The sequence below is a fragment of the Sinorhizobium arboris LMG 14919 genome, assembly GCF_000427465.1.
GTDB classification, from domain to species: Bacteria; Pseudomonadota; Alphaproteobacteria; order Rhizobiales; family Rhizobiaceae; genus Sinorhizobium; species Sinorhizobium arboris.
In genome coordinates this window covers 2008910-2065058 of record NZ_ATYB01000014.1, presented here as the reverse complement: position 1 = coordinate 2065058, position 56149 = coordinate 2008910, and the positions used below count along the sequence as shown (strand labels likewise).

The window sequence follows — 56149 nt, the reverse complement described above, 5'->3', positions numbered from 1 at the left end:
CGGGAAGTCGCGCTCAAGGCGAGGGAGAAGATGCTGAAAGCCCAGGAGAAGCGGATATGAGTCTGTTCGGTTCCGCCAATTTCGGCCTTCCGCGTCTGAAGCCCGTGCCCTCCAAGCGGTCGCACGTCGTTTCGGTGCTCGATATCGGCTCGACGAAGGTGGTATGCATGATCGGCCGCCTGACGCCGCGCGCCGAGAGCCAGATCCTGCCCGGACGCACGCACAATATCGAGGTGATCGGCATCGGCCACCAGAAGTCGCGCGGCGTCAAGAACGGCGTCATCGCCGACCTCGACGCGGTCGAAAGCGTCGTCCGGCTTGCGGTCGATGCGGCCGAGCGCATGGCGGGACTGACGATCGACAGCCTTATCGTGAATGTTTCCGCCGGCCGCCTGCAAAGCGACGTCTACACCGCCACGATCGATCTCGGGGGGCAGGAGGTCGAGGCGAACGATCTGAAGAAGGTGCTCGCTGCCGCGGGTCATCAGTCGCTGCGTACCGATCGGGCCATCCTGCACTCTCTGCCGACCGGCTTCTCGCTCGACGGCGAGCGCGGCATTCGCGACCCCCTGGCCATGTTCGGTGACGTGCTCGGCGTCGACATGCATGTGCTGACGGCAGAGCGGCCCGCGCTGAAGAACCTCGAACTGTGCGTCAATCGCGCCCACCTTTCGGTCGAGGGCATGGTTGCGACCCCCTATGCCAGCGGCCTTGCTGCATTGGTGGACGACGAGGTCGAGCTCGGATGCGCTGCGATCGACATGGGCGGCGGTACGACGACCATCTCGGTTTTCGCCGAAGGCAGGCTCGTCCATGCGGACGCGGTCGGCCTTGGCGGCCACCATGTTACCACCGACCTTGCGCGCGGCCTGTCCACCCGCATCGAGGATGCCGAGCGCCTGAAGGTCGTGCACGGTTCGGCGCTCCCGAACAGCGCCGACGAGCGCGATATCATTTCGGTTCCACCGATCGGCGAGGATGATCGCGACCAGCCGACACACGTGCCGCGCGCGCTGGTCTCGCGCATCGTGCGCGCTCGCATCGAGGAGACGCTGGAGCTCATTCGCGACCGGATCCAGCGGTCCGGCTTCAGCCCGATCGTCGGCAAGCGCATCGTTTTGACGGGGGGCGCCAGCCAATTGACGGGACTGCCGGAAGCGGCGCGGCGCATTCTTGCGCGCAATGTCCGCATCGGCCGTCCGCTCGGCGTATCCGGGCTGCCGGCCGCCGCCAAGGGCCCGGCCTTCTCCACGGCCGTCGGACTGATGATCTACCCTCAGGTCGCCGACCTCGAGACGCATGCGGCCGGTAGCGGCATGTTCTCCGCGCTCGGCGCCAACAGCCGTTTTGCCCGGATGGGGCAATGGCTGAAAGAAAGTTTCTAGATCGCTCGGCATCGCCGAACGAGACAGGTGTTCGAGTTTGAAGGAATTGGCCGGCTCGGCAAGGCGGCCAGGGAAAGAGAAGGAACAGGACTATGGCCATCAACTTGCAGAAGCCGGACATTACCGAGCTGAAGCCGCGTATCACGGTCTTCGGCGTCGGCGGCGGCGGCGGCAACGCCGTCAACAACATGATCACCGCCGGGCTCCAGGGCGTCGATTTCGTCGTCGCCAATACGGATGCCCAGGCACTGACCATGACCAAGGCCGAGCGGATCATCCAGATGGGTGTCGCCGTCACCGAAGGTCTTGGTGCAGGCTCGCAGCCGGAAGTCGGCCGTGCGGCGGCTGAAGAATGCATCGACGAGATCATCGACCACCTGCAGGGCACGCATATGTGCTTCGTCACCGCCGGTATGGGCGGCGGCACCGGCACGGGTGCCGCTCCGATCGTCGCTCAAGCCGCCCGCAACAAGGGTATTCTCACGGTCGGCGTCGTCACCAAGCCCTTCCATTTCGAAGGCGGACGCCGCATGCGCATCGCCGATCAGGGCATCGCCGATCTGCAGAAGTCGGTCGACACCCTGATCGTCATCCCGAACCAGAATCTCTTCCGCATCGCCAACGACAAGACGACGTTCGCGGACGCCTTCGCCATGGCCGATCAGGTTCTTTATTCGGGCGTCGCCTGCATCACCGACCTCATGGTAAAGGAAGGCCTCATCAATCTCGATTTCGCCGACGTCCGCTCGGTGATGCGCGAAATGGGCCGCGCGATGATGGGTACGGGCGAAGCCTCCGGCGAAGGCCGTGCAATGGCCGCTGCGGAAGCGGCGATCGCCAACCCGCTCCTCGACGAAACTTCGATGAAGGGCGCTCAAGGTCTGCTCATCTCCATCACCGGCGGTCGCGACCTCACGCTCTTCGAAGTGGATGAGGCTGCGACGCGTATCCGCGAGGAGGTCGACCCGGACGCCAACATCATCCTCGGCGCGACCTTCGACGAAGAGCTCGAAGGCCTCATTCGGGTTTCCGTCGTCGCCACCGGTATCGACCGCACGGCCGCGGAGGTGGCTGGCCGCTCCGCCGACTTTCGTCCGGTAGCGCAGAAGCCGATCGTCCGTCCGTCCGCCGCTGTCCCGGTCCAGCCGCAGCCGATCGTATCCCAGCAGCCGGCTCCGCAGCCGCAGCCGGTGCAGCAGGCGGTCCAGCAGCAGAATGTCGACCACATCGCGCTTGCGATCCGCGAGGCCGAAATGGAGCGCGAGCTCGACATTGCTGCGCGCGCCCAGGTCGCCGCACCGGCGCCGCAGCCGCAGCCGCAACTGCAGGAAGAGACCTTCCGGCCGCAGAGCAAGCTCTTCGCCGGCGTTGCTCCCGCCGAAGCCGCTCCGGTCATGCGGCCCGCGCAGCCGGCACCGCGTCCGGTCGAGATGCAGGCGCCTGTCCAGCCGCAGATGCAGGCCCAGCCGCTCCGGCAGGAGCCCGCCCCGGTCGTGCGCCAGCAGGCCGAGCCGGTACGCATGCCGAAGGTCGAGGATTTTCCACCGGTCGTGAAGGCTGAAATGGATCACCGCACGCAGCCGGCGCCCATGCATCAGGATGAGCGCGGACCGAGGCGTCTCCTGGACAAGATCACGAGTTCGCTCGGGCTGCGCGAGCGGGAAGGGACGAATGTGTCGTCCGACATGACCGCCGCAGCGCCAAGCGCTGCCTCGCAACAGCGTCGGCCGCTGTCGCCGGAAGCCAGTCTCTATGCGCCGCGTCGCGGCCAGCTCGACGATCACGGTCGCGCTGCGCCGCAGATGCGGTCGCACGAAGACGATCAACTCGAAATCCCGGCGTTCCTGCGCCGCCAGTCGAGCTGATACCTGCAGCGCCGTGCGTCCAATCAGACGCGCAACTTTGCTGTAGTACTTTCAGCCGCTGCAGATTTTTCTTGAGCCGGCTTCGACTCAGGAAGACATGCAGAGGCTGTTCCTTCACCTTGCCGATGCCCGGGCGCCAGCCCGGGCATTTTTAGATTTTCGATGTGATTTCAGTGGATTGGGATTTGTGTTGTGCGCATATGAATTGCGTAACAAAACGAAACGAACAGTGATTTGGAATGGTGCCTCCAACCTTTTATTTTCAGCATCGGAATTGGGGACGCATACGATTCGATCGGGCGCTGTTAGTTCGAAGACGAGGTTTCGGCCTGCTGGCGCGAGATCCCGGTACTTCGCTTTGTGTCTTGAGTACCGTTGCGCCCTTCAGGAATTTGGCCGAAGGCCGCCTTGATTGAAAGTGACGAGAATGGGAATCGAACTGCTCGGGTTTCAGACGACGATTGCAAACCCGATAGCCCTCAAGGGAATTGGCGTTCACTCCGGTACGGAGGTCGAGATCACCTTCCATCCGGCCGATGCCGATGCGGGGATCGTGTTCCAGCGGGTGCTTGCCGGCGGACGGGTCAGCGAATTCCGGGCCGTCTCGTCGCAGGTCGGCAATACCGATCTCTGCACCGTCCTCGGTCTCTCGCCTGCGACCTCGATCGCGACGATCGAGCATGTCATGGCGGCGGTCTATGCGCTTGGTCTTGATAACCTGCTGATCGAGGTGCATGGCGCTGAAATGCCTATTATGGATGGCAGCTCCGCGCCCTTTATCGAAGCGATCGAGCAGGCGGGCATTCATTCGCTTGCGGAGAAGCGCCGCTATATCCGCATCCTCAAGCCGGTACGCATCGAATCCGGTGCCTCGTGGTCGGAGTTCACGCCCTATGACGGCATGCGCTTCGAAGTCGAGATCGACTTCGACTGCCCGCTGATCGGTCGCCAGGCCTGGAAGGGCGACATGACGCCTTCCGTTTTCAAGCGGGAGCTGTCGCGGGCGCGCACCTTCGGCTTCATGCGCGACGTGGAGCGGCTCTGGGCGGGCGGATTCGCGCTCGGCTCGTCGCTCGATAACTCCGTGGTGATCTCGGACGACAACGCGGTCATTAACGTCGAGGGTCTGCGTTATACGGACGAGTTCGTGCGGCACAAGACGCTCGATGCCGTCGGCGATCTTTCCTTGGCCGGCGCGCCTTTCCTTGGCTGCTACCGCTCCTATCGCGGCGGGCACCGGATGAATGCTAATGCCCTCAAGGCATTGCTCAGCGATCCGACCGCCTATGAGGTGGTGGAAACGGCAACGCCGCGCCAGCGTACGCGTTCGCGGGATATGGTGGCGGTTGCCGCTGCGGACTTCGCGCCCTGGTCTGCATGACAACAGTGAAGATATTCCTTCTCCAGTCGCCGGCCGAAAGGCCGGCTTTTTCAAGCTGATTCGATAATAGCCCGGGCAGCGCGTGTTCTTCGGTACCGATTTCGTGGTGCGAGAGGCGCATTACACATCGGAAATGGGGTGCAGTGCTGCAGGGCGCCACAAATTTGCATGAATTGCCGATCATGACGTTGCGGTCTTGAGGTAACTTGCTCTAAAACGCGCAAGTCTGGCGGGATGCTAGCCGCTGAGTGAAACGGGAATATCCGATGGTTCTTGCAGTTTCTGTCGACATAAGAAAATCAGCGCGCGTCGCCGCGGTCGTCCTGGCGGCCGTCGCCGGCTCCAGTCTGATCACGGCCTGCCAGAACGATCCGGATATCGACATCACCAAACTCGCGGCCGAGACCGATCCGCCGGATGTGCTGTACAATCAAGGCCTCGCAAACCTGAATGCCGGGAAGACGACCGAAGCGGCGCGGAAGTTCGAGGCGATCGACAAGCAGCACCCGTTCTCCGAATATGCCCGAAAAGCGCTGGTGATGAATGCATTCGTTTCCTATCGCAACGGCCAGTATCAGGACGCGATCAACTCGACCAACCGCTACCTGAACCTTTATCCGCAGTCGGAAGATGCGGCCTACGCGCAATATATCCAGGGCCTCGCCTACACGAAGCAGATTCCGTCGGTGACGCAGGATCAACGGCCGGCCGCACGTGCGATCGAGGCGATGCAGACCGTCGTCGACAAGTATCCGGACTCGGAATATGTCGAGGATGCTCAGGCCAAGATCCGCTTCGCGCGCGACCAGCTCGCCGGCAAGGAGATGCAGGTCGGCCGCTATTATCTCGAGCGCAAGGAATACCTTGCCGCCATTTCGCGCTTCCGGACCGTCGTCGAGCGCTATCCGACCACCAATCAGGTCGAAGAGGCGCTCGCCCGTCTCGTCGAAGCCTATTACGCGATGGGCGTGACTGGCGAAGCTCAGACGGCGGCAGCGGTTCTCGGACATAACTACCCTGACAGCCAATGGTATGCCGACTCATACAAGCTGCTGCAATCCGGCGGGCTTGAGCCGCGCGAAACCGGTACGTCCTGGATCGCTCGCGCGGGCAAGAACCTAATCGGCGCGTGATTTCCCGGCGCCTGACAACGAAGATATGAAACCGGATGCTCGCCCAGCTCGCGATCCGCGATATCGTCCTGATCGAACGGCTTGACCTCAGCTTCGATGCCGGGCTTTCGGTGCTGACCGGCGAAACCGGCGCGGGCAAATCCATTCTTCTCGACAGTCTGTCGCTCGCGCTGGGGGGGCGCGGCGACGGTTCGCTGGTGCGCCACGGCGAGGACAGGGGTCAGGTTACCGCTGTATTCGACGTCCCGGCCGGCCATGCGGCGCGGCTATTCCTGCGGGAGAACGGCATCGATGACGATGGCGATCTGATCTTCCGCCGCGTGCAGTCGGCGGACGGCCGTACCAAGGCCTTCATAAACGACCAGCCGGTGAGCGTGCAGCTGATGCGGCAGGTCGGCCAGGCACTCGTCGAAATTCATGGTCAGCATGACGATCGGGCGCTTGTCGACACCGATGCTCACCGGACGCTGCTCGACGCGTTCGGCGGCACGACGGAAGCGGCTCAAGAGGTTGCAACCCTCTACCGCACCTGGAAGGAGGCCGAGCGAGGCCTGAGGAAGCATCGGGAAAAGGTAGAGGCGGCAGCCCGCGAAGCGGACTATCTGCGTTCCTCCGTAGAGGAGCTCGAAACGCTTTCGCCGCGCGACGGCGAAGAGGAGGAACTTGCCGAGGCCCGGGCCCGGATGATGAAGGTCGAGCGGATCGCCGGCGACATCAGCGAGGCATCCGAATTTCTGAACGGCAACGCCTCGCCGGTACCGCTCATTGCGTCGCTGGTCCGGCGGCTCGAGCGCAAGAGCCATGAGGCGCCCGGTCTGCTCGAAGAGACGGTCGAACTACTGGACGGCGCTCTGAACCAGCTTGCGGATGCCCAGATGGCGGTCGAGCGCGCGCTCCGCAACACCGAATTCGATCCGAAGGAACTCGAGCGCGTCGAGGAGCGGCTTTTTGCGCTGCGCGCCGCGAGCCGCAAATATTCGGTTCCCGTGACCGAACTGCCGGCGCTCGCCGTGCGGATGATCGCCGATCTTGCCGATCTCGACGCCGGCGAAGAAAAGCTGAAGCAACTCGAAATACAGGTCGCAGAAGCCAGGGCCGCTTTCGACCTTGCAGCCCGGTCGCTTTCCGAGAAGCGCCACAATACGGCTGCCGCACTTTCCGCAGCCGTCATGGAAGAACTGCCGGCACTGAAGCTCGAACGCGCCCGCTTCATGGTGGAGGTGACGAGCGACCCGGCGTCGCCGACGCCCGACGGGATCGATGCGGTCGAGTTTCACGTCCAGACCAATCCCGGCACCAGACCGGGGCCGATCATGAAGGTCGCTTCGGGTGGCGAGCTTTCGCGCTTCCTGCTCGCCCTGAAAGTGGCGCTCGCCGATCGCGGTTCCGCGCCGACGCTCGTCTTCGACGAGATCGATACCGGCGTCGGCGGTGCCGTGGCGGATGCGATCGGCCAGCGCTTGAAGCGTCTTTCGAAAACCGTTCAGGTGCTTTCGGTCACCCATGCGCCGCAGGTCGCGGCGCGTGCGGCGACGCATCTCCTGATCTCGAAGGGGCCGTCCGCGGAAAAGACCGAGATGATCGCGACCCGTGTCGCCCGCATGGACGACGCGGCACGTACCGAGGAGATCGCCCGCATGCTCGCCGGCGCCTCGATCACCGAGGAGGCGAGGGCGGCGGCAGCGCGGTTGCTCGCCGGCAACGGCTGATAACCCCCGCTTTTCTTTCGCGGCGCTGCAGCACTTGGAACCGCTGCATGATTCCTCAAATCGATTCCGATTTGAGGAATCATGCAGTAAAAAGCGATTCCAGAGTTCCGGAGTCGCGTCCATGTTGAATCAAAGAAAACCCGTCGAGCAATTGACCGAAACGGAAGCTGCCGAGGAGCTCGCTTCCCTGGCGGCGGAGCTTGCCCGCCACGACACGCTCTATCACGGCAAGGATGCTCCGGAGATTTCGGATGCGGACTACGATGCGCTGAAGCGGCGGAACGACCGCATCGAGGAGCGCTTTCCTGCGCTTGTTCGTGAGGACAGCCCCTCCCGGAAAGTCGGTGCCGCACCTTCGCTGACCTTCGCGCCGGTCGTTCATGCGCGGCCGATGCTTTCTCTCGACAACACTTTCTCGGACGAAGATGCCCGGGCGTTCGTCGCCGGAGTCTACCGCTTCCTCGGCCGGCTTCCGGACGGCTCGATCGCCTTCACGGCCGAGCCAAAGATCGACGGGTTGTCCATGTCGCTGCGCTACGAAAACCGGCGACTCGTCACGGCTGCGACCCGCGGCGACGGCACGACCGGCGAGAACGTGACGGCGAATGTCCGCACCATCGGCATGATCCCGCAGACGCTTCCTGCGGGAGCGCCCGATGTCGTGGAGATCCGCGGCGAGATCTATATGGCGAAATCGGACTTCGCTGCGCTCAATGCCGAAATGGCGGCACAGGGCAGGCCCCTCTATGTCAACCCGCGCAATACGGCATCCGGTTCACTCCGCCAGCTCGACGCCAAGGTGACCGCGAGCCGCAAGCTGCGCTTCTTCGCCTATGCCTGGGGCGAGATGTCGGCGATGCCGGCGGATACGCAGCTTGGCATGGTGGAGACTTTCAAGACCTGGGGATTCCCGGTCAATCCGCTGATGCAGCGCTTCTTCTCCGCCGACGAGCTTCTGGAGCATTATCACCAGATCGAGCGGGAACGTCCGGACCTCGACTACGATATCGACGGCGTCGTCTACAAGGTCGACCGGCTCGATCTGCAGGCCAGGCTCGGCTTCCGCTCGCGCAGCCCGCGTTGGGCGACGGCGCACAAATTTCCGGCCGAGCAGGCTTTCACGCGCCTCAAGGGCATCGACATCCAGGTCGGCCGTACCGGCGCGCTGACGCCCGTCGCGCGGCTGGAACCGATCACCGTCGGCGGCGTCGTCGTAACCAATGCGACGCTGCACAACGAGGACTATATCCGGGGCATCGGCAATACCGGCGAAGCGATCCGCGAGGGGCGCGACATCCGCATCGGCGATATGGTTATCGTTCAGCGGGCGGGTGACGTGATCCCCCAGATCGTCGACGTGGTGATGGACGAGCGGCCGGAAGACGCCGAACCCTACAGGTTTCCGACGACGTGCCCGATCTGCGGCAGTCACGCGGTGCGCGACATCAACGAGAAGACGGGCAAGGTGGACGCCGTACGCCGCTGCACGGGCGGTTTCGTCTGCCGTGCGCAGGCGGTCGAGCATCTGAAGCATTTCGTCTCGCGCAATGCTTTCGACGTCGAAGGCCTCGGCTCCAAGCAGATCGAATTCTTCTTCGAAAGCGAGGACGAGAACCTGAGGATCCGCACCGCCCCTGAGATCTTCACGCTCGAACGCCGCCAGGAGGCATCGCTCAACAAGCTCGAAAACATCGACGGCTTCGGCAGGGTAAGCGTCCGCAAACTCTACGACGCGATCAATGCCCGCCGCTCGATAGCGCTTCACCGCTTGATCTACGCGCTCGGCATCCGCCATGTGGGCGAGACGACGGCCAAGCTGCTTGCGCGCTCCTATGGAAGCTACGAACACTTCGGCGCGGCCATGATCGAGGCGGGCGGCCTTTCGGGAGATGCCTGGAACGAACTGAACAGCATCGACGGCATCGGCGAGGTGGTCGCTCGCGCCATTGTCGAATTCTACAAGGAGCCGCGCAACCTGAAGGTCGTTTCCGAGTTGCTGGAGGAGGTTACGCCCGAGAGCGCGGACTTGCCCGTGGCGACCGACAGTCCCGTTGCCGGCAAAACGGTGGTCTTCACCGGCTCGCTCGAAAAGATGACGCGCGAGGAGGCGAAGGCGAAAGCGGAGAGCCTCGGCGCCAAGGTTGCGGGCTCGGTCTCGAAGAAGACCGACATCGTCGTCGCAGGCCCCGGCGCCGGCTCGAAGCTCGACAAAGCCCGCGAACTCGGCGTTCAGACGATGGACGAGGACGAGTGGCTGGCGCTGATTGGCGGATAATGTGTTCGGTTGGCCGCATCCGCCGGCAGGCGGACGCGGGTAACCGCGTGAGGCTTAAATCGTCAGGCCTGTTGCTGCGCCGCCATGTCCATCCACATGAATTCCCAGACGTGGCCGTCGAGGTCCTGAAAGCTGATGCCGTACATGAAGCCATAGTCGATCGCCGGCTTCCACGGCTTGGCTCCCGCGGCAATCGCCTTGTCGAACATGTCGTCGCATTCGGCACGGCTCGCGGCGGAGAGCGCAGTGATGACCTCCGTGCCCTTCGCCGTATCGCTGATCTCGCCGACGATGAAGTTGCGGAACTTCGGCTCCGTCAGGAGCATGGCGAAGATGTTGTCGTCGATGACCATACAGGCGGCGGTCTCGTCGGAGAACTGCTCGTTGAATGTGAAGCCCAAAGCGGAGAAAAAAGACCGGGAGGCTTTCAGATCCTTGACCGGCAGGTTGACGAAAATCATGCGCATCGGATGCTCCTTGTTGAAGATGATCTTGCTTCGATGAACCCAAGGACGCAGGTGTTGGCCGCATGCCGACGGGTCCCGTCGAATTTTTTTCTATCCCGTCGTCGACGTCCGGCTGTGCCGATCGGCAGCCTGCCATTCGAATTGCGGAACCCCATTTCCGTTTGTATTTTTGCGCTGCACAAGATAGATCTTGCAGCCAAAATTTGTGCAATTGCCTTTTCGCGGGGCCGGCGCCTGCAGCCGCGCGTCACATCGGACGTGCAAGTGTCGCTGTAGCATTTTGACGATGCAGGAGCCATATCAGCGAAGCGGGGCGCGTCTTTCGTCCCGGCGGATTGGAGGGTCCGGAATGAGAACCATCACCACCATCGCCGAACTGCGCGAAGCGCTTGCGGAGCATCGGCGCGCGGGCAGGTCCGTCGGTCTGGTCCCCACTATGGGCTATCTTCATGTCGGCCATATGGAGCTCGTCCGCCGCGCCCGCAGCGAGAACGAGGTGGTCGTTGCCAGCATTTTTGTCAACCCGCTGCAGTTCGGCGCCAACGAGGATCTTGGCAGATACCCGCGCGACCTCGCCCGCGATCAGGCACTGCTGACGGATGGCGGCGTCGATTTCCTTTTCGCCCCCGGGGTTGCCGACATGTATCCGCGGCCGATGGAAACAGTGGTCGACGTGCCGAAGCTCGGCTCCGAGCTCGAAGGCGCGGTGAGGCCGGGCCATTTCGCGGGTGTCGCGACCGTCGTCACCAAGCTCTTCAATATCGTCCAGCCGGATCGCGCCTATTTCGGCGAAAAGGACTTCCAGCAGCTCCAGATCATCCGCCGCATGGTCGAGGATCTGGCGCAGCCGGTTGCGGTCGTCGGCGTGCCGACGGTGCGCGAGGAGGACGGGCTCGCCTGTTCGTCGCGCAATGTTTATCTGACGGCGGAAGAGCGGCTTGCAGCCGCGATCGTGCCGAAGGCGCTGGATGAGGCCGAACGACTGATCGCAAGCGGTATCACCGAACCGGCCGAGGTCGAGAAGCGTGTCGCGGAGTTTCTCGCGAGCGAGCCGCTGGCGCGGCCCGAAGTGGTGGCGCTGCGCGATCCGGAAACGCTTGAGCCGGTCAGCGACATCGAAGAAAAGCCGGTCCTGCTCCTGCTCTTCGTCCGCTTCGGCACGACGAAGCTGCTCGACAACCGCGTCATCGCCCCGAAATCCGCCCGTTTTGCAAAGGTAGCCTGAGAATGAGCGTCCAGACCACGAAACGGCGGCTTAGCCCCGCCAGCATCGAAGCCCTGAAGGGGGAGCGCCCGATCGTCAGCCTGACGGCCTATACGACGCCGATCGCACGGCTTCTCGATCCTCATGTGGACTTCCTCCTTGTCGGCGATTCGCTCGGCATGGTGCTTTACGGCCTCGACACGACCGTCGGCGTCACGCTCGACATGATGATCGCGCATGGACAGGCGGTCATGCGGGGTTCGGAGCGCTGTTGCGTCGTCGTCGACCTTCCTTTCGGCTCCTACCAGGAATCCAAGGAGCAGGCCTTCCGCAGTGCGGCGCGCATCCTGAAGGAAACGGGCTGCAGCGCCGTGAAGCTCGAGGGTGGAGCCGAGATGGCCGAGACGGTCGATTTCCTCGTCAGCCGTGGCATCCCCGTGCTGGGCCATGTCGGCTTGATGCCGCAGCTCGTCAACACGACCGGTGGCTATCGCTCGGTCGGCCGCAACGAGAAGGAAGTAGCAAAAATCCGCCGCGATGCAAAAGCGATCGACGATGCCGGCGCATTCGCCATCGTGGTTGAGGGGACGGTGGAGCCGGTTGCCCGCGAGATCACCTCCACGCTGCGCTCGCCGACCATCGGTATCGGTGCTTCGCCGGCATGTGATGGCCAGATCCTTGTGTCGGACGACATGCTGGGCCTCTTCAACGATTTCAAGCCACGCTTCGTCAAGCATTTCGCCGAGCTCGCGCCGGCCATCTCGAAGGCGGTTGAAGCCTATGCCAACGAGGTGAAGGCGCGTACCTTCCCCGGCATCGAGCACACGTTTCAGGTAAAGCGCTGATCCGGCCCGGGCGGGCGCTCTGCGTCCGCCCGCCCACTCTACCTATTAGAATCGACCACGTTCATGAATTCGGGTCGACCCGACCTAAACTCACGCAAACCATCAGAAAATTCAATCGCCGCATCAGCGTAATTGAATTGTCGCCGTGCGCGTCAGCCCCTATCTGTCCCGGCAGGCAATCTGCCGGCGTGCTCGTTATGAGCGGCCCCGCGGGAGAATTTCATGAGCAGAGGCGATTTCCGGGAAGGGCTGCGCGGCGGCTTTCCAATCATGCTGGCGGCATCCCCCTTCGGGGCGCTCTTCGGGGCGCTTGCGGTGGACAACGGTTTTTCGATCGCCGATGCGGTCTTCATGAGTGCCACCGTCTATGCGGGCGCGAGCCAGATGGTCGGCATCGAACTCTTCGGAAGCAACGTGCAGCCCTGGCTCGTGGTGCTCTCGGTCTTTGCGGTCAACTTCCGCCACGTGCTCTATTCCGCTTCTCTCGCCAGGCACATCCGCCATTTCAGCTTCGTTCAGAAGCTGATCGCCTTTTTCCTGCTCGTGGATCCGCAATATGCAGAGACCGAACAGCGCGGCCAGCGCGGATTGCCCGTCACTTTCGCCTGGTATGCGGGCTTCGGCATCGTGATCTATGTTCCCTGGATCATCAACACGCTGATCGGCGCGATCTTCGGGCAGCTGATCGGCGATCCCAAGGCGATCGGCCTCGATGTGCTCCTCCCGGTCTATTTCCTGGGGCTGGTGATGAGTTTCCGCACACGCGACCGCTTCCTGCCGATCGTGGCCGTGAGCGCCGTCGCTTCCGTTGCGGGGATGCATTTCGTCGGCTCTCCCTGGCATGTCAGCATCGGCGCACTTGCCGGCATTCTGCTTGCGGCCTGTCTGCCGCCGAAGCGGCCGGCGGTGCAGGTGCATGCCGCGGAAAAGGAGGCCTGATCCTTGGACGCGCAACATCTCAATCTGCTTTACCTCATCGTTGCAGCGGCGGTCGCCACGTATGTCACGCGCTTCGGCGGCTATGTGCTCATCACGCAGTTGAAGAACATACCGCCGCGGCTCGGGTCTGCGTTGAACGCCGTGCCGGCGGCCGTCCTGACAACGCTGGTGGCGCCGGCTTTCGTCTATGGCGGCATGGACGTCGCCGCGGCGATGCTCGTGGCCTTCGTGATCGGCCTGCGCTTCTCGACGCTTCGGATGCTGCTCGTCGGCTGGATCGCGGTGATGGCGATCCGACACCTGATTCTGTAGGCTTCTGACGCGGGAGCATGCGGATCGGCTGTCCGGATTGGCGTCGCGTCGGTTCTGGACTATCATCCACCCGTTGCCGGGGAGGCAGCCGCCCTCCGGCCCGCGGAGGAGCGACCATGATTACCAGAATTTCTGTTGCGCTGTTTCTCGCACTTGCACCTGTCACGGCGCTTGCCAACCAGTGTCCCGCCATGATGCAGGCAATCGACGCGGCCATGCCCAATGCCTCGCTGTCCGAGGCAGATATGGCAAAGGTCAAACAGTTGCGCCAGCAGGGCGAAGACCTGCACAAGGCCGGCGATCATGCCGGCTCCGAAGCAGCGCTCGGCCAAGCCAAGACGATGCTCGGTATCTGAACGAGAAGACGGGCCCGCGCCTGCTGTCAGGCCGCAGGACCGGCGAACGGCTACCGACAACGAAAAATCCGCGCCTGGGGCACGTCCAGCAAAGTGTGCAACGGCTTCCGCACGGACATGCATATATCAAAGGGTAGAGCGTTTCAGCGTAACATTGAAACGCCCTACCGGCGCGCGACGTCGGGGCGCGCCTGAAATAAAATACAGTAGAATTCTCGGGTTACGCAGGAGCGTCGGCCCCAATATAACGGTGTCGTTGGTTGAGAAAATCGACCCTCCCAACGGAGGCCCGGCGGTACCCCAGCCCCAGCCCAACCGCCGGGCCACCCCCGTTCCCGGTCTATCGGACGATTGCTTCCGTGGCGCTGGTCAACCAGTCACGCGTGTCCCGGTCCGCCAGCAGTGGCATCAGCTTTTCCCGCGTTTCCGCATGATAGGCATTCAGCCAGTCAAGCTCGTCGTCCGTCAGCAGGGCAGGAAGAACGAGCCGGCGGTCGATCGGGCAGAAGGTCAGCGTGTCGAAAGACAGCATAGGCTGATCGCCGCCCTCGATTTCCGCAGGTTCGCGCGTGACGACCAGGTTCTCGATGCGGATTCCGAAGGCGCCGGGGCGATAGTAGCCGGGTTCGTTGGAAAGAATCATGCCGGGCAGCAATTCCTGGGTCGCGAGCCGGGCAATGCGCTGCGGCCCTTCATGAACAGAAAGATAGGAACCGACGCCGTGGCCGGTTCCGTGAGCGTAATCGGCACCGGCCTTCCACAGGGCGATCCGGGCGAGCGGATCGAGGTCGACGCCACGTGACCCCTTCGGGAAGCGCGCCGTGCTGATTGCGATCATGCCCTTCAGCACGAGCGTGAAAAACCGCTTCTGTTCTTCCGGCACCGCACCGATCGCGACCGTACGGGTGATGTCGGTCGTTCCGTTGATGTATTGCGCACCGGAGTCGATCAGAAACATGGTGCCCGCCTCGATCGCCCGATCTGTTTCGTTCGTGACCCGGTAATGCATGATTGCAGCATGCGAGCCGGCACCGGCGATGGTGTCGAAAGAGATGTCCTTCAGGGGGTTCTGCATACGCTCCCCGACGGCCGCGCGCGCCGCTTCCAGCTGCCTGGTTGCGCCGATTTCGGTCACGCTTCCGGGCTCTCTCCCGTCCAGCCACGCGAGAAACTCGACCATCGCCGCACCGTCCTGCAGGTGCGCCCGGGTCGATCCGGCGATCTCGGCGGCATTCTTGCAGGCGCGGGGGAGGCGGGCGGGATCGACGGCTTCGACGACGGAGCCTTCTTTGCTGCGGATCAGTTCGCCGATCGCGAAGGGGGCGAGATCCGGATCGATCATGATCGCTGCGCCCGTAGAGGCGAGGGCGGCGAGCCGATCGTCGAAGGTCGCCGGCGCCATTATGTCGGCAAGCTGGGTCAGGTAGGCCTCCTGCTCGATGCCGGTTTTGCGTTTGTCGAGGAAGAGTTCCGCGCAGCCGTCCGCATGGATGATGGCACGCGCCAGCGGGTGGGGAGTGTGGGGAACGTCACTGCCACGTATGTTGAAGGACCAGGCGACCGAGGAGGGATCCGTCAGAACGACGGCCGCGGCCCGCGCCTTTGCCACGCCCGCCGCGATCGTCGCAATCTTGTCCTTCGCCAATTGCCCTGCATGCTCGACCGGCTGGATCGTCACCGGGCCGAGCGGTGCTGAGGGCCGATCGACCCAGAGCCGGTCGAGCGGATTGTGATTGAGAAAGACGATGCTGCCGCCGATCGCGGCGAGCGCCTTTTCAAGCCGGCGAACTTCCGCCGCCGTGTGCAGCCAGGGATCGATGCCGAGGCGGAACCCCTTGGGTCCATGGCGCTCCAGCCAGACATGCGGCGGTTCACCGATGAGATCGCCGAGGGTGAAGACGCTGCCATCCACCTGTTCCTTGAGCTGGGTCACGTAACGGCCGTCGACGAAGACGATCGCTTCGCGCTGCGTGACGAGCGCTATGCCGGCCGAACCGGTGAAGCCGGTCAGCCACGACAACCGCTCGGAACAGCGGGGCACGTATTCTCCTTGAAATTCGTCGGCACGCGGCACGAGAAAGCCATCGGCGCCGAGGGTTGCGAGGGCGGCACGCAGGGCGGTGGTTCGCTCCTTGCCGAACTGGGGCGCGGAGGTGACTTCGAAGGATTGGAACATGGACTTTCCCGGTAAGCTTGGCGGAGAACCGCAGGTGAGATGGGCCATGTTAATGCATGTGGCCCGAAAGTGTGCAGCGGTTTTGGGATAACCACATGCATAAATAACAACTCAGACCCCGGCCGAAGGAAGAGGCGAGACTCCTCCGCGCGAAGGACATTTGCTCATTTGTCATACATATGCGCGCGGCGCATGGCACCCATGCCGGAATGCATCTTTCTCTATCAAAATTATAGTTTATAAGCGCGGTCAACGAACACGGACGAACGTCCGCCGGTTCAAAAGACTGCAGTTCCGAGAATGGTTGGCCATCTGTTCTCCTCCTCCCTCAGGGTGGTCAGCTTCGGAACGGTAGAGCCCGCTTGAGCGCTCCTCCTCCTCAAGCTCGCGGGTATGGTCGGTCAAAAGCCGACCAGCAGGCGATGCTTCGGCATCGCCTTTGTTTCGAAAAGGCCGCCCGTCATGATGGACTGGGCGGCCTTTTCGGCATTCCGGGGTCTCACTTCGGTCGACACTCATTCTATCGTCATCCCAGGAGCGGCCGTACTGCCTCGGATGCCGCGATCGGACGCGTCTGTGATAAGCGCGAGCTTATCTGGTCAGATGAATGGTAACCCAGCCATTGCGCCAGAGGGTGCGCGCATGCTTGAGGTTCTGGCCGTTATAGGCCGCGAGCACCTTCCAGCGCTGTTCGGCGAGAATGCCTGAAAGAATGACCGAACCGCCCGGAGCGAGATTGGCCGCAAGCTGCGGCGCCATCTTCATCAGCGGCCGCGCCAGAATGTTGGCGATGATGAGGTCGAAGGGACCGCTGGCGCTGAAGGTGGTCGAATGGAAGCCCGGCGCAGTGGCGAAGGTCAAGCCGTTGACGACGCCGTTGCGACGCGCGTTGTCGGCCGCGACGCGGGTTGCGACCGGATCGATGTCGGTTGCGAGCACCGGGACGTGCAGGAGCTTCCAGGCGGCGATCGCCAGCACGCCGCTTCCCGTCCCGAGGTCGAGCGCGTTGCGAACCGGCCGGACCCGGGCGACGGAGGCAAGCATTTCGAGGCAGCCGGCCGTCGTGCCGTGATGGCCGGTGCCGAAGGCCTGGCCGGCATCGATCTCAATGGCAATCTCACCCGGCTTCACCTTGTCGCGATCATGCGAGCCGTGGATGACGAATCGGCCCGCGCGCACGGGGGCGAGGCCTTCCAGCGACTTGGCGATCCAGTCCACATCCGGGAGCACTTCGCGCTCGATCGAAAGATGCGCAAAATCGCCTTCGAGCGCCCGGGCGAGGCGCGATTTCACGCTCTCCTCTTCATCCGTCATCATATAGACGGAGGCCTCCCAGACATCCCGCTTCTCGTCGATCTCCATGGTCGCGATCGCATAATCGTCCTCTTCGAAGATTGCGCTCATGACGTCGAGGACGGCTGCCGCCTGCTTCTCGGTAGTGGTGACGAAAAGTCGTATCTCGCTCACGGTGCTTTCCTTCGGCATGCAGCCATTCAAAGGGGCCACAGTGATTTCGGCGCGTCCGAGCGGATGCGCGACGCTGTGGGCGGTCCGCCGCTATCATGAATGAGGTACAAAGGCAAAGCGCCGGGTTTCCCGGCGCCTGCAGAATACATGGGCAAACGTTTTAGCCGCGCGCGAGGTTTTCCAGCTTCTTCACGGCCGTTTCGGGATTTTCGCCATAGGAGATCGTTCCGCTGAACCGGCCGTTGGCATCTAGCAGAAAGACCGATGCGGTATGATCCATCGTGTAGTCGCCGTCCGGCTTTGCCTCGTCTGTCGGGACCTTCTTGTAATAGACGCGGTAACCCTTGACCATTTCCAGCACTTTGTCAGGCGGACCGGAGATGCCGGTGATGCGCTTGGACACGTTTGAAACATACTGGCCGAGCACCTCGGGTGTATCGCGCTCGGGATCGACGGTGATGAAGTAGGCCTGCAGCCTGTTTCCGTCGGGGTCGACCTTTTCGAGCCAGCCGTTCAGCTCGAACAGCGTGGTCGGGCAAACTTCCGGGCAATGGGTGAAGCCGAAGAAGAGCGCTGTCGGCTTGCCGGTGAACGCCCTCTCGGTGATGGGTTCGCCATTCTGCGCGACCAGGGAAAAGGGCACGCCGAAAGAGCCGGATGCGGCCTGCTGTTTCGACTGGGTCATGTCGTAGGTGAGCCACCCGAGAACGGCCACCATGACCAGAATGGCTGTCCAGAGAAGGATGCGTATGGATTTCATCATTGCCACCAGTCTGTTGCTGCCCGATACGCGTTTGAACAGGCGCGCGGCGTCATAGGGCACTCAGGAATGTAGAGCGTTGATACCGCTTCGGACACATTGGTGCAAAGGGGACAATTGCCGCAGGCAGGTTCCGGCCGGCCCGTTCCGTCTCATATGCACCAGGCAAGACCACTTTGCGCCAGCGACAGGAAGATGTCGGCGCCATTCGTGATCCAGCCTCGGAAGGCAAGCAGAAAGACGAGGGCGAGCCCGCCGGCGACGACGGCGAAGATCAGTGGAGAGAGCGACTTCTTGGTTTCCGAGCGCATGAAGCGATCATAGCATCGCAAGGCGGAAGGAAAAGGGCGGCTGCGGCTGAAACGCGTGATCTTGTGCAAAGCCGCGGCGGGTGTTTTAGCAATTGTTTAAGGTCTGTTTGCCACTGTCCGCCGACGCGGAGAAGTGCACCACTTCGATATGACATGAGGTCATCCGGTTTGATCGAGCCCGGTTTTCCGCATCGATCGCAACGGAGGACCCCGCCTGCCGCCGGCGGGTCCAGCTAGGACTGCCATGTCGATGAACACCCTTCCATCCGTCAAGCGCAAGCTTTCCGTCAGCCAACGCCTTGCGACGCTCGCGGGCGCAGCTTTTCTCGGCTTCGGGTCCATTCTTGCCGTCGGCATGTATGAGCAAGGCAACTCGGAGCTGGCGCTCGAAAACGCGGCTGTCGCTCAGCGCGGCATGGGAATGCTCGAGGAAATGCGCCTTGCCCGCGTGGAACTCGTGCTTGCGGCGATGGACACGATCGTCGACCGCAGCGAAGGCGGGATACAGCCGGAACGTGCGGCTCAGATCCGGTCCTCGCTGGAGATGATCGAGGGCAAGCTAGCCGATGTCGAGGCGCTTGCGCGACTGCTCGGAAAGCCGGAGGTCCTTGCCGGCTTCGAAGCGGATTTCGCCGAACTACGCAAGGCAGTCGAGCAGGACCTGAAGACGCTCGTTGAGGCCGGAGCACCGGCCGATGAATTCGCCCGCATCGACGATGTCATCGACGGGGCCGGCGGGCGCCTTGGCGCGTCCCTTGCGCAACTGGCAGATTCAGCAGCCAACCTGGCCTCGGCGCGCATCGCCGACGTCCACACCAGCGGGCAACATGCGCTCATGCTCCAGAGCGCTGCCTGTTTGCTGGCGATGGCGACCCTGATCGGGCTGATCTGGTTCCATGGGGCCGTCTTGCGCCAGGGAATCCTCGGGCTGCGCGACAGCATGCGACGAATACATTCGGGCGACCTTGCGGCTGGTGTGGCGGGGCTCGAACGCGGCGACGAAATCGGCGAGATGGCCCGCTCGGTGGAGCTTTTCCGGGCATCGGCAATAGAGAAACGTTCGCTCGAGGAAGGAGCGCGGGCGAGCCGGCAGGAAATCGAAGCGGAGCGCGAGCGCCAGGAGACGGAGCGGGAGCAGGCGGTTCAGCTGATCAAAGCTGCGGTCGAAACCCTCGGCCGGGCGCTCAACCAGCTTGCAGAGGGCAACCTGGCGGTTGCAATTCAGGAGCCGTTCGAAGGCGGGCTCGACGCCTTGCGCCGCGACTTCAACAATACGGTGGAACGGCTGAGCCATGTCCTGTCGACCGTCAAGGACAATACCGCTTCTATCGAATCGAACGGGCGGCAGATGCGCAGCGCCGCCGATGATCTGGCACGGCGGACGGAAAAACAGGCGGCGTCGCTGGAGCAGACTTCGGCCGCGCTCGAGGAAATCACCGTAACGGTGAAGACCGCGACAGAGCGCGCCGAGGAGGCGAGCCATATGGTCGACGAGACGCGCATAAATGCCGAGGAGTCCGGCCGCATCGTCGGAGAGGCGATCGCCGCCATGGCCCGTATAGAGGGTGCTTCCAGCGAGATCGGCAAGATCATCAACGTGATCGACGAGATTGCGTTCCAGACCAATCTGCTGGCGCTCAATGCCGGCGTCGAGGCCGCGCGGGCAGGGGAGTCCGGCAAAGGCTTTGCCGTCGTCGCCCAGGAGGTGAGGGAGCTTGCCCAGCGCGCCGCCGGTGCCGCGAAGGATATCAAGGTTCTCGTGAGCCGCTCGGGCAACGAGGTAAAGACCGGCGTAAGGCTGGTGCAGGAGACCGGCGACGCGCTTGGCCGCATCGGTGAGAAGGTCGCGCGCATCAACGAACATATGAGCTCGATCGTCATGGCGGCGCGCGAGCAATCGACCGGCCTGCACGAAATCAACACAGCCGTCGCTCAACTCGATCAGATGACGCAGCAGAATGCCGCTATGGTCGAGCAGACGAATGCGGCGAGCCATACGCTTGCGCAGGATACCGAGAAGCTCGGTGAACTCATCGGTCAATTTCGCCACGGACGGGCGCGCGAAACGGCGATCCGTACGGCCGCTCTCCAGCCGTCGGGCATGGCAGGCTCGGGCACGGCAATCGCTCCGGCGCGGGCGGCAACTGCCGCTGCCGCCACGCCCGGCTCGTTTCGCAAGCCCGCGGTCGTGCAATCATCCACGCGTCCAGCCCCGTCTCCAGCAAAGGCATTGATGGGGCAACTGGCTGGCGCATTCGGCAACAGTCCGGGGTCAACGCCGTCGGTAACGGCGTCCGGTGAAAATTGGGAAGAGTTCTGATCATGAGCAACGCAATCAAGCAGTCGGGCGCCTATCTCGAAATCGTCTCATTTCACCTCGGTGAACAGGAATTCTGTATAGACATCATGGCGATCCGGGAAATTCGCGGCTGGGCGCCGGTGACGCCTATGCCGCACACGCCCCCCTATGTTCTCGGCCTCATCAACCTGCGCGGTGCCGTTATTCCGGTCATCGACATGGCCTGCCGCCTCGGCATGAAGATGACCGAACCGTCGGAGCGTTCCGCCATCATCGTCACCGACATCAACGGCAAGCTCGTCGGTCTGCTGGTCGAACAGGTATCGGATATGATGACGATCCGCAGCGAAGACCTGCAGCCCGCGCCGGAGATCATCCCGGAAGCACAGCGCGCCTTCTGCCGCGGCATCGTCGCGCTTGAGAAGTCGATGGTCTGCTTCCTCAACCTCGACACCGTGATCGCCGAGGAATTGGCGCAGGCGGCATAGAACGCTTCCGGGACGAAGAGACGAGACCCGCGACAGCGATCCTTTTTGCAAGAGCCTTCGGTCGTGCAGCAACGCAGATGCGCGGCGGCAGGGGCCGCCTTGGGCTCCCGCACAAGGCGATCCGCATCACGGCGGCATGAGCAAATGTGAAAACGTACCGGTCGCGCGTAAGGAACCCCTGCACGCGCAACGAGTTATGAAAAGGCAGCATTTGGCGAGAAGCCCTCTGCTGGTGATTACAGCCTCCGCGTTTGGAAGCTGATGTGAAAACAGACAGGAGCAACGCCATGAAAGTCACTTTCAGAACATCGCTCGCTGCATTTGCCCTCTCATCGGCGCTTGCCGGCGTCGCGGCGCCGGCCATTGCAGACAGTTATTATCCGGGGATCGACCCGCATAATCCTCCCGGGACCCAGAATGCAGGGTCGGTAATGGTACCCGTACCGGCACGTCCCTACTACGTCGATCCCGCACCGACCGGCACCGTCTATGTGGACCCCGCCCCGACGGGCAGCGTTTACGTCGATCCGGCCCCGACCGGCAGCATCTACGTAGAACCGGCGCCGGGCAGCAGAGCGAGCAACGCGCCGGGCCGCGTGCGAGAGCACTATACGAATGAGTATCAGGGACCCGGCGAGGGCGATTATTATCAGGGCCTCACGCCGCCGGCACCCCGTCCCTAGGCGCCTTTAAAGCATTCCGCTTTCTCCGAATCGCGGAACCGTGGAGCCCTTTGTCTGCCGCAATTCCGGAGGGAAAACCGCTGGAATTGCGGTGACCCTTCGGGAGCGCGCTCTCTCGCGGACCGCCTCTAGGCGAGGGTCCGCTGCTGAACTCAGAGCCGGTGAGAGGACGTACCTGGCGCAGCCTTCCGGTGGCAGGCCGGACTTTCACACGCGATGCTGCACTTACGGCGCTCTAGCGGGCGTCAAGTTACAGTTGCGTAATGCGCATCACTCTTGAATGAGCAAAAGTGACAAAACGTCAAACGCGCTCGACGGGTGCCGGGTGTTATGTTGGTAACCGCAGCATTCGTTGGAGGCTCGTATGCTGAACAACAGCATCCGTTGGGAGGTCGGATGCCTAACGGACATAGGAGTTAATGCCATGAGAGTTTCTCTGAGAACATCATTTGCTGCATTTGTCCTGTCATCCGCCTTGGCCGGTGCCGCTGTGCCGGCCTTTGCGGACAGCTACTATCAGGGTCTCGACCCGCACAACCCTCCGGGAACGCAGAACCAGGTGCGCATGCCGACGTCGCGCAACCTGCCTCCCTCTTCGGTTGACCCGACCGCAACGGGCAGTATCGACGGCGTTCGTATGATGTCTCCGAGTCGTACCTACCAGGAGAGATATGATCCGGGTGAGGGCGACTACTATCGGGGCGTCGTGCCGCCTAAACCGTAAGGCGCGAAATCAGCGACTGCATGTTTCCTCGAGGCGCACCAGCTCAAGAAACAATGTGTGCGGCGTAAACTGCGAACGTTCAGTGTGATAGAAAACGCGACGCTGCAGCTCGGAAGGGGAGTGCGAAACCCGTGCTCGCCTTCCGATCGTTTTGATCTGCTGCGTTCGCCGGATCGTGCGCCTATTCCGGCCGGCCTTTCTTCCAGGTGACCGACTGACCATAGAGCGGGACCGTGGTGATCGACATCTTGGCCGATCCGTCCGTCAACTGCCGCGAATGCGCGAGATAGATCAGCGTGTCGTTGGCCTTGTCGTAGATGCGCGTCACCAGCAGGTTCTTCCAGATGAGCGACAGTCCGGAACGGAAGACTTCCTCTCCCTCCTGCGACAGGTCGATATCGTCGATGGTGATCGGGCCGGTCTGGCGGCAGGCAATGGAGTTGTTCGACGGATCCTCGAACCAGTTGCCGTTCTTCAGGCGGTCGATGACACTGCGATCGAAATAGGTAACGTGGCAGGTAACCCCGCTCACCTTCGGGTCGCTTACGGCATCGATCTTGATGTCGTTGCCAAGCCAGTCGACCCCGACCTCGCCAACGGTTTCAGCGTGAACGGGCGAAACCGCCGCGGCCGAGACGGTGAGGCCGGCGATAAGCAAGGCGCGGATGCGGCGTAGCATGTGTATCCTCCAATGAACTGCACCGTTCAGATAGGCGGCGGATACTGCAATGCAAGCACCGGCCGCCACGTCGGTCGGCATGCAGTATCCGTTGTGGGAGAAGTCACGCCGAGTGGCGGAGCTCCTGCCGCCCGGCACGCGCTTCGCGCAACTGCGCGGCGGCTGCCGCAAGGGCGCGGGCGCTGGAGTCCACGCGGCGATCCCTTGCAATCGAGCAACGGTCGCGGCCGTCAGCCTTGGAGTCGTAGAGGGCGAGGTCAGCGCGGATCATGACGTCCGTAATCGTCTCGCCCGCGATGGCGGCTGCGATCCCGATGCTGACGGTCAGACGGATACGCTGATGCGAGCGGCCGGCAGGCGTCTCGCGCACGACGTGGCAGATGTCCTCGGCAAGCGCCTTTGCCTGCTCTTCCGTGTGGTCCGGCAGGACGATGCCGAATTCCTCGCCGCCGATCCGCCCGAGGACGCCCCGTCCGGCGAGGAAATTGGAGACGGTCTCGGCAAAATGCGCGAGCGTCATGTCGCCGCAGGCATGTCCGTATTGATCGTTGATCTGTTTGAAGAAATCCAGGTCGAGCAGCAGGAAGGCAGCCGGCCTCTGGCGCGCCAGGCATTCGACTAGGATCCGCTCGCCCTCCTCGATAAGCGCCCCGCGCGACAGCGAACCCGTCAGACCGTCGCGTGCGATAGCGGCTCTCAATTCGCCGATGATTCTGGCCTGCATCGCAACGATCAGGGCGAAGAAGAGGAGGGGAAGGCACAGCACCCGCATGGCAACGGCCAGCAAATCGAACAGGATCGATGCGGGCGAGTCCGGTGCCGGCAAGGCGTGCGACGATGGACCAAGCACATGAGCAAGGGCGGTGAAGGTCACGAGAGCGGAGCCGACGACAACAGCCTGGAGCGACGGCCGCTCGTTCGGCCAGCGGTTGGCCGCGGCCAGACCAAGAACGAGAATCGGAACGGCGACCACGCCCGCGACGACGATTGCGGCGGCGGCCGGGCTGTCATTGCCGCCAAGCGCAATGACGAAGCCGAGCACGCCGCTCGAGAAGGCCAGTACCAGGCAAAGCGAAGTGGGCAGCCACAATACGAGGAACCGGCGGAGGCCCTCGAGGACGAAGAAGAGGGAAACGGCGAGGCTCGCATAGCCGAACATTGCCGCGATCGGCGCCTGCAACGCCGCCGCAACCGTCAGGGCGCATGCCGATGCTGCCGAGAGCGCACAGCCCGCGGAGAACTCTCGAACGCCTGCAACGGGCATGCGCCGCAAGGAAGCGAGAACGGGCAGCATGGCAAGAAGCGCGATAACGGGTATGGCGGAGAGAAAGCTCATTTCGAAACGGCCTGTCGTGCTAAAATAAAGTGCGGCTTGCGTTCCAGCCATTATGCAAGGCCAATTGGTAACGGCGGCGCATTAACGAAAGCTGGCGAAATTCGCTGCAATTTGAGCGATCACTCTCTCCATGGTTGTGGCGATCGGTCGCGGGCTTTTCAGGGAGTAGATATCATGGCCCAGGAAGGCATACCCCTTGCAGACATGCCCTTTGCAGACAGGGCCGACGCCGGCCGAAGGCTTGCCCATGCCATCGAAGCTGATGTCGTCCAAAAGGAGGACTTCGCCGATCCGCTGGTCATGGCATTGCCGCGCGGCGGCGTACCGGTCGCCTTCGAGGTGGCAAGAATCCTCGGCGCGCCCCTCGAACTCCTTATCGTTCGCAAGATCGGCGCCCCCGGTCATTCCGAATTCGGTCTTGGAGCGCTCGTCGACAGTGACGAGCCGCAGGTCGTGTTCAATGCCGAGGCGATGCACATCGTGAATCCATCAGAAAAGTACGTCCAGGCGGAGACCGAGCGGCAGATGCTGGAACTCGCCCGTCGCCGCGCCCTCTATCTCGGCGATCAGACGCGGATTTCCTCACAAGGGCGCAACGTCATCATTGTCGATGACGGAATTGCCACGGGCGGCACGGCCAAAGCTGCGGCGAAAGCCTTGCGGCAGGCGGGCGCAGCGGCGCTGATGCTCGCCGTGCCGGTCGCGCCGAAGAGCGCGATCGTCAGCCTGCGGGACGAGGTGGACCGGCTCGTCTGCCTCGCCACCCCCAGCCCGTTCCATGCGGTCAGCATCTATTACGACGACTTCGAGCAGACTACGGATGCCGAAGTGATCGCGCTGTTGAGGCAAGCGAGAGGAGAATCCGAAAGCGGATAACCGATCGGGACCTTGCGGCCGGGACGATGACACAGGCCTTTGACAAGGATAGTCGTAGTGTGTCGGAACTTGGAACAAGGATTGAAAATGACGGAAAATCTTGCCATTCGCCCGGTGACACGCCTCGACTACGGGCAGTGGCTGCCGCTTTGGACCGGCTACAACGCCTTCTACGGCCGCGCCGGCGAAACGGCGCTGCATCCCGACGTCACCCGAATGACCTGGTCGCGCTTTTTCGACGCCTATGAGCCGATGCATGCGCTGGTCGCGGAAAGCGAGGGTCGGCTCATAGGCCTGACGCATTACATTTTCCACCGCAGCACGACGTCGATCCAGCCGAATTGTTATCTGCAGGATCTGTTCACCGAGGAAACCGCCCGGGGCAGGGGCACCGGCCGGGCGCTCATCACCGGCGTCTACGAAGCGGCGAAACGTGCGGGGTCGCCGCGTGTCTACTGGCTGACCCACGAGACGAATCAAACGGCGATGCAACTCTATGACCGGATTGCCGAGAAGTCGGGCTTCGTGATGTACCGAAAGATGTTCTGAGGCCGAGAACAGATCGGAGCGTTTCGCAATTTCATCGAAACGGTAAAACGCTGCGTCACGCCCGCTCCACAAACCCGTCCAGAACGCGCTTCTGCCCGGCGCGGTCGAAATCGATCGTCAGCTTGTTGCCCTCGATCGCCGCGATGTTGCCGTTGCCGAACTTGATGTGGAAGACCCGGTCTCCGACATTGAAGCGGGACGGCTCGGCGCTTGTCGATTTGGCGACGAGCTCGCCTTCGATGGTGCGCGTGCGGGGGCCGGATTCGCCGTAGCCGATGCGCTCGATGGCGTGGCCGGAGCGGGTGCCCCAATTATCGCGGGTGGCGTCCGAGCGGTGCTGCTGGGCACGCTTCCAGCCGGGCGTCTGGTAACTGTTCTCGAAGGGATCGGCCTTGTCGAAGCGCGACTGGCCGTAACCGCCGCGACCATAGCCGCCATAGGAGACCTCCTGTTCGGCGACCTCTACGTGGGCTATCGGCAGCTCGTCGAGGAAGCGCGAGGGGAGCGTCGATTGCCAGAGGCCATGGATGCGCCGATTCGACACGAACCAGATGTGACAGCGGCGCTTGGCGCGGGTGATGCCGACATAGGCGAGCCGGCGTTCCTCCTCCAGGCCGGCGCGGCCGCCCTCGTCGAGGGCACGCTGATGCGGGAAAAGCCCTTCTTCCCAGCCGGGCAGGAAGACGGTGTCGAATTCCAGCCCCTTGGCCGAATGCAGCGTCATGATGGAGACTGCGTCCATATCCTCGTTCTGCTCGGCGTCCATCACCAGTGCGACGTGCTCGAGAAAGCCGCGCATGGACTCGAAGGCCTCCATCGACCGGATGAGCTCCTTGAGGTTTTCGAGGCGTCCGGGCGCTTCCGCCGATTTGTCGGCCTGCCACATGGCGGTATAGCCGCTTTCGTCGAGAATCTGCTCCGCAAGTTCGGTATGCGGCGTCGTCTCGAGCAATGTCTGCCAGCGGCGGAAATCGGCGACGACGTCGAATAGACCCTTGCGCGCCTTCGGCTTCAGCTCGTCCGTGTCGACGATCTCGCTTGCCGCGGCCAGCATCGGGATGTCGCGGGCGCGGGCATAGTCGTGCAGGGTGCGGACGGTCGTCTCGCCCAGACCGCGCTTCGGCGTGTTGACGATCCGCTCGAAGGCGAGGTCGTCGGCCGGCTGGCAGACGAGGCGGAAATAGGCCATGGCATCGCGGATTTCGAGCCGCTCATAGAAGCGAGGGCCGCCGATGACGCGGTAGTTGAGGCCAAGCGTGACGAAGCGGTCCTCGAATTCGCGCATCTGGAAGGAGGCGCGCACGAGGATCGATATGTCGTTCAGATTGTGTTTCTTGCGCTGGAGCTGCTCGATCTCCTCGCCGATCGCGCGAGCCTCCTCTTCGGAGTCCCAGGCGGCATGAACATGCACCTTCTCGTCGTCGGGGTTCGTGCGCTCGGTAAAGAGCGTCTTGCCGAGCCTGCCCTCGTTATGGGCGATCAGATGCGCCGCCGCGCCGAGGATATGCTCGGTCGAGCGGTAGTTGCGCTCCAGCTTGATGACCTTGGCACCGGGGAAATCCTTCTCGAAGCGGAGAATGTTGTCCACCTCGGCGCCGCGCCAGCCGTAGATCGACTGGTCGTCGTCGCCGACGCAGCAGATGTTGACGGTGGGCTTTCTCTCTTCGGCGCCAGGGGAATGCCGCTCCCCCTTGTGGAGAGGGGTTGGGGAGGGGGTGTTCTTCGCGGAACCCTGCGTCCGCTGGGCCAGCAGCCGCAGCCACATATATTGCGCCGTGTTGGTATCCTGATACTCGTCGACGAGAATGTAGCGGAACTTGCCGTGATACTCCTTGAGCACGTCCGGATTGGCGCGGAACATGCGGATCGGGTGCAGCAGCAGATCGCCGAAGTCGCAGGCGTTCAGGGTCAGCAGCCGGTTCTGATAGGCGGCGTAGAGCTCGCGGCCCTTGCCGTTGGCAAAGGCGCGGGCATCGCCTTCCGGAATCTGCGAAGGGTCCAGCCCTTTGTTCTTCCAGGTGTCGATCATCCCGGCGAATTGCTTGGCGGGCCAGCGCTTATCGTCGAGTCCCTCCGCCTGAATGAGCTGTTTGATGAGGCGAACAACGTCGTCAGTGTCGAGGATCGTGAAGTCGGATCTAAGACCCACGAGCTCGGCATGGCGGCGGAGGAGTTTGACCCCGATCGAGTGGAAGGTCCCGAGCCAGGGCATGCCTTCGACGGCGTGGCCGACGAGCACGCCAATGCGCTCCTTCATCTCCCGCGCTGCCTTGTTGGTGAAGGTGACGGCGAGAATCTGCGAGGGATAGGCGCGGCCGGTCGAAAGGATATGCGCGATCCGTGTCGTCAGAACGCGCGTCTTGCCGGTGCCGGCGCCGGCGAGCACGAGCACGGGGCCGTCCAGCGCTTCGACAGCCTCCCGCTGTTCCGGATTGAGGCCGGAAAGATAGTCCGGTCGCTGCGCCTTGTCGCGGGCGGCCATGGCGCGCGCGGCGATGCCTCCGGCGGCGGCCGCAGCTTGCCGCGGCGCGGGCTCCTCGTCGAAGAAGGGAATATCGTCAAAACCTTTGCTCATGCGGCCCAATGTAGTGATTCGGGACCGAAAGGCCAGAAAGGATGTTCTTCTTTTATTCCGGAACCTTCACCGATTCGGGCATGCCTGTGGAAAGACTGAGGTTTTCAGCCCGGCATTCTGAAGCATCGAACGCCGGATCGACCGGCACCTGCAGGGCAGTCGCCAGCTGGTTGGTCCTGGCGGCGAGCGAAATGACGCGCAGAAGATCCGCGTGCTCGGCATCCGTCATCCCTTTCGCCTTCGCGGCGGCGGTGTGGGAATGAATGCAGTAGCCGCAGCCGTTGGTTACGGAAACGGCGATATAGAGCATCTCCTTCACCAACGGGTCGAGCGGCGAAGGCGTCGCCATCACCGCCTTGACCTCCGCCCAGGTTCGCTCCAGCAGATCGGGGTCGAAGGCGAGCCAGAGCCACATATTGTTGATGAAGTCCGATTTCCGCGTTGCGCGGATGTCGTCGAAAACGGCCTTGATACGGGGATCGGCCTCGGGACCGGATGGCGGCGCCACGGTGCTCATGCTTCCTCCTTGCGTTTCAAACGAGGGCGAAGACGCGCGCCGGGCCGCCGGTGCCGCCGCGATGCTTCGGCGCGCCGAGGACGATCGTCGCGCCCTTCGCAGGCAGCTTGTCCAGATTGGCGGCCGCTTCGAGCCCCCAGCGGCCTTCCGGCAGCCAGGCATAATGGGTGGCGAAATCGGGCGAGACGCCGTGATCCAGCGAGAGCGTATCCACGGCAATGCCGGCCGCCTTCGTCTCCTCGATCAGGAATTTGGCGGCTTCCACATGGAAGCCGGGGAAATGCAGCTTGCCCGCGGCGTCGGCATTGCGGAATTTATCGGTGCCGAGATGTTCCGCCCAGCCCGACAGCATGGCGACGCAGGCGTTTTCGGGGATGTCTCCATTGGCGGCGATCCACGACTTTATGTCGTCCGGCGTCAGCTGCGCATCCGGATCGGCGGCCGCCTTCTCGCGGATGTCGACGACGCAGAGCGGCACGACAAGCTTGTCGACGGGCAACTCCGACACCGAGAGACCGTCCGCGGAGAAATGCAGCGGCGCGTCGACATGGGTGCCGGTGTGCTCGTTCACCCGAAGTTCGAACAGGTTGAACTTGTGCTCGGCATATTTGAACTTCTGCTCCCGGAAGAATTGCTGCTGGCCGAAGAAGGTCGGAAACTCCTCATGAAGCTCATGGGTGAGGTCGGTAACGCTGCCGTGCCCCGCCGCAAGCGCCGGAGGTGCGATCCCCATGCTTGCGGCGGCAATGCCTGCCGTTCCGACCGCGGCCGCACGGAACAATCCGCGCCGCGACAACATCCGTTGCTTGACCGATTCGATGACGCACGCATCGCACATTGTCCCGTCTCCCTTCGTGTCGAGAGCCAGCCCGAAACAGCCGCCGGCGGCGAACAGAATAACCGAGCCGCGAAAGCTGTAAACATGCCGTCGTTTCGCCGTCGGCGCGTGTGCCCCAAGGCGGGCGCCGGCGCCATCATACGGCCAACAAAATCGCTTTTATTACAATTGTGTAATGATGCCATTTCCGAGATTGCCCGGTCGCCTGCAAACAAGGATACTCAGCGCAAGTCGGAACGTTCCATCGGGTGCGCGCCTCGTCGGAGCGCGCTCTTCATTTGGAGACATGAATGCGCTTTTGGAATCAGCTCGCGATCAGCGTTGTCGTCCTCGCCATCGGGGGTGCCGCGTGGGTGCGTTTTGCACCCGGAGCGGGTGAAACTTTGGCGGCGATCGGAGTTTCGCACCCGTTGATCGATGCACTGTCCGGACCGCAGGGCGGCCAAGGGCCAAGCGGCGGATCGGGCAGTGGCGGGCGCGGGCAGGGCGGACGTGGCGGTTTTGCGGACGTGCCATTGGTGGTCGTCCGACCGGCCGCGAGTGCCCTCGTCAATGACAGGCTGAACGCGATCGGCAACGGCGAAGCGATCCGTTCGGTTACCGTGACGCCGACTGCAACAGGGAATCTTGTCGAAATCCTGGTGAAGTCGGGCGACAGGATCACGGAAGGGCAGGTCATCGCACGCCTCGACAGCGACGATCAGATGATCGCTGCCGAGCAGGCGCGGCTGACGCGCGACAGCGCCAGAGAGAAAGTCCAGCGCTACCGCAATCTCAGCACCGCGCGCGCGGTGACGGCGGTCGAAGTGCGTGACGCCGAGATCGCGCTGCAGGCCGCCGAACTGGCGCTGAAAACGGCCGAACTCGACCTGAAGCGTCGCGATATCGCGGCCCCTTCGAAGGGGGTCGTCGGGATCATCACCGTCAACGTGGGAGATTACGTCACGACATCGACGCCCATCGCCGTCGTTGACGACCGGTCGCAAATCCTCGTGGATTTCTGGGTGCCCGAGCGTTTCGCCGGCAAGATTTTCGTCGACCAGCCGGTGACCGCCCAAGCGATCGCGCAGCCGGGGCGCGCACTCCAGGGCGTCGTTCACGCGATAGACAACCGCCTCGATCCGGCGAGCCGCACGCTCAGGGTCCGCGCGCGGCTCGAGAATCCGGATGACAGGCTGCGCGCCGGCATGTCCTTCTCCGTCACGGTGGCATTCGATGGCGACCGATACCCCACAGTGGATCCGCTGGCGGTCCAGTGGAGCTCCGAGGGCTCCTTCATCTGGCGGGTCAATGGCGACAAGAGCGAGCGCGTGCCGATCAAGATCATCCAGCGCAATCCCGACAAGGTGCTTGTCGAAGCGGCACTTGCCGAGGGCGATCGCGTCGTGACCGAAGGGGTGCAGCGGCTACGCGACGGCGGGGTGGTCCGCATCGCCGGCGAACCTGCGGCCGAGCAGAAGGTCGCTGGAGAAGCGCAATGAATATCGGCATGGGGGGCCATCATCCGGGCGGAGGGCAGGGCGGAAAGACGGGCTTCACCGCGCTCTTCATCCGCCGGCCGATCTTCGCACTGGTGGTCAACACACTGATCGTCGTAGCTGGTCTTGCGGCCTGGAACGGTGTCGAGATCCGCGAGTTGCCGCAGGTCGACCAGCCTGTGGTTTCGGTCACGACCGAGTTCGACGGCGCCTCGCCGGAAACGATCGACCGCGAAGTGACGTCGGTCATCGAAGGTGCCGTCTCGCGCGTGCAGGGCATCAAGGACATTTCGTCGACCTCGTCTTTCGGGCGCAGCCGGGTCACGCTGGAATTTTCAGACACGACCGACATCGGGCAAGCGGCCAACGACGTTCGCGATGCACTCGGCCGGATCACCGGCCAATTGCCTGATGATGCCGACGAGCCGCGCATCGTGAAGGCGGATTCCGACAGCCAGCCGATCATGCGCCTGGCGTTGACTTCCGACACGATGAGCATGGACGACATGACGCTGCTCGTCGAAAACGAGATCAGCGACCGGCTGGCGGCGGTCGAAGGCGTCGCCGACGTCACCGTCTATGGCGAGCAGGAGAAGATTTTTCGCATCGACGTGAACCAGGCGAAGCTCGCCGGGCGCGGCGTCACCGTGGCGAACCTTCGCGTGGCGCTCGCGAATGCCTCCTATGACGTGCCGGCGGGTTCGCTGACGAGCGCAAGTCAGGACATTTCCGTTCGGGCGACGGCGGATCTCCAGACGCCCGAGCAGTTCGAAAACCTGATGCTCGGCAACAATGTCCGGCTTCGGGACGTGGCGACCGTGACGCTCGGGCCGGATACCGGCACCTCGGCGCTACGCTCCAACGGCCGGGAGGGAATCGGGCTCGGCATCATCCGTCAGGCGCAGTCGAACACCGTGGATATTTCCGAGGGCGTGCGCAGGGTGGTCGGCACGATCTCCTCGGGTATCCTGCCGCCCGGAACCGAACTCAAGGTGACCAGCGACGACGCGGTGTTCATCAACGGCGCCATTCATGAGGTGGAGATCGCACTCTTCGTCGCCGTTTTCATCGTTACCCTGGTGATCTACCTCTTCCTGCTCGATTGGCGCGCGACGCTGATCCCAACGATCACCATGCCGATCGCGCTGATCGGAACGGTGGCTGCGATCTACCTGGCCGGGTTTTCGATCAACATCCTGACGCTCCTGGCAATCGTGCTTGCGACCGGGCTCGTCGTCGATGACGCGATCGTCGTGCTCGAAAACATCGTGCGCCGCCGAGCCGAGGGGCTCGGCTCGCGCGCTGCCGCAGTCCATGGTACGCTCGAGGTCTTCTTCGCCGTACTTGCGACCACGGCGACCCTCGCGGCCGTGTTCGTGCCCCTCTCCTTCCTGCCGGGGCGTACCGGCGGACTGTTCCGTGAATTCGGCTTCGTGCTCGCCTTCGCGATCCTCCTGTCGTCCTTCGTCTCGCTGACCCTTTGCCCGATGCTCGCCTCGCGCATGCTGACGAAAGAGGCGCATGAGCATGAGGGTGTGATGCGGCGCTTCGGCCGGCGCGCCTCCGCCTTTTATCGCGTGACGCTCGGTGCCTGTCTCAATGCACCGCTCATCGTCTTCGTTGTCGCCGCTTTCTTTACCGTCGCTGGCGCCCTGGGATTCCTGACGCTCAAATCGGAGCTGACGCCCAACGAGGACCGCTCGCAGGTGATGCTGCGGATCAACGCTCCGCAGGGCGTATCGCTGGAATACACGCAGGCACAGATACGCCGCATCGAGGAGGGGCTGCAGCCGCTGCTCAAATCCGGAGAGATCAGCAATGTTTTCTCGATTTCGGGCATGGGCGGCTCGGCCAATAGCGGCTTCATGGTGCTGACGCTTGCCCCCTGGGAAGAGCGCGACCGCACCCAGAGCCAGATCGTCGCCGATATCAACAAACTGACTTCGATGATCCCGTCGGTGCGCGCATTCACCATCCAGGCGAACAGCCTCGGCATCCGCGGTGCCGGCAGCGGCTTGCAGGTCGCGCTTGTCGGTAACGACTACACGAAGCTGGGCAATGCGGCGGCGAAGCTCGTCAGGGATATGGAGGATACCGGCCGTTTCGAAAATGTGCGGCTCAACTACGAGGCCAACCAGGCACAATTGTCGGTGACGATCGACCGCGAGCGTGCCTCCGACCTCGGCGTGGACATAGGCGGCCTTTCCTGGGCGCTGCAGGCGATGCTCGACGGCAGCAGCGTCGTCGACATCTTCGTGGAGGGGGAGGCCTATCCGGTCAAGCTGCTCTCCTCCACCGAGCCGCTCAACGACCCGACGGACCTGCAGAACATCTTCGTCAAGGCCGGTGACGGCCGCATCGTGCCGATGTCGTCGATCGCAACGGTCGAGGAGAAAGCGGTGGCGCCGCAGCTCTCCCGCGAGTCCCAACTGCGCGCCGTTTCTCTGTCGGCGGGCCTGAAATCCGATCTCGCTCTGGGCGAGGCGCTGTCGATGGTCGAGAAAATGGCCGAGCCCCTTCTGCCGCCCGGCTCGCGGGTCATGCCGCTTGCCGAGGCCGCCACACTGGATGAGAACGCCAACGGCCTTTTCGTCACCTTCGGATTCGCAATCATCATCATCTTTCTGGTGCTCGCGGCCCAATTCGAAAGCTTCGTAAGCGGCCTCATCATCATGTCGACCGTGCCGCTCGGACTCGCCTGCGCCGTCTTCGCAATGATCCTGACCGGCAATACGCTCAACATCTACAGTCAGATCGGGCTTGTCATGCTCGTCGGCATCATGGCCAAGAACGGCATCCTGATCGTCGAGTTCGCCAACCAGCTCCGCGACCGCGGGCAGGACGTCCGCAGTGCCATCGAGAATGCCGCCAATATCCGTCTTCGGCCCGTGATGATGACGATGATCGCCACCGTCGTGGGCGCGGTACCCCTGGTGCTGGCAAGCGGTGCCGGCGCCGAAGCGCGCATCGCGCTCGGGTGGGTGCTCGTCGGCGGGTTGGGCCTGGCGGTGATCGTGACGCTCTATCTGACGCCGGTGGCCTATCTGGTCATTGCGCGCTTCACCAAGCCGCATGCCGATGAGGAGCGGAAGCTGCAGGAGGAGATGGAGGCCGCCGAAGTGGTCAAGATCTGACGAGGGCGTCCGACAAGGCGCGATCCGGCAAGACGGCCGCGAGATACTCAGAAGCCGCCGGCGGCAGCGGCGAGATAGACAGCGGTGGCGACTGCTCCGAGGGCGCTGCGCCCGGCATGGAGCCTTCCCCAACGCGCGATCAGCTCGCGGGTCTCGGCATTCGCCTCGTCCGGACGGGTGGATTCCAGGCGCTGATTGACGGGCATGATCACGAACAGCGTATAGGGCCAGTTGAGGATGATGACAGCTGCCCCCAGGCCCCAGAGCCCATCGCCGGTCTGCCACCATGCCGCGGCTCCGAGGAGGCACGAAACGATCGCGAGGGGAGCCTGCATTTCGAAGCCGCGCCGATAGGCGGGCACCCATTCCCGGAGCGCTGCGCCTCCGTCCAGCGCAAGCCTGGCGGGCTGTTCAGCCACATTGATGTAAATGGCGGCGCCGAAGAAAATCGACGCGGTGATCAAAGCAAGCAGCCCGAACATGCGACCTTCTCCCTTTCCGGACATAATACCCCATAGGCGTGCAAACAAAAGCGCATTCGCTGCGGCGCGCCGCAGCTGGAACCGGACTTGTGACAAGCCGGTATCACCGGCAGTATTTTTTTGCCGCTTGAGCGCTCCAGGGCGGTGATCTTCTGGACAAAGTGATTCCGATTTGCACAGTAGCGCGTTGAAATCTAAGCGCTTCCGGGCGGCCGGCAATCTGCGGCGCGTCCGGATGGGACGGCATGGATTGTTCGAAGCTATCGAAAGAGCGCCGAGACGGATCTACGGAAGCGGAGAGGCGAGGGAGGCGCCGCGTATTTTCCTTCCCCCGGCGGGCCGGATGCCCTTAATTCGGGTGCGAATTGAGGATAGATTATGCGGGCGCTCAAAATGACGGAGCGCTCTTCCGGTGCCGGCGAAGGCGCATCGGGAGATGAGAAGGAGAATTTTTCGTGGCGTTGAAGGCAATCCGGGCAGGGGCAAGGAACGAGAACGGTATTGCGGCGGCCAAAGGTCACCTTGCCACACGCTTCGGTGACCGATTCCAGACTGGTGAAGCGATCCGGGCCCAGCACGCCAACACCACGACCTATATTCCTGCGCAGCTGCCCGATGCCGTGGTCTTTCCCGAAAGTGCCGCCGACGTGCGCGAGATCGTCGAGATCGCGTGCGAACACCGGGTGCCGCTCATCCCGTTCGGAACGGGCTCCTCGCTCGAAGGCCACGTCAACGCGCCCCATGGCGGCATTTCAGTCGATATGATGCGGATGAACCGCGTGCTCGCGGTCAATGCGGAAGACCTGGACTGCACGGTAGAGCCGGGCGTGACGCGGGAGGACCTCAACAGCTACCTGCGCGACACCGGGCTCTTCTTCCCTATCGATCCGGGCGCGAATGCCTCCATCGGCGGCATGGCGTCGACGCGTGCCTCGGGCACCAATGCGGTGCGCTACGGTACGATGAAAGAAAACGTACTCGCCGTCACCGCCGTCGTCGCCGGCGGGCGGGAAATCAGGACGGCCCATCGGGCACGCAAGTCCTCGGCCGGCTACGACCTGACGCGCCTCTTTGTCGGCGCCGAAGGCACGCTCGGGATCATCACCTCGATCACACTGCGCCTGCAGGGCATACCGGAGGTGATTTCCGGCGGCGTCTGCCCGTTTCCCACGATTGCGGACGCCTGCAATGCCGTGATCCTGACGATCCAGTCCGGCATCCCGGTGGCGCGCATCGAACTCCTGGACGCGTTGCAGATGAAGGCGTGCAATGCCTATTCGGGGCTGAGCTATCAGGAAACGCCGACCCTTTTCGTCGAATTCCACGGCAGCGGGGAAAGCGTCGAGCTGCAGTCCCGCCAATTCGCCGAAATAGCTTCCGAACTCGGGTCTACCGGCTTCATCTGGACGACCAATCCGGAAGAGCGGGCACGGCTCTGGAAGGCGCGGCACAACGCCTATTGGGCACAGAAGAGCCTCATGCCCGGGCGCGCCATTCTCTCCACCGACGTCTGCGTGCCGATCTCGCGCCTTGCCGACTGCGTCGCGGCGACGCACGAGGACATCGCTGCGCACGGTCTGGTCGCGCCGATCGTCGGGCATGCCGGCGACGGAAATTTTCATGTCGGGCTGCTGTTCGACGATACGGATGCGGGTGATGTGGCGCGGGCGGAGGCATTCGTCGAGCGGCTGAATGCGCGGGCGCTGTCCATGGAGGGCACATGCACGGGCGAACATGGAATCGGACAGGGCAAAATGCCGTTTCTTGCGGCCGAACTTGGCGATGCGCTGGATCTGATGCGGCAGATCAAGCACTCTCTCGACCCCGACAACATCTTCAATCCGGGCAAGATCTTTGCCTGAGGCTTGCAAAATCGGCTCAAAGCCGCAATGCACAGGGGCGAACGAACTGACGGGAATGTGACACGGTGCTGGCGCGAATTCTGGTTACCCTCGGCGGACTGTTGGTTGTCGCGCTCTTTGCCGCGCTGATCGCCCCCCTGTTTATAGACTGGACCAGCTTCCGCAACGATTTCGAGCGGGAGGCAAGCCGCATCATGGGCAAGCCTGTGGTGGTCCACGGCAGCGTCGATGCGCGTCTCATTCCGTTTCCGACCGTCACGCTCAACGACGTGCGCGTCGGAGCGAGCGACGGCGGTCCGCCGCTTGTTCAGGTCGCCCGGTTTTCGATGAGCGCGGAGCTTGCGCCCTTCCTGAGCGGGGAGGCGCTGATCTTCGATATGCGGCTCGATCGCCCGAAGGCGCGAATCCGGCTCCAGCCGGACGGCACGCTCGATTGGGCGCGCGGATCGCGTACGGCGATCCCTGCCAAGACGGTCGTGCTGGAGAAGGTCGAGATCGCCGACGGCGAGATCGAGTTCGTGGATGAGCAGACCGGACGCACGCGCCGCGTCAGCGACCTCTCCGCCGATCTCTCCGCCCGCACGCTGGCGGGCCCTTGGAGGGTCGACGGCCGCGCGACGCTTGATGGGGAAGCGGGCAGCTTCTCGCTGACGAGCAACGCCGTCGATGAGGCGGGAGCCTTGAGCCTGCGGGCGCGGCTGGTGCCGGACGAGCGGCCCTTCGGTGTGGAACTCGACGGCAATCTGAAGGTCGTCGATTTCAGACCTGTCTATGCCGGCCGCTTCACGCTCACCGAAAACCGGCCCGCCAGCGAAGTCAAGGCGGACGGAGCCCTTCGCGTCAACGGCGAGTTCCAGCTTACCAACGAAAGCATCCGCGTACCGGAATACCATTTCGAGATCGGGCCGCCGGACGACCCCTATATCGTCACCGGCGAGGCGACGCTCGACACCGGCAAGGACCAGAAATTCCTGCTGGTCGCCGATGGTCAGCAGATAGATGTCAGCCGCATCGGCAATTCCGGCAGGAGCGGCAAGACGGGACGCGATCCGGCAATTTCGCTCCGCCAGCGGATCGATGCGATGCTGGCGATTGCCGCCGATATCCCGATTCCACAGGTGCCCGGGCGGGCCAGCCTGAAGCTTCCGGCTATCGTGATCGGCGACACGACGGTGCGCGACGTCCGCCTCGACGTCAGACCAGACGGCGCCGGCTGGATCGTCGACAATGCGGTCGCGCTGCTGCCCGGCCGCACGCAATTGGAAGCCAAGGGCCGGCTGAACCTCAGGGAGCAGCGATCCTTCCGCGGAGATCTCGTCGTCGCTTCGAACCAGCCGTCTGGTTTCGCGAATTGGCTGGCGGGATCGGTCGATCCGGCGATCCGCACGCTCAAAGCGGCGGGGTTCTCGGCGACCGTCAATCTGACGGACACTCTGCAGCAGTTTGAAAGCCTCGAAGTGGCGGCCGGTCCGGCGACGTTGCGCGGCAGGATCGAGAGGCAGTCCTTCGCCGATCAGCCGCCCGCCCTGTCCATGCAATTGAAAGGCGACCGCATAGACCTGGAGGCGCTTCAGGCTTTGGCCGGCCTCGTCGCGGGAGACGCATCCACCGGGACGTTGCTGCAGCACGCGATCGCCGCCGACCTCTCCGCCGAGACCTTCGCCGCCTTCGGTGAGGAAGCGCATGACGTTCAAGCGGTGCTCACCCTGAAAAACGGCCAGCTGCAGGCGGAGCGCGTGGCCATCGGCGCTCTGTCGGGCGCACAGCTTGCCTTCTCCGGCCGAATGAGCGGCGGACTCGAAAAGCCGGTCGTATCGGCGAAGATGAAGCTTGCCGCCAAGGAGCTTACGCCCTTTCTCGAAATGATCGGACGGCATAGTGCGGTCCATCCGGCGCTCGCACGGCTCATCAAGGCCGGGCCCTATTTCTCCGATGCGGCCCTCGACCTGACGCTGACAGCCGGCAACAAGGAGGGGAATGCGCCCGTCACCTTCGGCGTGATCGGTACCGCGAGCGGGGGCAAGATAGCTGCAAGCTATCAGGCGCCCGATGTCGCGCAGGCGGTCGCCGGCCAGGGCATGCTGCTGGAGGCGACGCTCGAGAATCCGCAGACATCCGTTCTCCTGGGGCAGGCCGGGTTGGATCCGCTGCCGTTCGAAGCGGACGCGAACGGCATTCTTGCGATCAAGCTGCAGAGCACGGACGGATCGAAGGCCAACGGCGCCCTGACCTTCACCACGGAGCGGACATCGCTTGCCGCGAACGGTGTTTTCGATCTTTCGCGCGCACATTATCTCGAAGGCCAAGGGAAGCTCACGCTGAAGTCCGAGGACCTGGAGCCCTATCTGCTGTTGCAGGGTATCGGGCTGCCGCAGATGGGCAGCGGTTTGCCGGTGACGGTTTCGGCTGAGTTTGCAACCGACCCTGAAAAGATTTCGATCACCGCGATAGAGGGCCGGGCCGATCGGAACGGCTTTGCCGGTGCGCTTTCGATCGACCGCAAGGTTTCCGGCAAGGCCGAAGGGGAGCTGGCGCTCGATGCCCTCGATCTCGCCTGGCTCGGCGAAGGCATTCTGGGGCAGGTTAATGACGCAAGCACGGGGGGACTGGCGCTGGCACCGGTCGTGAAACCTGCATGGACCGACCTCGACATGGCAATCAACATAAGCGCAAAGCGCTTCTGGCCAGGCGTCTACGGTCCGGTGACCGGCTTTGCCGGTAGGCTCGAATGGAAGGGCGACGAACTCACGCTCAGCGAGGCGACGGGAGACTGGCTGGGGGGCAAGCTCGAGGGACGGCTGCAATTCGGCAACGCGAATGGCTCCGGGTATCTGCGCTCGCGGTTCGATCTGAAGGGCGCCGAGCTTGCCGAGGCGGGTTGGGTGCGGGCGAATGGCCCGGTGGCGACCGGCCGCTTCGACCTTGCGGTTGCGATGGAGGCTACGGGCGCGACTCCGCAGGCAATGGCGCACTCGCTCAGCGGATCGGGAACGGCGAGCTTTAACGGACTTACTCTCAACGGCGTCAATACGGCGGCGTTGCCGCAACTGATGGCTGCGGCGGATGCGATGAACACGGATATCTCGCCCGATGCGATCCGCAAGGCTGCAGAGAATCTGGTCTTCACCGGTCAGTCGGTCGTCGGTGCCGTGAAAGTGCCCTTCGGCATTGCAGGCGGTACCGTCAGGGCCCAGAACGTCGCCGCGGCTGACGGCAATGCAGCTTTCAGCGGCGAGGCCGCTTTCGACCTGCCTGAAAGGCGAATGAGCGGCGCGATCGACCTGACTTTTCGCCCGGGCGAGGAGGCGCTGACGGGGGCAGAACCGCGCGTCCGCTTCGAGTATGCCGGGCTGCTTGCATCGCCCGGCGTAACGGTCGACGTCACGGAGCTTTCGAATTTTCTGTCGCTCAGGGCCTTCGAGCGCGAGCGCAGACGCGTCGAGACATTGCAGGCCAATGTGCTTGAGAAGCAACGTTTGCGCCGCGAGGTCGCGCTCTATCGGGCCCGCGCGGCGGAACGGGAGCAGCAGCGGTTGCGGACGATTGCCGAAGACCGCCGCCGTCAGGCCGCAGCGGCGGAAGCGGCGCGGATGAAGGCCGAGGCGGAAGCGCGGGCTGCCGCCGAACGTCGCGCGGAGGAGGAGGAGCGGCTGCGAATGCTGCAGCTGCCCCCGCGCAGCATCGGCAGGCAGCAGACGCCGGTCGCTCCGCTGGAGGATGCCCGCACGCCACAGGGCCAGAATGCGGGCCCACCGGCTGGCCAGGGTCTGAATTTCGATTTGCTCCCCGACATTACGGTGCGCTAGAGAGCGCCGGCTGGCCGTGGAACGGCCAGCCGGCTATGCTCCGCCTTTCGCATCGGCGCGTGCCTTCACCCAGGCAAGCACATAGACCCGTAAGGCTGACGATAGATTTCCTTCCTGGCCGCGCCCGTCGTCGATCTCGGCGATGAGCCGCGCAAGTGGCATGTCGCGGTGCTTGGCGATCAGTTTCAGTTCCCGCCAAAAGGGTTCTTCGAGAGTGAAGCTGGTGCGATGCCCGTGCAGCGTGGCCGAATGCTTGACGATCTTCCCCATGCTCACAAACGGATTCAAGTCTCTGCGGCTTCGATTCGGGAAACAGGCGCAAGTCCTTGTGCGGGAATCGCTTTTGCGGTCACGGCTTCTTGCGGTCGACTGAAGTTTCGCCGCCCGCCTGCTCAGGCCTGTCCTGCTCGATCCTGCCTTGATCGAGCGTCTTTGCGGCTTTCTCGTTCAACGCTTTGGTGAGCGATTTCTCGGCCTTGCTGCGGCCGAAGCTGATGCGATTCTGCTCGGCCTGCTTTTCCTTTTCAGTTCGAGCCTGACGCTTGCGGAATTGACGCAGATTGATCACGTCGCCGGTCATGGCCCGCGCCTCCCGGGTGTCGTCAGTTTTTCTTTCGGAAGGAATCCAGCGACACGACGGAAGCGCCACCGCCCTTCGGGCCATCAGGCTTTTCCGTGCTTTCGTCAATTGCGGCCTCGTCGGCGTCGCCGAGGGGGTAGGCGGTTATCTCCGCAGAATCGATTTCCTCCTCCTCCTCGCCGGCTGCAACATCGAACTCCAGTTCGAAATTGACCGAGGGATCATAGAAGCCGCGGATTGCATTGAACGGGATGACGAGCTTTTCCGGTGTGTCGGAGAAGGAGAGGCCGATCTCGAAGCCGATTTCGGAAACTTTCAAATCCCAGAACTGGTGCTGGACGACGATCGTCATCTGCTCCGGATACTTGGCCTTGAGGTGCTGCGAAATCCGGACGCCGGGCGCACCGGTCAGGAAGGTGATGAAGAAATGGTGATCGCCAGGCAGATGACCCGTGGCGGAAACTTCGGCCAACACCTTGCGAATGACGCCGCGAAGCGCATCCTGCGCCAGAATGTCGTAGCGAATGTGGTCCTGGCCCATTTGATCCCCGTTCTCTTCAAGTCACTTGGTGCATGATTCCGATAACCGGAACTCCATTTAGGAATTCATGCAGCGATTCAAGGTGCTACAGCCGCACTTTCACTTTTGACGGCGGTCGGCGCAGCGGTCTCATCCTTCATTGCCCGCCAGTATATGACGAGTCAATTATCGAGGCATCTATAGACCATTTCACGACGGGGGAGAAGGTGAAGGCTTCTGTTGCCAGGTGCCTTCGGACCCCGCCTTACGGTGCTACCCGGAAGGACTTGATTTGAAGTGCCGCACCGCCGTTAGGCAGCGAGACGTGCTTCAGCATAGTTGTCGTTTGCAACTATAAGTTTAGCCCGATAACGGTGGTACAATGCCGAGCAAAAAGTCGATCTTTACGCCCTTGTCGATCCTATTTCGCCCCCATCAAAAGCCGGTCTTCATGCTGACCGGTTTTTGGTGGAGGCGCCGGGTACCGCCCCCGGGTCCAATGGGTTTATTGCATCGCCCGTTTATTGCCATAGCCGCCCGAAAGCGGCACTCGTCATATAGGTCTTTCCGGTGCCCAAGAAAAGGGTTCTCGACGGGGAAATGACGGATTTATGTCGATCTCCCCAGCACCGAACGAAACGCTTGACTTACACGAGCAGCGTGAAAAACTCCGCCTGCTGCACGCGGTTCGCGAGAAGGGCGGCAGTTTTGAGAGCAAGTGTAACGTGGAGGCATCATGACTGATTATCTTGCAGACGTGCAGAAGTATGACAGCGACGCCGACGAAGCAGTTGTCAACAAGATCGTGCGCCATCTCGGGATCGCCCTTCGCAACAAGGATTCCGCCCTCGTTTCGGCCTCGGATCCGAAGGAACTGGAACGCGTCAAGGAAAAATGGTGCGAGAAGAAACTCGGCGTCGGCGGGTCGGACGCGGATGCGGCCATTGCCGCGACCGCCAAAGCCATGGCGGATGACCGCAGCAAGTCGCGCGTGACCTTCTATTACCTGGTCGCCAAGAATCTGGGCAAGCTCCAGACGCTCTGATCGGCTGGCGAGCAATGTGCTTTCCGGTCGGCGACGACCCGGCCGGGCACCAGAACAGCCTCGGCGGCGCCGCAAACAGCCGCCGGTCCTTTCCTGTCCGTCCCGCCTTCCGTTTCAGCTATCCGCCGGCACCGACACTGTCGGGCCACAGCGACTGGATTTCCTTGGGCAGGGTATCGCGCACCTTCGCCGTCTGGCCAAGGTCGACATGTCGCGCAAGAACCTGAAACACGCTTCTGGCTGCGTCGGCCGGATCGACCGGCCGCGTGTTCTTCAGTCCTTCCGCGATCTGGGCGAGAAACTGCTCGAGTGAGCGGGTGCTCTTGTCCGGCGGATGGTTCGGCCGGTACTGGTCGTAATAGGCGCCTCGCACGATCAGCGGAAGTTCCGCGCCGAGATGGGCCGCGACCTCCGGAGGAAGCCTGTCGCGCAACACCCGCAGCACAACGTTCAGAATGTGCCAGGCGACTTTCCGGTCGGGACCGTGGTGTTCCATGATTTCGCCGAGCCATATGTTGGTTGTTTGCAGTGTTTTGTCGAAGACGTCGAGACCTGTGGCGCTCATCGTCACCTCCCTGACTTTTGTGAAGCGCTACTGCATGTCTCTCTCGAGCGGAGCCGGTTCGGGCATGAACATGCAGAAATTCGCATCCGCGAAGAACGCGGCGCTGTAGATTCGCCTAACGGCGATCCGCCGGGATTGTTTCCCTGCCACCGATAAATATCCGCTCCGGTTCGCTCTGCCGAACGGCATCGGCGATCGCGGAACATTCGCGGTCCAGTGCGGTTAAACGAAAGAGTGAACCCAGGGGCGCCCCGGAAAGTCGCACAGCAGGAGGAAGGCCGATGACATCGTCCAGACATCCGAAGACACGCCGCCCGAGCGACAAGGACCTGAAGCAGGATCCCGGCATCGGACGCACGAAGGGCATTCGCGGACCGTCGGACTACGAAGACCTGAAACGCGGCAACACAATCGAAGGAGATGTTGCGAACGACACGACGCCGCAAGGCGGCGCAAATCCCGACCAGCGCGGTCGCACGAACAAGTAGGAGCAAGGCAATGGTCGGCAGAAAGACACAAGAGCAACAGAAGCGCGTGCTTCAGGGCCGCGAGAATACGTCGAACGCGGACAAGGACTTCAACGCCGAAGCGGATTTGCACCGTTCCGACGCCTTGAGGAAGGCGCAACGCAAGGGGCGGGACTTGAGCACCGAGCATAGCGATGCCCGCGAGGCGGACGAGCGCAGCATTCTGCGCGGGAAGAATCAGGAGAGCAGGCATCACAAGGGCGCCGGCGACTGACAAGGCTGGGCGGCGGCCGGCATTTCCAGCAAACAGGCGAAAGGAGACTGCGATGGCTCACGCCAGCAAGAAGAACTTGGGAAAGCCCGACAAGGGCAAAGGTGACGGCAGCGGTGCGCAAACCGACCTGAAGGAAGGCGTCCTCGGCGAAAACGACGTTCTGTCGAACAGGGACAAGGCGCAGCATTCCGGCTCGCGCGGCCTCGACGAGAGGGCGGTGAGGAACGAGCAGTATCAGGACCACGCCGCAAACCGACGCCCCGCGAAGTGAACCGGCGCGCCGCCTGCGCCGGGGATTTCCGCCGGATCGTTTCGGCCCGCGGGCGCATGACGGGTCGAAATACGGGAAAACACCATTCCGCCATTGGTTCGCGCGACGGTTCGTTCTATTTTCGGCGCAACGAACGAATCGTCGGCGAAAAAGCATGCGACAATATCTCGATCTCCTCGAACATGTGATCACGACGGGAACCGACCGGGGCGACCGTACGGGTACGGGCACGCGCTCGGTTTTCGGATACCAGATGCGCTTCGACCTTTCGCAGGGTTTCCCCGTGCTGACGACCAAGAAGCTGCATCTGCGCTCGATCATTCACGAGCTTCTGTGGTTCCTGAGAGGCGACACGAACATCGCCTATCTCAAGGAAAACGGCGTCAGCATATGGGACGAATGGGCGGATGAAGACGGCGAGCTCGGACCTGTGTACGGTTATCAATGGCGCTCCTGGCCGACCCCCGACGGCGGACATATCGACCAGATCGCGGCGCTTATCGAAGGCTTGAAGAGCAATCCGAATTCCCGCCGCCATATCGTTTCCGCGTGGAATCCGGCGCTTGTAGACGATATGGCGCTCCCGCCCTGCCACTGCCTGTTTCAGTTCTATGTGGCGGACGGAAAACTCTCCTGCCAGCTTTACCAGCGCTCGGGCGACATCTTCCTGGGCGTGCCCTTCAATATCGCTTCCTACGCTCTGCTGACGATGATGGTGGCGCAGGTGACGGGGCTCGAAGCCGGCGATTTCGTCCACACGCTTGGTGACGCGCATATCTACCGCAACCACTTTGAACAGGCGCAGCTGCAGCTGACGAGAACGCCGAAGCCGCTGCCGAGAATGGAGATAAATCCGTCGGTGAAGGATATATTTTCGTTTAGATTCGAAGACTTTGTGCTCGTCGGCTATGAAGCCGATTCACATATCAGGGCGCCGGTGGCGGTCTAGCTGCGTCTCATACGGTTTCCGTCCGGAAGTGCGTGGTTTCAAAGTACTTTCGGGAAACCGTTGTTCAGCTTTGCTGGCGGTGCCCAACGGGAGGTTTCCATGCTGACGCTGATCCATGCGCCCATGTCGCGCTCGTCGCGCATCATCTGGCTGCTCGAGGAACTCGGTGCCGAATACGAGATCCGCTATGTCGATATCCGCCGCTGGGACGGGTCGGGCGGCCCGGACGAGAACAATCCGCATCCGCACAAACAGGTGCCGGCGCTCCTGCACGACGGGACATTGATCTGGGAATCCGTCGCGGTCGTGCAATATCTGACGGATCTCTATCCGGATTGCAGCCTCAGCCGTCCGCCGGGTCATCCGGAGCGCGGCGCTTATCTGTCGTGGCTCGCCTATTATGCCGGTGTCATCGAGCCGACCGCTCTCGCTCATATTTCCGGGGTGACAGTGAACAATCCGGGGCTGGCGCGGCTATACACCGAAATGTGCACGCATGTGATCGACGTGCTCACACGGCACACCTATCTCCTTGGCGAATCGATGAGCGCCGCCGATCTTTTGCTCGCAAGCGCGCTGCAGTGGATGCGCAAGATCCTGCCGGAGAGCGATGTGATAGATCGCTACATTCGCGTCGTCACGGACCGCGCGGCGCTGGTTCGCGCCCGTGAAATCGACAGCAAGCCGAGTGGTTTTCATGACTGAAGCGGAGCAGAAGGTGGCAAGCAGGCCGAAGATCGTTTTCGTCGTCGCTGTCGCGGCCAATGGAGTTATCGGCCGCGAAGGCGGCCTGCCGTGGCGGCTTTCCACCGATCTCAAGCGCTTCAAGGCACTGACGATCGGCAAGCCGGTCGTCATGGGACGGAAGACCTGGGCCTCGCTGGCGCGACCGTTGCCCGGCAGGCCGAATATCGTCATCAGCCGCAATCCCGACTTCGAGGCTCCCGGTGCCGAGGTGGCGCCGTCTCTGGAAGCGGCGCTCACGATCGCTCTGGAGCGGGCCGCCGCGATCGGATCCGACGAGATCTGCATCATCGGTGGCGGCGAGATCTACCGCCAGTCGATCGGCATGGCCGATGTGCTGCACGTGACCGAAGTCCAGGCTGAGGTGGATGGCGACACGCGCTTCCCTCCCATCGACCCTGCGACTTTCGAGAAGGTGACGGAGGAAGATCTTCCACGCGGCGAGAAAGACAGTCACGCAATGCATTTCGTGACCTGGCGCCGCCGCACGGCGCCGCCCGGAGGCGCCGGAGTCTGAGCGGTCTTCCGCTCCTGCCCGCACTCTCGCCGTCCTCAGCGGCGCGGCTGCGAACAATTTTAACGCATTTACGGTGAACTCGGCCGTATCGCGTTGAAAGCAATGCACATGATACCTATAACGGGGTTCACATCGTGACCGGCCGCAATGCCTGCGGGGCGTTCAGCGACAGAGTTCTTGCAAGTGAGGTTTTGATGCCCTGGAGCAATCAGAATGGCGGCGGCGGCGGCCCGTGGGGCGGCGGCGGCGGCAATCAGGGGCCATGGGGCCAGGGGCCCAACCGGCCGCGTGGCGGAAGAGGTGGCCCGCCGGATCTGGAAGAGATCATCCGGCGTGGCCAGGATCAGTTGAAGAACGTGGTTCCGGGAGGTTTCAACGGCGGAATCTTCGTCATAGTCGGCCTGTTGATCCTCGGTTTCGTCCTGCTGAATTCCATTTATACGGTTCAGCCGGACGAACGCGGCGTCGAGATGCGCTTCGGCAAGCCGAAAGAAGAAATTTCCATGCCGGGCCTGCACTATCACTTCTGGCCGCTCGAAACCGTCGAGATCGTCAAGGTGACGGAGCAGCAACAGAATATCGGCGGCCGCACGGGCCAGTCGAATGCCGGCCTGATGCTCAGCGGCGATCAGAACATCGTCAATGTGCAGTTCTCCGTGCTGTTCTCGGTTACCGATCCGAAGGCCTATCTCTTCAATGTCGAGCACCCGGCCGATACGCTGCAGCAGGTGGCCGAAAGCGCAATGCGTGAGGTCGTCGGCCGCCGTCCGGCGCAGGACATCTTCCGCGACAATCGCCAGGCGATCGCCGCGGACGTGAAGAACACGATTCAGGCGACGATGGACAGCTATGGCGCCGGCATATCGGTGAACACCGTGGCGATCGAGGATGCCGCGCCGCCGCGCGAAGTGGCCGATGCCTTCGACGAAGTGCAGCGCGCCGAGCAGGATGAGGATCGCTTCGTCGAGGAGGCCAACCAGTACGCCAACCAGGTTCTCGGTAAGGCGCGGGGTCAAGGCGCGCAGATCCGCGAAGAAGCGGCCGCCTACAAGGACCGGGTCGTAAAGGAGGCCCAGGGTGAGGCTCAGCGCTTCATCTCGGTCTACGACGAATATACCAAGGCCCCGGATGTAACGCGCAAGCGGCTCTACATCGAAACTATGCAGGGTGTTCTCGGGAAATCGAAAAAGTTCATCCTTGACGAGAAGAACGGCCAGGGTGTGCTGCCCTATCTGCCGCTCAACGAACTCGGCAGGCCCGCGCAGTCGGGAGGAAACCAATGATCAACAACCGCAGTTCCATTATCCTGATCATCCTCGCTGCCGTTCTTTTCGTGGCCTATTCCTCGATCTTCGTCGTGAACGAGCGCCAGCAGGCGATCGTCGTGCGCTTCGGCGAAATCCGGGACGTAAAGAGAGAGCCGGGCCTCTATTTCAAGCTTCCCTTCGCTTTCATGGATGCCGATCGGGTTCAATACGTCGAAGATCAGGCTCTTCGTTTCGACCTGGACAATATTCGCGTGCAGGTTTCGGGCGGCAAGTTCTACGAAGTCGACGCCTTCGTCGTATACAAGATCACCGACCCCCGTCGTTTCCGCGAAACGGTTTCCGGCGACCGGGAATCTGCCGAGGCGCGCCTCAGGACCCGTCTCGACGCATCGCTGCGCCGGGTCTATGGTTTGAGGGGCTTCGAAGCGGCACTCTCGGACGAGCGTGCATCCATGATGCGTGAAGTCGGGGCGGATCTCAGGGCGGATGCAGAGTCGCTCGGCCTCAATATCGAGGATGTGCGCATCCGCCGAACCGATCTGACCCAGGAAGTCTCTCAGCAGACCTATGAGCGAATGAAGGCGGAGCGACTTGCCGAGGCCGAACTGATACGCGCCCGCGGTAACGAGGAAGGCCAGAGACGTCGCGCGATCGCCGATCGCCAGGTGGTCGAGATTGTCGCCGAGGCGCAGCGTGATTCGGAAATCCTGCGCGGTGAGGGCGAAGCGGAGCGTACGCAGATATTTGCCGATGCCTTCCAGCGCGATCCGGGATTCTTCGAATTCTACCGATCGATGTCGGCCTATGCGCAGTCGATCGGCAGCCCGGACACAACCATCTTGCTTTCGCCGCATTCGGAATTCTTCCGTTATTTCAACAATGCGGGTGGAGCGGATCAGCCGCTGCCGGCCCCCGGACCGACGGCGCCGGCTACCGCAGATTGAGCGGACAATGTCGGATTTTCTGACGGGCATTGCCTTTTTTCTGATCTTCGAGGGGCTGGTGTACGCACTGGCCCCTTTGGTTTTGGTGGAACTGGCGAAGCGATTGCCGTATGTCCCTGAACATCAGCTCCGATTGGCCGGATTGACATCGGTCTTAATCGGCGTCGGGCTTGTATGGTTGCTTCGAGGATAATGCGAATGCCACATAAACTGCTCATCCGGCTGGTCGATGCCGAATATGCCATTACCCGTCTGAACGTCGGGTCCGCTATTCCGGAATGGCTGCCGGGGCCGGGATTTTGGACGGTCTCCAGTTCTCGTGAGGAAATGACCCTGGTCTGCCGCGCCGCTCGCGTTCCGTCGAGCGTGCAGAGTTCGCTCGGCTGGCGCTGTTTTCGCGTGGAGCAGCATTTCAGTTTCGACGTGCCCGGCGTGCTGTCGTCGGTACTCCGCCCGCTTTCGGAGGCAGGTGTCGGCGTCTTCGCCAATTCGACCTTCAGCACCGACTACATCTTCGTCGCCGGATCCAATCTCGATAAGGCCGTGGAGGCTCTGAAAGAGCACGGGCACGAAATAACGATCTGACTCGCCGCCGATTTGCCGCCATCAGGAAATCGTGTCTGGACGCTCCGGAATTCCGCCGTATCTTCAATAGAAGCTTCGCGTGCTGCGCGCCTCAGTCAAGTAGCGCGCCGCTGTAGTTCGGTGCAGCAAAACAATGTTCGTGCATCATCATCGCCGGACGAACGGGAACCGGCGCGATGCAAGGGAAATGATAGGAGCCTAGCGACTTGTCGAAACGACCCGAATTCTTCCGCGGCCTGGTGCTGGCGGCCGCGACGGCACTCATCTTCACCAACACGACGCTGGCCCAGACTGCGACGGCACTGCCTCCGGCGGGTCCGCCATCCGTTGCCGATCTCGCCGAGGGTCTGCTCGACGCCGTCGTCAACATATCGATTTCGCAAAACGTCAAGAGTGACGACGACAATGCTCCGATGCCGCAGGTGCCGGAGGGATCGCCGCATCAGGAATTCTTCGACGAATTCTTCAGGGGGCCGGGCGGCGAGGGAGGCAGGCCCCGCACCGTCAATTCCCTCGGCTCCGGCTTCATCATCGATCCGGCCGGTTACATCGTCACCAACAACCACGTGATCCAGGACGCCGACGATATCGAGATCAATTTCTCCGACGGATCGAAGCTGAAGGCGAAACTCGTCGGCACGGATACGAAAACCGATCTGGCCGTTCTGAAGGTCGAGCCGAAGAAGCCGCTCAAGGCCGTCTCCTTCGGCGACTCGCGAAAGATCAGGATCGGCGATTGGGTCATGGTCGTCGGCAACCCGTTCGGTCTTGGCGTGTCGGTCTCCGTGGGTGTCGTCTCCGCCCGCGGCCGCAACATCAATGCCGGCCCGTACGACAGTTTCATCCAGACCGACGCGGCGATCAACCGCGGCAATTCGGGCGGACCGCTGTTCAACATGCAGGGCGAGGTCGTCGGCATCAATACGGCGATCCTCTCGCAGACCGGCATGTCGGTCGGCATCGGCTTTGCCGTTCCGGCGGAGCTCGCCGTGAACGTCGTCAACCAACTCAAGGAGTTCGGCGAAACGCGCCGCGGCTGGCTCGGCGTGCGGATTCAGCCTGTCACGGACGATATCGCCGAGAGCCTCAAAATGGAGCTTCCGCGCGGCGCGCTTGTCTCGGGCATCATCGAGGGCGGCCCGATTACGAAGGGCGAGATCAAACCGGGCGACATCATCATCCGCTTCGACGGCACGGACATCGCCGAAATTCGCGATCTCATGCGCACTGTCGGCGAGAGCCCGGTCGGCAAGGCTGTCGATGTCGTCATCATCCGCGACGGCAATGAGCAGACGGTCCGCGTGACGCTGGGTCGGCTCGAGGATGGCGAGCAACTCGCCAATGCGCGACCCGGCGAACTGCCGAGCGGCGACGAGGCGAAGCCCGGCCAGCCGCCGGCCGCGGAACTGCCTGCAAGTGACACCGTGCTCGGAATGAAGCTCGCAGAGCTCGACGCCGACCGCCGCCAGAGCTTCGGCATCGCCGAGAGCGTCAAAGGCGTCGTCATCACCGAGGTACAGCCCAATTCGCCCGCGGCCGAGCGTCGTGTGGAGCCGGGCGAGGTAATCGTCGAGCTCGGCCAGGAAGCGATGGAAACACCGGAGGATGTCGCCTCACGCGTCACCAAACTGAAGGCTGACGGGCGCCGCAACGCTTTGCTGATGATCGCGAACAAGGCCGGCGAATTGCGTTTCGTGACGGTGCGGATGGAGTAGCGCTGGCGCTTTCGACCGTGGCGACGGGTACTACCGCTTTGCGGTGGAGCCATCCCGCCGCCATTCTTGCGCGGTGATTGCGTAAAGCACGTGGTGCCTCAGATGCGGGTGCGTATCCGGGACGCCGGGGTGATCGAAGTCGCGCGCGCAATCCGGATGCATGCCGATCCGTTTCATCACGGCGGTGGAGCGGGTGTTGGCCGAAACGGCGATGGCAACGATCTCGCCGAGTTTCCTCTCGCCGAAGCCGTAGTCGAGAAGCGCCCGCGCAGCCTCCGTCACGTAGCCCTTTCCCCAATGGCGGACAGCCAGGCGCCAGCCGATCTCGACGGTGCCGTCGGGCAGGTGCGGTTCGAGATCGGTGCGTGCAAGTCCGCAAAAGCCGATCGGCGCGTCGTCCTCACGAAACGCGAGTGCGAAGAACCCGAAGCCCGTTTCGCGAATATTGCGGTCATTGCGCTCGAAAAGCGCGTCAGCCTCTGCCCGGTTCCGGCGGAACGGAAAGAACTCCATGACCGTGGGGTCGCTGTTGATCTCGGCGAAGAGATCACGATCGGACTCGATCCAGGCGCGGAGTCTCAGTCGCTCGGTATCGAGGATGATCACGTCACGAAATCCGTCTTGCGGTAGCCCTGAAGGTAGAGCAGGGCGGTGAGATCGCCATGGTCGATGCGGATCTTCGCCTGTGCGGCAACCACCGGCTTGGCGTGGAGCGCCACTCCGCTGCCGGCAAGCTGCAGCATACCGAGATCGTTGGCACCGTCGCCGACCGCCATGACGTCCGCGGGCGTGATGCCGAGCCGTTCCGAAATGCCGATGAGCGCGTCGACCTTGGCCTGTTTGCCGAGGATCGGCCGGGCAACATCGCCAGTCAGCCGACCGTTCTCTTCAATGAGGATATTGGCGCGGTTCTCGTCGAAGCCGAGCTTCTCTGCGACCGGCCCGGTGAACATCGTGAAGCCACCCGAGACGAGTGCGGTATAGTGGCCCTTCGCCTTCATGGTGGCGACCAGTTCGCGGCCGCCGGGGGTCAATGTGATGCGCCTGGCTATGACTTCCTCGACGACGGTAACGGGCAGGCCCCGGAGAAGCGCCACTCTTTCGACGAGTGCCGGCTCGAAGGCAATCTCGCCGTTCATGGCGCGCGCGGTGATTGCGGCGACCTTTTCCTTCAGGCCGACTTCCGCGGCCAGTTCGTCGATACATTCCTGTCCGATCATGGTGGAATCCATATCGGCGATCAGAAATCGCTTGCGGCGGCTTTCGGCGTCCTGGACGGCGACATCGATCGCTGCGCCGGCGATGGCCTGACGGAGCCGAGCTTCCGCTTCACCTGCGTCGGTGCCGTCCCTCAACGCGATGTCGCAGGCGATGCCGTCCGCGAGCCAATAGAGCCCGGACGCATCGAGGCTCTCGGCTGCCGCCTCGGCGTGTGCCGGCGACAGAACGGGATTTGACGGATCGGCGATAAGCGTGGCAACGAGAGCCATGATGCAAAACCTTGCGAGAGACATCGACGCGATCCTGATAACCGGGCCGACCGCCAGCGGCAAGTCCGCGCTCGCCGTGAAGCTTGCGCAAAGACACGGCGGCGTCGTGATCAATGCCGACAGCATGCAGGTTTACGGCACGCTGAAAATCCTGACCGCGCGTCCGGATGAAAGCGAGATGGGTGGCGTCGAGCATTTCCTGTATGGCCATGTCCCGCCGGACCGTGCCTATTCGACCGGCGCATGGCTCCGGGAGGCGGAAGCGCTCGTGGCACGATTAAGGAAAGAGGGGCGCCTTCCGGTCTTCGTCGGCGGCACGGGCCTTTATTTCAAGGCGCTGACGGGAGGCCTTTCGGACATGCCGGAGATTCCGCCCGCGATCCGCCAGCGACTGCGCACGCGCCTGACGGAGGAAGGCGCTGAGGCGCTCCACCGCGAACTCTCCGGACGCGATCCGGAGACGGCGGCGCGCTTACGGCCCGGCGACGGGCAGCGCATCGTGCGCGCGCTGGAGGTAATAGAGGCGTCCGGCAAGCCCATCGGTTCTTACCGGCAGAGCCGCGGGCCGGTGGTCATCGATCCGGATCGAGCGCTGAAGATCGTCGTCCTGCCGGAGCGGCCGGTACTCCATGGCCGCATCGACCGACGTTTCGAGACGATGCTTGCGAAAGGTGCCGTCGAGGAGGTGCGGGCGCTTCTCGCGCTACGCCTCCCGCCGGAGATGCCGGTGATGAAGGCGATCGGCGTGCAGCAGATCGCCGCGATGCTGAGGGGCGAGATGACGGAAACGAAGGTGATCGAGGCCGGGGCCGCGGCCACGCGCCAATATGCCAAGCGCCAGATGACCTGGTTCCGCAACCAGCTTGACGAAACATGGCAGCGTATCGAAGGCCCGGACGCACTGGACTAGGTCGCTTCTCGGTTTCGGACGGCGGGGCTTCTCGTCCGATCGCTGAGGAGCACGGCGACCCGGCAATTCAGCCGATCCCGTGCTCCTTCAAAACGGCTTCCTCGTCGCCGCTGACCCAGCCGAAAATCTTCGGCTCGCCGTCACGCAGTTGAACGAGGTAATGGACTTCGAAATCGATCGTCACGTCCGGCTGCTCCTCGGCGTCGAAGACGGAACGCCAATCGACGCGTACAAGGAAATGCAGCGCGTCGATCGGCGTCACAGTGGTTTCGCGGATCTTCAGTTCCCTGGTTCCGATCGCGCGGTAGCGGGCGTAGCCCTTTTCCATTGATGCAGCCAGGGTTTCATCGTTCTTGCCCGTCATGACTCCGGCCGGCGAGGCGGCAATAAAGTCGGAGGCGAAGGCGAAGGTCGTATGGCTGACCGGCAACGATCCTGACAGCACCTGATTGGCCATGCTCTCGTAGCGCTCGAAGAAGCGCCGCAAAATGTCTTCCATGATTTTCTTCCCAAATTTGATCCGCGCAACCGGCGGAGGCTTGCGGTCCCGCAGGTCAGTCGACCGGCGTGTGCTGGTGTTGAATGAGTTTCCAGTCTGCTCCGACGCCGTGATACGTCGACGTGCAATAGGCCGCGTAGGGCCGGCCTTGCGCGCGTCGCGCCTCCGCAAGATACCCGAGCACGATAAAGTTCTCGCCGATCCGGCTCATGACTTTCCCGGTCATCGTGAGATGCTCCCACCGCGGGATTCCCTGGAGACTTCGAATTATGACCGATCGTCCGCGCAGGACACCGACCGGCGCGGAGAATGCCATGATGCAGTCTTCGTCCAGCAATTCGCGATAGGGGTCGGAGCCCTCGAGCCAGAGCCGCCGCTCGTTTTTCCATGCGTCATCGTCATCCATGGTCGTCTCCTCGTCCTGACGTCACATCAACGCTCGAGAGGAGCCCCCGGATCCAAAATCTGCAAGTCAGGGCCGGCTCACCCGCCAGGCGATGCCGTCCGTTCCCGCAGCTTGGTTGCCGCAATGCTGTATTTGTTCGGGCCGGCTTATTTGCGGATAAGGCTGCCAAGCGGTCGCTTGAGCAGGCTTTCGCGAAGCGACCCTTCGCGGCGCGGCGCCGGCGTGCCGAAGCCCCGGTCCGCTTGGCCCGGCGCCTTGGCGGCCCCACGCAATCCGCTTTCCGACTCTGCGGAAAGGATCTGCTCGCGGATTCGGTTGAAGCGTTCGATCTCCGGGTTGGCCGGTTCGGAAGAACGCGGAAGCATGTCGGGGCTATAGGGCTCGAATGCTGGATATTGTCGCGAAAGGGGGGAGGTGGCCCCGGTCTCGGCGCCTGTCCCACTCCAGTCGCCGTCCTCGAGCACGGGCGACTGCTTCGTCTGGGCCGCCAGGTAGCTCTGTTGGAAACTCGTTATGTCGGGACCGTTCACGGCACGCATGCGGCCGATGATGGAACGGAGGTCGGCGGCGGGTGGCGCGTCGTCGTCCACCTTGTCGGTGATGCCGTGGGCGCGGGGCAACCGCGCATCTTCGACTCGAGCAAAGCGCATGCGCATGGGTACTGCGACCGCCTCGCCGAAGGCGATTGCCTCGCCGTTGCCGATCGAGGAAATGAAGCTGGTGGTGGAGATCGACGAATTGGAGATCGCCGATCGGATGATTTCCTGGTCGCGGTCATTGGCGAGCCGCATGGCGAAGACAGTCGAGCATTGCGACAGGATCGTCGGATCGAGTTCGCCCGGCCTCTGGGTGATGATGCCGAGCGACACCCCGTATTTACGGCCTTCCTTGGCGATTCGAGCAATGGCCTGGCGTGTGGGCACAAAGCCGAGAGAGGGATCGGCCGGTACGTAGCGGTGGGCCTCTTCGCAGACGACCAGCATATGGATGGCGCCATTGCCCCAGAGGCCGATCTCGAAGGCCATGCGGCAGAGCACGGATGCGAGGGAATTGACGACTTCCGAGGGGATGCCGGCAAGCTCGAAGGTGGCGATCGGCTTGTCATCGCCCGGAATGCGGAAGATCTTCGCAATCGTGTCTTCGATCGTGTCCGTGATCGTGTTCTGCGAGAACATGAAATGGTAGCGCGGATCGTTGACGGCCGAGACGATCCTGACCTTCAGGGAGCGCAGGTGCGGCTTGTCGTTACGCCCCTCCAGCCGACCGATGCGCTCGTCGATCATCGCCAGGAGATCGGCGATCCGATAGGGTACGGGGGTATCTGCGGTGATGGAACTCCTCTCCGTCTGCCGCCTCATCAGGCCGGATTCGCCACCCTTGAATGCCCTTTTCGCATCCGCGATGACGTCGCGCAGAATGTCGAGCTCTTCCGGCACCGGCGGGCGCCCGCGGAAGACGACCTCGGCCAACTCCTCGAGGCGGAAAAACC

General features: G+C 62.8%; 55 protein-coding genes and 1 other RNA gene (2 of these 56 cut by a window edge). 35 read left to right on the top strand and 21 right to left on the bottom strand.

Annotated features, from left to right (window positions below; genetic code table 11):
• The 7 genes from ftsQ to ligA form a co-directional block, all read left to right on the top strand.
• Positions 1 to 60, top strand: the end of a protein-coding gene (ftsQ, locus tag SINAR_RS0121365) for a cell division protein FtsQ (RefSeq protein ID WP_028000958.1). 870 nt of this gene lie to the left of the window's left edge; 60 of the gene's 930 nt are visible here — the last part of the coding sequence; its start codon lies off the left edge, out of view; it ends in the stop codon at positions 58 to 60.
• Complete coding sequence (gene ftsA / locus SINAR_RS0121360) at positions 57 to 1385, top strand: cell division protein FtsA (RefSeq protein WP_028000957.1); 1329 nt, start codon at positions 57 to 59, stop codon at positions 1383 to 1385. Before ftsQ ends, ftsA begins: the two co-directional genes overlap by 4 nt.
• Before the next feature lie 92 nt (positions 1386 to 1477).
• A complete protein-coding gene (gene ftsZ, locus SINAR_RS0121355) occupies positions 1478 to 3250 on the top strand; it encodes a cell division protein FtsZ (RefSeq protein WP_028000956.1) in 1773 nt (590 codons plus the stop codon).
• Between the two features lie 427 nt (positions 3251 to 3677).
• Positions 3678 to 4631 (top strand): UDP-3-O-acyl-N-acetylglucosamine deacetylase, encoded by a 954-nt coding sequence (gene lpxC / locus SINAR_RS0121350; protein WP_028000955.1) that lies wholly within the window; start codon positions 3678 to 3680, stop codon positions 4629 to 4631.
• 266 nt (positions 4632 to 4897) lie between these two features.
• Positions 4898 to 5764 carry an outer membrane protein assembly factor BamD gene (locus tag SINAR_RS0121345; protein WP_028000954.1) on the top strand — a complete coding sequence of 289 codons (867 nt, stop codon included), beginning with the start codon at positions 4898 to 4900 and terminating at the stop codon, positions 5762 to 5764.
• Between the two features lie 35 nt (positions 5765 to 5799).
• Complete coding sequence (recN, locus tag SINAR_RS0121340) at positions 5800 to 7473, top strand: DNA repair protein RecN (RefSeq protein ID WP_028000953.1); 1674 nt, start codon at positions 5800 to 5802, stop codon at positions 7471 to 7473.
• 121 nt (positions 7474 to 7594) lie between these two features.
• On the top strand, positions 7595 to 9748 hold the full coding sequence (gene ligA, locus SINAR_RS0121335; protein WP_028000952.1) for an NAD-dependent DNA ligase LigA: 2154 nt from the start codon (positions 7595 to 7597) through the stop codon (positions 9746 to 9748).
• Positions 9749 to 9810: 62 nt separating this feature from the next.
• On the opposite strand, the gene SINAR_RS0121330 is transcribed toward ligA, so the two are convergent.
• The gene (locus SINAR_RS0121330) at positions 9811 to 10215 is read right to left on the bottom strand and encodes a VOC family protein (RefSeq protein ID WP_028000951.1); all 405 of its coding nucleotides are present in this window, start codon (positions 10213 to 10215) and stop codon (positions 9811 to 9813) included.
• 349 nt (positions 10216 to 10564) lie between these two features.
• Between SINAR_RS0121330 and panC the strand changes: the two genes are divergently transcribed.
• The 5 genes from panC (at position 10565) to SINAR_RS0121305 (ending at position 13871) form a co-directional block, all read left to right on the top strand.
• Entirely contained in the window at positions 10565 to 11440 is an 876-nt protein-coding gene (panC, locus tag SINAR_RS0121325) for a pantoate--beta-alanine ligase (protein WP_028000950.1), read from the top strand.
• 2 nt (positions 11441 to 11442) lie between these two features.
• The gene (gene panB / locus SINAR_RS0121320) at positions 11443 to 12264 is read left to right on the top strand and encodes a 3-methyl-2-oxobutanoate hydroxymethyltransferase (protein WP_028000949.1); all 822 of its coding nucleotides are present in this window, start codon (positions 11443 to 11445) and stop codon (positions 12262 to 12264) included.
• 222 nt (positions 12265 to 12486) lie between these two features.
• On the top strand, positions 12487 to 13203 hold the full coding sequence (locus SINAR_RS0121315; protein ID WP_028000948.1) for an AzlC family ABC transporter permease: 717 nt from the start codon (positions 12487 to 12489) through the stop codon (positions 13201 to 13203).
• Positions 13204 to 13206: 3 nt separating this feature from the next.
• On the top strand, positions 13207 to 13515 hold the full coding sequence (locus tag SINAR_RS0121310) for an AzlD family protein (protein ID WP_028000947.1): 309 nt from the start codon (positions 13207 to 13209) through the stop codon (positions 13513 to 13515).
• Positions 13516 to 13631: 116 nt separating this feature from the next.
• Complete coding sequence (locus SINAR_RS0121305) at positions 13632 to 13871, top strand: PA2433 domain-containing protein (RefSeq protein WP_028000946.1); 240 nt, start codon at positions 13632 to 13634, stop codon at positions 13869 to 13871.
• 340 nt (positions 13872 to 14211) lie between these two features.
• On the opposite strand, the gene SINAR_RS0121300 is transcribed toward SINAR_RS0121305, so the two are convergent.
• From SINAR_RS0121300 to SINAR_RS0121280, 4 genes are all read right to left on the bottom strand, one after another.
• The gene (locus SINAR_RS0121300) at positions 14212 to 16047 is read right to left on the bottom strand and encodes an aminopeptidase P family protein (protein WP_028000945.1); all 1836 of its coding nucleotides are present in this window, start codon (positions 16045 to 16047) and stop codon (positions 14212 to 14214) included.
• A gap of 591 nt (positions 16048 to 16638) precedes the next feature.
• A complete protein-coding gene (locus tag SINAR_RS0121290) occupies positions 16639 to 17514 on the bottom strand; it encodes a 50S ribosomal protein L11 methyltransferase (protein WP_028000944.1) in 876 nt (291 codons plus the stop codon).
• 160 nt (positions 17515 to 17674) lie between these two features.
• On the bottom strand, positions 17675 to 18274 hold the full coding sequence (locus tag SINAR_RS0121285; protein WP_028000943.1) for an SCO family protein: 600 nt from the start codon (positions 18272 to 18274) through the stop codon (positions 17675 to 17677).
• Between the two features lie 152 nt (positions 18275 to 18426).
• Complete coding sequence (locus tag SINAR_RS0121280) at positions 18427 to 18585, bottom strand: hypothetical protein (protein ID WP_028000942.1); 159 nt, start codon at positions 18583 to 18585, stop codon at positions 18427 to 18429.
• 250 nt (positions 18586 to 18835) lie between these two features.
• Here SINAR_RS0121280 and SINAR_RS0121275 point away from each other — a divergent pair, with 250 nt between their 5' ends.
• From SINAR_RS0121275 to SINAR_RS0121260, 4 genes are all read left to right on the top strand, one after another.
• Positions 18836 to 20905 carry a methyl-accepting chemotaxis protein gene (locus tag SINAR_RS0121275; RefSeq protein WP_028000941.1) on the top strand — a complete coding sequence of 690 codons (2070 nt, stop codon included), beginning with the start codon at positions 18836 to 18838 and terminating at the stop codon, positions 20903 to 20905.
• 2 nt (positions 20906 to 20907) lie between these two features.
• Entirely contained in the window at positions 20908 to 21372 is a 465-nt protein-coding gene (locus SINAR_RS0121270; RefSeq protein WP_003536237.1) for a chemotaxis protein CheW, read from the top strand.
• Positions 21373 to 21659: 287 nt separating this feature from the next.
• Complete coding sequence (locus tag SINAR_RS0121265; protein ID WP_028000940.1) at positions 21660 to 22055, top strand: hypothetical protein; 396 nt, start codon at positions 21660 to 21662, stop codon at positions 22053 to 22055.
• A 364-nt stretch (positions 22056 to 22419) separates the two neighbouring features.
• The gene (locus tag SINAR_RS0121260) at positions 22420 to 22779 is read left to right on the top strand and encodes a hypothetical protein (protein ID WP_028000939.1); all 360 of its coding nucleotides are present in this window, start codon (positions 22420 to 22422) and stop codon (positions 22777 to 22779) included.
• A gap of 181 nt (positions 22780 to 22960) precedes the next feature.
• Here SINAR_RS0121260 and SINAR_RS0121255 read toward each other — a convergent pair whose 3' ends face one another.
• Together SINAR_RS0121255 and SINAR_RS0121250 are read right to left on the bottom strand one after the other, a co-directional pair.
• A complete protein-coding gene (locus SINAR_RS0121255) occupies positions 22961 to 23458 on the bottom strand; it encodes a CreA family protein (protein WP_028000938.1) in 498 nt (165 codons plus the stop codon).
• A 103-nt stretch (positions 23459 to 23561) separates the two neighbouring features.
• The gene (locus tag SINAR_RS0121250; protein WP_028000937.1) at positions 23562 to 24794 is read right to left on the bottom strand and encodes a GGDEF domain-containing protein; all 1233 of its coding nucleotides are present in this window, start codon (positions 24792 to 24794) and stop codon (positions 23562 to 23564) included.
• Between the two features lie 174 nt (positions 24795 to 24968).
• Here SINAR_RS0121250 and SINAR_RS0121245 point away from each other — a divergent pair, with 174 nt between their 5' ends.
• Both SINAR_RS0121245 and SINAR_RS0121240 read left to right on the top strand, forming a co-directional pair.
• Complete coding sequence (locus tag SINAR_RS0121245; RefSeq protein WP_028000936.1) at positions 24969 to 25670, top strand: phosphoribosyltransferase; 702 nt, start codon at positions 24969 to 24971, stop codon at positions 25668 to 25670.
• Positions 25671 to 25757: 87 nt separating this feature from the next.
• On the top strand, positions 25758 to 26219 hold the full coding sequence (locus SINAR_RS0121240; RefSeq protein ID WP_028000935.1) for a GNAT family N-acetyltransferase: 462 nt from the start codon (positions 25758 to 25760) through the stop codon (positions 26217 to 26219).
• Positions 26220 to 26274: 55 nt separating this feature from the next.
• Here SINAR_RS0121240 and SINAR_RS0121235 read toward each other — a convergent pair whose 3' ends face one another.
• Genes SINAR_RS0121235 through SINAR_RS0121225 form a run of 3 tightly spaced genes read right to left on the bottom strand, consistent with a single transcriptional unit; the run spans position 26275 to position 30149 of the window.
• On the bottom strand, positions 26275 to 28794 hold the full coding sequence (locus tag SINAR_RS0121235) for an ATP-dependent helicase (RefSeq protein ID WP_028000934.1): 2520 nt from the start codon (positions 28792 to 28794) through the stop codon (positions 26275 to 26277).
• Between the two features lie 52 nt (positions 28795 to 28846).
• A complete protein-coding gene (locus SINAR_RS0121230; RefSeq protein ID WP_028000933.1) occupies positions 28847 to 29311 on the bottom strand; it encodes a carboxymuconolactone decarboxylase family protein in 465 nt (154 codons plus the stop codon).
• Between the two features lie 16 nt (positions 29312 to 29327).
• Complete coding sequence (locus SINAR_RS0121225) at positions 29328 to 30149, bottom strand: cyclase family protein (RefSeq protein ID WP_028000932.1); 822 nt, start codon at positions 30147 to 30149, stop codon at positions 29328 to 29330.
• 290 nt (positions 30150 to 30439) lie between these two features.
• Here SINAR_RS0121225 and SINAR_RS0121220 point away from each other — a divergent pair, with 290 nt between their 5' ends.
• Together SINAR_RS0121220 and SINAR_RS0121215 are read left to right on the top strand one after the other, a co-directional pair.
• Positions 30440 to 31630, top strand: a complete 1191-nt coding sequence (locus SINAR_RS0121220) for an efflux RND transporter periplasmic adaptor subunit (protein WP_028000931.1) — start codon at positions 30440 to 30442, stop codon at positions 31628 to 31630.
• Positions 31627 to 34761, top strand: coding sequence for an efflux RND transporter permease subunit (locus SINAR_RS0121215; RefSeq protein WP_028000930.1), 3135 nt, complete (start codon positions 31627 to 31629; stop codon positions 34759 to 34761). The genes SINAR_RS0121220 and SINAR_RS0121215 overlap by 4 nt, the downstream gene beginning before the upstream one ends.
• Before the next feature lie 47 nt (positions 34762 to 34808).
• Here the strand turns inward: SINAR_RS0121215 and SINAR_RS0121210 are convergent, their stop codons facing one another.
• The gene (locus tag SINAR_RS0121210; RefSeq protein WP_028000929.1) at positions 34809 to 35243 is read right to left on the bottom strand and encodes an anthrone oxygenase family protein; all 435 of its coding nucleotides are present in this window, start codon (positions 35241 to 35243) and stop codon (positions 34809 to 34811) included.
• 455 nt (positions 35244 to 35698) lie between these two features.
• Between SINAR_RS0121210 and SINAR_RS0121200 the strand changes: the two genes are divergently transcribed.
• Both SINAR_RS0121200 and SINAR_RS0121195 read left to right on the top strand, forming a co-directional pair.
• Entirely contained in the window at positions 35699 to 37105 is a 1407-nt protein-coding gene (locus tag SINAR_RS0121200; protein ID WP_028000928.1) for an FAD-binding oxidoreductase, read from the top strand.
• A 65-nt stretch (positions 37106 to 37170) separates the two neighbouring features.
• Positions 37171 to 40911 (top strand): AsmA family protein, encoded by a 3741-nt coding sequence (locus SINAR_RS0121195; RefSeq protein WP_033057533.1) that lies wholly within the window; start codon positions 37171 to 37173, stop codon positions 40909 to 40911.
• Between the two features lie 33 nt (positions 40912 to 40944).
• On the opposite strand, the gene SINAR_RS0121190 is transcribed toward SINAR_RS0121195, so the two are convergent.
• From SINAR_RS0121190 to ssrA, 4 genes are all read right to left on the bottom strand, one after another.
• Entirely contained in the window at positions 40945 to 41187 is a 243-nt protein-coding gene (locus SINAR_RS0121190) for a ribbon-helix-helix domain-containing protein (RefSeq protein WP_028000926.1), read from the bottom strand.
• Between the two features lie 73 nt (positions 41188 to 41260).
• The gene (locus SINAR_RS0121185; protein ID WP_028000925.1) at positions 41261 to 41491 is read right to left on the bottom strand and encodes a DUF4169 family protein; all 231 of its coding nucleotides are present in this window, start codon (positions 41489 to 41491) and stop codon (positions 41261 to 41263) included.
• Positions 41492 to 41513: 22 nt separating this feature from the next.
• Positions 41514 to 42032, bottom strand: coding sequence for an SspB family protein (locus SINAR_RS0121180; protein ID WP_028000924.1), 519 nt, complete (start codon positions 42030 to 42032; stop codon positions 41514 to 41516).
• Between the two features lie 205 nt (positions 42033 to 42237).
• Positions 42238 to 42598, bottom strand: a transfer-messenger RNA (tmRNA) gene (ssrA, locus tag SINAR_RS1000000135650).
• Positions 42599 to 42747: 149 nt separating this feature from the next.
• Between ssrA and SINAR_RS0121170 the strand changes: the two genes are divergently transcribed.
• Positions 42748 to 43056 carry a DUF2853 family protein gene (locus SINAR_RS0121170; protein ID WP_028000923.1) on the top strand — a complete coding sequence of 103 codons (309 nt, stop codon included), beginning with the start codon at positions 42748 to 42750 and terminating at the stop codon, positions 43054 to 43056.
• Between the two features lie 118 nt (positions 43057 to 43174).
• On the opposite strand, the gene SINAR_RS0121165 is transcribed toward SINAR_RS0121170, so the two are convergent.
• Positions 43175 to 43621 carry a DUF2267 domain-containing protein gene (locus SINAR_RS0121165; protein ID WP_028000922.1) on the bottom strand — a complete coding sequence of 149 codons (447 nt, stop codon included), beginning with the start codon at positions 43619 to 43621 and terminating at the stop codon, positions 43175 to 43177.
• 281 nt (positions 43622 to 43902) lie between these two features.
• Between SINAR_RS0121165 and SINAR_RS0121155 the strand changes: the two genes are divergently transcribed.
• The 11 genes from SINAR_RS0121155 to SINAR_RS0121100 all read left to right on the top strand — a co-directional run bounded on the left by SINAR_RS0121155 (position 43903) and on the right by SINAR_RS0121100 (position 51355).
• Positions 43903 to 44109: a hypothetical protein gene (locus tag SINAR_RS0121155; RefSeq protein WP_028000921.1), complete on the top strand. Its 207-nt coding sequence runs from the start codon at positions 43903 to 43905 to the stop codon at positions 44107 to 44109.
• Between the two features lie 10 nt (positions 44110 to 44119).
• Entirely contained in the window at positions 44120 to 44362 is a 243-nt protein-coding gene (locus SINAR_RS0121150; protein ID WP_028000920.1) for a hypothetical protein, read from the top strand.
• A 52-nt stretch (positions 44363 to 44414) separates the two neighbouring features.
• Positions 44415 to 44633 carry a hypothetical protein gene (locus SINAR_RS0121145; protein WP_028000919.1) on the top strand — a complete coding sequence of 73 codons (219 nt, stop codon included), beginning with the start codon at positions 44415 to 44417 and terminating at the stop codon, positions 44631 to 44633.
• 154 nt (positions 44634 to 44787) lie between these two features.
• The gene (locus SINAR_RS0121135; RefSeq protein ID WP_028000917.1) at positions 44788 to 45582 is read left to right on the top strand and encodes a thymidylate synthase; all 795 of its coding nucleotides are present in this window, start codon (positions 44788 to 44790) and stop codon (positions 45580 to 45582) included.
• Between the two features lie 99 nt (positions 45583 to 45681).
• Positions 45682 to 46287 (top strand): glutathione S-transferase, encoded by a 606-nt coding sequence (locus SINAR_RS0121130; RefSeq protein ID WP_028000916.1) that lies wholly within the window; start codon positions 45682 to 45684, stop codon positions 46285 to 46287.
• Positions 46280 to 46843: a dihydrofolate reductase gene (locus SINAR_RS0121125; RefSeq protein WP_028000915.1), complete on the top strand. Its 564-nt coding sequence runs from the start codon at positions 46280 to 46282 to the stop codon at positions 46841 to 46843. The genes SINAR_RS0121130 and SINAR_RS0121125 overlap by 8 nt, the downstream gene beginning before the upstream one ends.
• Positions 46844 to 47037: 194 nt before the next feature.
• Positions 47038 to 48126, top strand: a complete 1089-nt coding sequence (hflK, locus tag SINAR_RS0121120; RefSeq protein ID WP_028000914.1) for an FtsH protease activity modulator HflK — start codon at positions 47038 to 47040, stop codon at positions 48124 to 48126.
• A complete protein-coding gene (gene hflC, locus SINAR_RS0121115; RefSeq protein WP_028000913.1) occupies positions 48123 to 49055 on the top strand; it encodes a protease modulator HflC in 933 nt (310 codons plus the stop codon). Before hflK ends, hflC begins: the two co-directional genes overlap by 4 nt.
• Positions 49056 to 49062: 7 nt before the next feature.
• Positions 49063 to 49248, top strand: coding sequence for a DUF2065 domain-containing protein (locus SINAR_RS0121110; RefSeq protein ID WP_028000912.1), 186 nt, complete (start codon positions 49063 to 49065; stop codon positions 49246 to 49248).
• A 5-nt stretch (positions 49249 to 49253) separates the two neighbouring features.
• Positions 49254 to 49640: an ACT domain-containing protein gene (locus tag SINAR_RS0121105; protein ID WP_028000911.1), complete on the top strand. Its 387-nt coding sequence runs from the start codon at positions 49254 to 49256 to the stop codon at positions 49638 to 49640.
• Between the two features lie 206 nt (positions 49641 to 49846).
• Positions 49847 to 51355: a Do family serine endopeptidase gene (locus SINAR_RS0121100; protein WP_028000910.1), complete on the top strand. Its 1509-nt coding sequence runs from the start codon at positions 49847 to 49849 to the stop codon at positions 51353 to 51355.
• A gap of 30 nt (positions 51356 to 51385) precedes the next feature.
• Here the strand turns inward: SINAR_RS0121100 and SINAR_RS0121095 are convergent, their stop codons facing one another.
• Entirely contained in the window at positions 51386 to 51961 is a 576-nt protein-coding gene (locus SINAR_RS0121095) for a GNAT family N-acetyltransferase (RefSeq protein WP_028000909.1), read from the bottom strand.
• The gene (gene serB, locus SINAR_RS0121090; RefSeq protein ID WP_028000908.1) at positions 51958 to 52845 is read right to left on the bottom strand and encodes a phosphoserine phosphatase SerB; all 888 of its coding nucleotides are present in this window, start codon (positions 52843 to 52845) and stop codon (positions 51958 to 51960) included. The genes SINAR_RS0121095 and serB overlap by 4 nt, the downstream gene beginning before the upstream one ends.
• Between serB and miaA the strand changes: the two genes are divergently transcribed.
• Entirely contained in the window at positions 52844 to 53755 is a 912-nt protein-coding gene (gene miaA / locus SINAR_RS0121085; protein WP_028000907.1) for a tRNA (adenosine(37)-N6)-dimethylallyltransferase MiaA, read from the top strand. The two genes, serB and miaA, sit on opposite strands and share 2 nt — an antisense overlap.
• Before the next feature lie 67 nt (positions 53756 to 53822).
• Here the strand turns inward: miaA and SINAR_RS0121080 are convergent, their stop codons facing one another.
• The 3 genes from SINAR_RS0121080 to SINAR_RS0121070 all read right to left on the bottom strand — a co-directional run.
• A complete protein-coding gene (locus SINAR_RS0121080; protein WP_028000906.1) occupies positions 53823 to 54254 on the bottom strand; it encodes a DUF6841 family protein in 432 nt (143 codons plus the stop codon).
• 55 nt (positions 54255 to 54309) lie between these two features.
• Positions 54310 to 54660 (bottom strand): hypothetical protein, encoded by a 351-nt coding sequence (locus SINAR_RS0121075; RefSeq protein ID WP_028000905.1) that lies wholly within the window; start codon positions 54658 to 54660, stop codon positions 54310 to 54312.
• Between the two features lie 146 nt (positions 54661 to 54806).
• Positions 54807 to 56149 carry the 3' portion of an ATP-binding protein gene (locus SINAR_RS0121070; RefSeq protein ID WP_028000904.1) on the bottom strand. Its footprint extends 694 nt past the window's final position, so the window shows 1343 of its 2037 coding nt (coding positions 695-2037); its start codon lies beyond the right edge, outside the window; it ends in the stop codon at positions 54807 to 54809.

Excerpts from the sequence above, each read along its gene's own strand:
- ftsA (WP_028000957.1), top strand. The coding sequence starts at position 57 with ATGAGTCTGTTCGGTTCCGCCAATTTCGGCCTTCCGCGTCTGAAGCCC.
- ftsZ (WP_028000956.1), top strand. The coding sequence starts at position 1,478 with ATGGCCATCAACTTGCAGAAGCCGGACATTACCGAGCTGAAGCCGCGT.
- lpxC (WP_028000955.1), top strand. The coding sequence starts at position 3,678 with ATGGGAATCGAACTGCTCGGGTTTCAGACGACGATTGCAAACCCGATA.
- SINAR_RS0121345 (WP_028000954.1), top strand. The coding sequence starts at position 4,898 with ATGGTTCTTGCAGTTTCTGTCGACATAAGAAAATCAGCGCGCGTCGCC.
- recN (WP_028000953.1), top strand. The coding sequence starts at position 5,800 with ATGCTCGCCCAGCTCGCGATCCGCGATATCGTCCTGATCGAACGGCTT.
- ligA (WP_028000952.1), top strand. The coding sequence starts at position 7,595 with ATGTTGAATCAAAGAAAACCCGTCGAGCAATTGACCGAAACGGAAGCT.
- SINAR_RS0121330 (WP_028000951.1), bottom strand. The coding sequence starts at position 10,215 with ATGCGCATGATTTTCGTCAACCTGCCGGTCAAGGATCTGAAAGCCTCC.
- panC (WP_028000950.1), top strand. The coding sequence starts at position 10,565 with ATGAGAACCATCACCACCATCGCCGAACTGCGCGAAGCGCTTGCGGAG.
- panB (WP_028000949.1), top strand. The coding sequence starts at position 11,443 with ATGAGCGTCCAGACCACGAAACGGCGGCTTAGCCCCGCCAGCATCGAA.
- SINAR_RS0121315 (WP_028000948.1), top strand. The coding sequence starts at position 12,487 with ATGAGCAGAGGCGATTTCCGGGAAGGGCTGCGCGGCGGCTTTCCAATC.
- SINAR_RS0121305 (WP_028000946.1), top strand. The coding sequence starts at position 13,632 with ATGATTACCAGAATTTCTGTTGCGCTGTTTCTCGCACTTGCACCTGTC.
- SINAR_RS0121300 (WP_028000945.1), bottom strand. The coding sequence starts at position 16,047 with ATGTTCCAATCCTTCGAAGTCACCTCCGCGCCCCAGTTCGGCAAGGAG.
- SINAR_RS0121285 (WP_028000943.1), bottom strand. The coding sequence starts at position 18,274 with ATGAAATCCATACGCATCCTTCTCTGGACAGCCATTCTGGTCATGGTG.
- SINAR_RS0121280 (WP_028000942.1), bottom strand. The coding sequence starts at position 18,585 with ATGCGCTCGGAAACCAAGAAGTCGCTCTCTCCACTGATCTTCGCCGTC.
- SINAR_RS0121275 (WP_028000941.1), top strand. The coding sequence starts at position 18,836 with ATGAACACCCTTCCATCCGTCAAGCGCAAGCTTTCCGTCAGCCAACGC.
- SINAR_RS0121270 (WP_003536237.1), top strand. The coding sequence starts at position 20,908 with ATGAGCAACGCAATCAAGCAGTCGGGCGCCTATCTCGAAATCGTCTCA.
- SINAR_RS0121265 (WP_028000940.1), top strand. The coding sequence starts at position 21,660 with ATGAAAGTCACTTTCAGAACATCGCTCGCTGCATTTGCCCTCTCATCG.
- SINAR_RS0121260 (WP_028000939.1), top strand. The coding sequence starts at position 22,420 with ATGCTGAACAACAGCATCCGTTGGGAGGTCGGATGCCTAACGGACATA.
- SINAR_RS0121255 (WP_028000938.1), bottom strand. The coding sequence starts at position 23,458 with ATGCTACGCCGCATCCGCGCCTTGCTTATCGCCGGCCTCACCGTCTCG.
- SINAR_RS0121250 (WP_028000937.1), bottom strand. The coding sequence starts at position 24,794 with ATGAGCTTTCTCTCCGCCATACCCGTTATCGCGCTTCTTGCCATGCTG.
- SINAR_RS0121245 (WP_028000936.1), top strand. The coding sequence starts at position 24,969 with ATGGCCCAGGAAGGCATACCCCTTGCAGACATGCCCTTTGCAGACAGG.
- SINAR_RS0121240 (WP_028000935.1), top strand. The coding sequence starts at position 25,758 with ATGACGGAAAATCTTGCCATTCGCCCGGTGACACGCCTCGACTACGGG.
- SINAR_RS0121235 (WP_028000934.1), bottom strand. The coding sequence starts at position 28,794 with ATGAGCAAAGGTTTTGACGATATTCCCTTCTTCGACGAGGAGCCCGCG.
- SINAR_RS0121230 (WP_028000933.1), bottom strand. The coding sequence starts at position 29,311 with ATGAGCACCGTGGCGCCGCCATCCGGTCCCGAGGCCGATCCCCGTATC.
- SINAR_RS0121225 (WP_028000932.1), bottom strand. The coding sequence starts at position 30,149 with ATGTGCGATGCGTGCGTCATCGAATCGGTCAAGCAACGGATGTTGTCG.
- SINAR_RS0121220 (WP_028000931.1), top strand. The coding sequence starts at position 30,440 with ATGCGCTTTTGGAATCAGCTCGCGATCAGCGTTGTCGTCCTCGCCATC.
- SINAR_RS0121215 (WP_028000930.1), top strand. The coding sequence starts at position 31,627 with ATGAATATCGGCATGGGGGGCCATCATCCGGGCGGAGGGCAGGGCGGA.
- SINAR_RS0121210 (WP_028000929.1), bottom strand. The coding sequence starts at position 35,243 with ATGTTCGGGCTGCTTGCTTTGATCACCGCGTCGATTTTCTTCGGCGCC.
- SINAR_RS0121185 (WP_028000925.1), bottom strand. The coding sequence starts at position 41,491 with ATGACCGGCGACGTGATCAATCTGCGTCAATTCCGCAAGCGTCAGGCT.
- SINAR_RS0121180 (WP_028000924.1), bottom strand. The coding sequence starts at position 42,032 with ATGGGCCAGGACCACATTCGCTACGACATTCTGGCGCAGGATGCGCTT.
- SINAR_RS0121170 (WP_028000923.1), top strand. The coding sequence starts at position 42,748 with ATGACTGATTATCTTGCAGACGTGCAGAAGTATGACAGCGACGCCGAC.
- SINAR_RS0121165 (WP_028000922.1), bottom strand. The coding sequence starts at position 43,621 with ATGAGCGCCACAGGTCTCGACGTCTTCGACAAAACACTGCAAACAACC.
- SINAR_RS0121155 (WP_028000921.1), top strand. The coding sequence starts at position 43,903 with ATGACATCGTCCAGACATCCGAAGACACGCCGCCCGAGCGACAAGGAC.
- SINAR_RS0121150 (WP_028000920.1), top strand. The coding sequence starts at position 44,120 with ATGGTCGGCAGAAAGACACAAGAGCAACAGAAGCGCGTGCTTCAGGGC.
- SINAR_RS0121145 (WP_028000919.1), top strand. The coding sequence starts at position 44,415 with ATGGCTCACGCCAGCAAGAAGAACTTGGGAAAGCCCGACAAGGGCAAA.
- SINAR_RS0121135 (WP_028000917.1), top strand. The coding sequence starts at position 44,788 with ATGCGACAATATCTCGATCTCCTCGAACATGTGATCACGACGGGAACC.
- SINAR_RS0121130 (WP_028000916.1), top strand. The coding sequence starts at position 45,682 with ATGCTGACGCTGATCCATGCGCCCATGTCGCGCTCGTCGCGCATCATC.
- SINAR_RS0121125 (WP_028000915.1), top strand. The coding sequence starts at position 46,280 with ATGACTGAAGCGGAGCAGAAGGTGGCAAGCAGGCCGAAGATCGTTTTC.
- hflK (WP_028000914.1), top strand. The coding sequence starts at position 47,038 with ATGCCCTGGAGCAATCAGAATGGCGGCGGCGGCGGCCCGTGGGGCGGC.
- hflC (WP_028000913.1), top strand. The coding sequence starts at position 48,123 with ATGATCAACAACCGCAGTTCCATTATCCTGATCATCCTCGCTGCCGTT.
- SINAR_RS0121110 (WP_028000912.1), top strand. The coding sequence starts at position 49,063 with ATGTCGGATTTTCTGACGGGCATTGCCTTTTTTCTGATCTTCGAGGGG.
- SINAR_RS0121105 (WP_028000911.1), top strand. The coding sequence starts at position 49,254 with ATGCCACATAAACTGCTCATCCGGCTGGTCGATGCCGAATATGCCATT.
- miaA (WP_028000907.1), top strand. The coding sequence starts at position 52,844 with ATGATGCAAAACCTTGCGAGAGACATCGACGCGATCCTGATAACCGGG.
- serB (WP_028000908.1), bottom strand. The coding sequence starts at position 52,845 with ATGGCTCTCGTTGCCACGCTTATCGCCGATCCGTCAAATCCCGTTCTG.
- SINAR_RS0121080 (WP_028000906.1), bottom strand. The coding sequence starts at position 54,254 with ATGGAAGACATTTTGCGGCGCTTCTTCGAGCGCTACGAGAGCATGGCC.
- SINAR_RS0121075 (WP_028000905.1), bottom strand. The coding sequence starts at position 54,660 with ATGGATGACGATGACGCATGGAAAAACGAGCGGCGGCTCTGGCTCGAG.